The organism is Burkholderia sp. Bp9140, assembly GCF_003853425.1.
In the GTDB taxonomy this organism is placed as follows: Bacteria; Pseudomonadota; Gammaproteobacteria; order Burkholderiales; family Burkholderiaceae; genus Burkholderia.
In genome coordinates this window covers 1-49,343 of sequence record NZ_QTPQ01000053.1, presented here as the reverse complement: position 1 = coordinate 49,343, position 49,343 = coordinate 1, and the positions used below count along the sequence as shown (strand labels likewise).

Here is a 49,343-nt window from a genome sequence, read left to right as displayed (position 1 = left end):
TACGAGATCGCGGAGTTGCCGAATCCGTGCGGGTCGAAGAGTTTCATGCGGCACCCAGCTGTTTCTGCACGAGCTGGAAATACATGCCCTGGAGGGCGACCAGCTCGTCGTGCGAGCCCTGTTCGACGATCGCGCCTTCGTACAGGACGAGGATCTTGTCGGCACGCATGATGGTGCTGAGCCGGTGCGCGATGATCACCGCCGTGCGCCCTTGCAGGATTTCGTGCATGTTCGCGAGAATGTTGCTCTCCGACTGCGTGTCGAGCGACGATGTCGCCTCGTCGAACACGAGCAGGCGCGGGTCGTGATACAGCGCGCGCGCGATGCAGAGCCGCTGGATCTGGCCGCCCGACAGGCCGACGCCGCGCTCGCCCACCACCTGCTCGTAGCCGAGCGGCAGTTTGCTGATGAATGCATGCGCGTCGGCCATCCGGGCGACCTCCTCCATGCGGCGCCAGTCGGGACTCGCGTCGCCACATGCGATGTTCTCGGCAATCGATCCGGAGAAGACCAGATTGGACTGCATCACGTAACCGATCTGCGCACGGTAGCAGGCCTTGTCGATCGCGCTCATGTCGTATCCGTCGACCACGATCTTGCCGTCCGTGGGCGCATAGAATCCCACGAGCAGCTTCGCCAGCGTGGTTTTTCCCGAACCGCTGCGCCCGACGATGGCCACCATCTCGCCACGCTTGATCGTGCAGTTGATGTTCTCGAGCACGTAGGGCGTTTCGTTGCCGCCGTAGCGGAAATACACGCCGTCGAAGCCGATGTCGCCCTGCAGGTCGGGCAGCAGCACGCGTGAGGCCAGTTCGGACGGCCGCTGCTCGGGCTCGATGTCGAGGACGTCGCCGAGCCGCTCCATCGCCACCGCCGCGTCGTTCATCAGGCTCCACATGCCGACGAGTCCCATCAGCGGCGCCAGCACGCTGCCCATGAACGCATTGAAGGCGATCAGTTGCCCGATGCTGAGTTCATGCGCGAGCACGAGGTTCGCACCGACCCACAGGATCACGATGGTGGTCGCCGCATTCAGCAACTGGCTGCCCAGCGCCACCAGGATATTGAATGACTGCGCACGGTACTGGACGTCGAGCGCCTTCGCATACTTGCGCTCCCACTTCAGCCGGACCGACCGCTCGATGCCCATGCCCTTCACGGTCTCGACGCCGCCGAGCGTCTCCATCAGCAGCGACTTCGCGTCGGTGGACGCGGCAAACATCTCGCGCGCATAGCCTTTCAGCCTGGGCGTCGCGAGCGCCGTGAGCACCATGATCGGAATCACGAAGGCGATCAGCACCAGCGTCATCTTCACGTTGTACAGAAACATGATCGTGAAGTAGATGAAGATCATCAGAAGATTGAGCGCGGTGGTGACGGTGGACTCCGTCAGGAACGCCCGGATCGTCTGGTTCTCCTGGAAGCGCGCGAACACGTCCCCGCTCTTGCGGCGCGCGAAAAACGAGTAAGGCAGCGACATCGTATGCTGATAGAACTGCGACATCATCGCGAAGTCGAGACTGCGCACCATGAAGTTGGAAAGATGCGCGCGGATCGTGGTCATCAACTGGGTAAACACGTGCGAAATGACGAGCCCGGCAATCAGCAGGTGCAGCAGGTTGACGTTCTGGTGCACGACTACCCCATCCAGGATGCTCTGGATGATGAGCGGCGGTATGACGCCCAGCACCTGGATCACGAACGTCGCCAGGAACAGATGCGCGAGGATCTTCCGGTAAGGGCGCAGATAGCCGATGAAGCGCACCCATGGCGAACGTGACTCGGCCGGCGCCGCGGCCGGCCCGCTCGCGGTAAACAGCAGGCAGGTGCCGCTCCAGCCGCGCTCGAACGCCTCGACGCTCAGCTTCCTGAAGCCGAGCGCCGGATCGGCGATACGCACCCACGACTTCGACACGCCGTACACGACGACGTAGTGGTATCCCTCCCAGTGCACGATGAACGGCAGGTCGAACCCGAGCAGCGCCTCGTACGTGCACTGCACGCCGCGCGTCGCGAAGCCGACCGCCTCGCCGGTGCGCGCGAGACTGTCGAGCGTCGCGCCCTGCGTCGTCACGTTCGCGAGATCGCGCAGCTTGCCAAGCGTCATCGCGACGCCGTAGTGACGGCAGATCATCGCGAGGCACGCCGCCCCGCAATCCATTTCCTCCGCCTGCTCGACCAGCACGAAACGCTTGATCATGCGCTCGCCGAACGCGGCGTCGGCGCCGATATCGATCTGCAGCGGGTGGCGGCGCCGTTCGGCGAGTTTCTTCTGCCGCGTCAGTTCCTGCTCGCCGAAACGGATGCGCTCCTCGAGCACCTCGCGCAATTTCGGGTTGCGCTCGAGCATGAAGTGCACGGTCTTTTCCGGAATGACGAGCAGGCGCGTATCGGTGACGGCGGTGACGGTCGCCGCCTGCTCCTGCCGCAGCAGGCACGCGCGCTCGCCGAAGATCTCGCCTGCGCCGAGCGTCGCGAGCGGATAGTCGTTGCCGCCCTCGTGGCACGACACGCTCACCTCGCCCTGGCGCACGACATACAGCCGGAGGTCGCCGCCCGGCCCCTGCCGGACGATCTCCTTGCCGGCCGGCACGCGCTTCACGCCGACGCTCGACACGTACTCCTCGAGTTCGGCGCGCGTCAGCTTGCCGCGCAGGTCGAACAGCCGCGTCACGAAACCGCCGGCCGAGCTGATCGCGACATAGCTCGTCACGAACGACTGCGCGGCGGGATTGTCGCGCAGGATCGGCTCGATCGCGCTGCGCGGGATGCACAGCACCTCGGTCTTCGTCGACGCGCGCACCGACACCTCGTGCCAGTAGTCGCGCAGCATCGCCATTTCACCGAACACTTCGCGTTCCTTGCGCACGCCGACGCTGGTTTCCTTGCCGCGCTCGTCGGCGATCAGGCGCACGGAACCGAAGCGCAGCACATACAGGCCCTCGGCCGGTTCACCGCGATTGCAGACGGTGTCGCCGAACGCGTAGGTGCGCACCTGCGCATGGGCGGCCATGCGATCGAGTTCGTCGGGCGAGAAGAGCGACAGCGGCTCCACCGACGCGAGAAACGCCGCGAGTGACGGGGTGCTGGCCGGGGCGGGGGCTTGTGCGTCCATCGATGCGATTCTCCGTGATCAACGTGCCTCGATGATGTGTTCCTGCGCGCGCTCGGCGAGCCACTCCTCGCGCAGCAGGCGGCGCACCTCCGACGCGACGTCGGCGTCGAGCGCGGCCGGATGCTTCGCGGTCACCGAGAAGATTTCGAAGAACGAGCCGTCGGGCGCCGCGAACGGCCCGAGCAGGTCGCCCACGTGCGCGTTGAACACCTTGGCCTCGATATCCGTCTTCAGCGAGCCGCGCAGCACCTTGCCGATCACGCCGCCACGCTCGCTCGTGTCGGCGATCGAATGCTCGCGCGCCATGTCGCCGAAGCAGCTCGGGTCGTCCTCCAGGATCGCCATCATTTCGCGTGCCTTGCCTTCCGAATCCAGCACGACGTGGCTGACCTCGATGCTGTCGAACTTCGGCGAATTGAGCTTGAAGTACGCTTCGACGGCCGCATCGCTGCACACCGTGTCGAGCGTCTTTTCCTGGTACAGCGTGTCGGTGATGAAGCGCTCGAACTCGTCGAGACTCACGCCGAGCACGTCCAGGTAGCGGTTCATGTCCGCGGCGCGGTGCAGGCCGCGCACGCGGCGAAACTGGTCGGCACGCTCCTGGATTTCCTCCGGCGTCACCTGCATGCCCATCTTCCGCGCCGCGATCACCGTCAGCCGGTCGCGAACCTGCTGTTCGACGAGGCCCTCGAACTGCCCGGTGAGCTTCAGCACGCGGATGAAGTCGTCGGTGCCGATCACCTCGTCGTCGATACGCACTATTGCCGTCATCTCGTTCCCCTTGATCCTGTAAGCGGCGATCGTCCTGATTCGCCGCCGGTGCCTCGCGTCCCCGCTTGCCTGCATTCCGCGACGCCGTGTCAGTCCACCTCAGCCCGCGATCTGCCTGAACGGGTCCAGCGCGAACCCGATCAGGCGGCGCTCGCGCACCACGATTTCCGCCGTGGCCGTCATCCCGTAGCGCAGCGGGTATTTCGTGCCGGCAATCGTGTACGCGTTGCGCACGAGCGCCACGCGGCCTTCGTAGACGGGTTCCTTCGTCTGCGCCTGCGGCTTCGTCGCCGGCGAGATGTATTCGAGCGTGCCGTCGATCACGCCGTAGCGCTGATACGGAAACGCATTGAACTTGAGCTTCACGGCCAGGCCTTCATGAAGGAACGCGCGGTCCTGCTCCGCGATCGCGACCTTCACCACCGGCCGCGCATCGGACGGCGCGATGCTGCCGAGCGGGGTGTTGGCGAGAATCTTGTCGCCCGGCTGCGTCGTGGTCACATCGGTGATCACGCCGGAGACCGGCGCCAGCACGAGCAGAAAATTGTCCTTGTCGATGTTCTCGAAGCGGATCCGCGCGGCGGCATCGGCTGCGAGGCGCGCCGTCTGCACCTGCAGGCGCAGCTTCTCTTCGGTGTTCGCGATGTCGCGCACGGTCGCGTCGTACTGGATGCGCAGCCCGGTCAGCGTCTCGCCGCTGCCTTCGAGTTGCGCCTTCGCCTGCGCGAACTCGTGGCTCTGCTGCGCCTCGAGCTGCGTGAGCCGCGCCTGCGCGACGCGGTAGCTGTCCTGGGCCTGCAGGTACGCGCTGCGCTTCTGCTCCACCTGGCTCTGCGACACGCCGCCGCCGCCCGGCAGCGCGAACAGGCGCGCGTACTTGTCCTGTTCGTCCTTCGCGAGATCGAGCGCGTGGCGGGCGTTGTCGATATTGCTGCGCGCTTCGTCGATCTGCGCACGCTGCGATTGCGCGAGCTTGCTGGTGCCTTCGGCAATGCGGTTCTGGTGCAGGTGCTCCTCGACCTCGATCTGTTGCTTCAGTGCGTCCGCCTTGCGCTCCATCAGCTGCTTCTTGTCCGGAAACTGCTTCCATTCGCGCTCCGCGTCGTCGAGCTTGAGGCGCGCATCGAGCGCGTTGGTCGCCGCCTCGATCGCGCCGCGCGCGTTGATCCGGCCGATCACGTCGTTCTTTTCGACCGGCTGACCTTCGGCGATATAGATGTCCACCAGCTCGCCGTCGACGGGCGCGTAGATGCGGCGCACCTCGGACTCCGGCGCGAGCGCTCCCTGCGCGGTCACGATGACGTCGGCGCGGCCGACGAACGACCACAGGAGTGCACACACGACGAGCCCTGCCAGCGCGATGATGGTCGCCTGCGTGAGCCGCCACGGCCGCGCCGTCAGGATCGCGATCCCTTCGGCGCTGTGATCCTCCAGCGCCTCGCCCAGCGAACGTGGCGGCTCCGGCGACGGCGCCTGCCGCGCGCGCTTAAGGAGACTGTCGAGCTTCACCGCGCCCTCCCGACGAAGCGAGCCGTTCCAGCGTCGCGACATGTGCAGCGAATTGCGGCGTCGCGAAGCGGAACTGCTTGAGGCGATCCAGCACGGCCGGCCCATGCCCGGCCCGCGCGTCGCTCTCGAACTGCAGGTACTGCTGCAGATCGGCACGCACGGCGTCGAGGCCGCCGAGGCGCGGATAGCGCTGCTCGTTATCGGCAAGCAGCGCCGGGAGACCGTCGAGCCGGTCGTCGTCGAGCGCCGACGCGATCGCGCGCTGCAACCGCTCGAGCGCCGCCACATAGACGGAGTTGTCGCTTTGCAGCCGGCGCAGCTGACTGAGCGCGTCGGCATACAGCACGCTGAACGCCGGAACGTATGACGAAATCCGGTCGAGCTGCCGCTGATGCGCGCCCGGGTCGTCGTTCCAGCGGCCGGTCAATGCCTTGATCGGCGCTTCGTCGCGATAGATGCGGATCGGTGCTTCCGCCCCGCCGTGCCCGGCCACGAACGCCTGCAACTCGCCGATCCACGCAACTTCCTCGACGAGCGGCCGTGCGTCGGCGTTATGGCGGGCCAGCGTGCGCATGTCCTGCACGACGGCATGGGCGCGGTCGAAGGCGCGCACGTTCATGGCGGCGATCCAGTCCGGTACTTTCGACCGGATGAGCGCCTCGGTACCCGGCGCGAGGAACGCCGAATCTTCCGGATGGCTCGCGAGATGGCGGTCGGCAAGTTGCGCCGCCTGCGCGGTGTCGCCGCGCGCCAGCAGCGCGTGCATCTCGCGCAGCGGCGCGTCCTGGAAATACAGCGTCGCGAGCAGCAGGACGGCCGCCGCAAGCAGCCCACCGCTCCACCAGCCGAGCCGGTGCAGGTCGATGTGCCCGCTGCCGCCGAACGCCTCGCTCAGCTCCGACAGGAAGACTTCGATCCTGGCGCGCCGGTGGCGCGCGTCATGCGCGGTTTCGGCGGCGCCATGCGCGGCGTGCGGGTTGACCTCGTCGTCCTGCTGTACGGCCGGAACCGTGCAGAAGATGTCGAGGAACGAATGCGCGGTATCGACGAAGGTCGTCCGGTCGGGGTCCGCGGCGGCCGCATTCGCGGCGGCGCCGGGCGCCGACGCGGCCGTCACGGTGGAGTCCGGCCCGGGTTCGCGCTGCACGCCGACGCGATAGACGAAATGGTCGCCGCCGAACGCGAGCATCGCGCCGTCGCCGAGCGGCGCCGCATGCTCGTCGAGGCGCCGGCCGTCGACGAACGTGCCGTTCGTGCTGCCGAGGTCTTCCACGAAGACCTCGCCGTCCTGCACGTAGATGTGCGCATGCCGGCGCGACAGGTAGTTGACCTGATGCGGATACGCGTTCCGGTAGCAGGCGAACGTGTCGTCGGTCTTGCTCACGAGGAACGGGAAGGCGGTAATGATGACCGGTTGCAGGCCGAGATCGTCGCGCTCCGGCGCCAGCGTGACCACGGCCGGCCGCGCCGGCTGACGCGTCGCGCGCGGCACGAACGCGACGCGGTACGCCAGCGCGCCGGCGAATCGCAGTTCGTCGCCGTCGCGCAGCAGGTGCGGCTTGTCGCCGACATCGACACCGTTGACGGCCGTCCCGTTCTTGCTGCCCAGATCGGCGACATAGGCCGCGCTGCCTTCAAAGAAAATGCGCGCATGCCGGCGCGACAGGTCGGCGACCAGTTCGGGCCGCGCGGACGCGAACGGTGTGTTTGTCCGCCCGACGGCGAACAGCGCCTTGTCGATCCGGATCTCGCTCAGTTCCGGATGAGAAACCGGCTTGAGCACGATGTCGAACTGCCGGTCGAGCGCGGCCTGTTTCTCGGCAATCGAAGCGACGTCTGGAACCATGATTCGACCAACGATCGACCTGCGCCCGCCAATGGGCACGCGGCGCAGGAAACGCGACGCGCTTTCGAACCACCCGTGTGACGCCGCGCCGCCAAGGCACGTGGCGGCGCGATCGTGAAAAAAGTTTAGGCGACGGATGGCGGTAGTCAATCGGCTGCTACCGATTGCGCGGCTGCGCAGGGCTGGCGTGTTCATTGCATCGCTTGCCGAACCGGCTCGCTGCTTGCATTCGAGATTTCGACCGCGCGCCAGCCGCCGCCGATCGCCTTGTAGAGCGTGACCGTGTCGCTCAGAATCTGCTGATGATTCGCGAGCAGCGCGAGTTCCGCGGACGCCACCGAGCGTTCCGATTCGAGCACCTCGAGCTGCGAAACGAGCCCTTCCTTGAGCTGCGCCTCGACCTGTGCGGCGACGGTGCGCAGACGCTCGCTCTGCTGCTGAAGCTGCACGCGCTGCTGCTTGTGCGCGTCGAGATCGACGAGCGCGTTTTCCACTTCCTTGAACGCGGTGAACACGGTCTGCCGGTACTGCTGCTCGGCGACCTTCGTCTGCGCGTCGGTCGTCTTGATGTGCGCACGCACGCTCGGGTCGAACATCGGCAGGTTGATGCTCGGCAGGAAGCTGAACGTGAATGCCTTGAAGAGATCCGACAGCGCAAACGCCGCGGTGCCGCCGCGCCCCGTCAGGCTGATCGACGGCAGTTGCGCCAGCTTCGCCGCGCCCACTTCGTCATACGATTCGAGCACGCGATACTGCGCGGCGACGACGTCCGGCCGGCGCGCGAGCAGTTGCGCGGGCAGCCCCATCGGCACGTCCGGCAGCTTGACGCGCTGCCGGAGATGGCCGGCAGGCAATCTGAATTCGCCGGCCGGCACGCCCAGCAGCGTTGCCAGCGCGTTCTCGGCGGTGTCGCGCGATCGGTGCAGTTCGATCAGCTGGTTCGCCAGCCTGTTGATCTCCGCGCCCTGCCGCAGCACTTCCGTCTGCGGCGCGACGCCGTTCGCAAACATCGACTGGTAGATCGCGAGGATCCGCCGGTTCTTGTCGAGCGTGCGCTGCTCCTGTTCGATCTGGTCGTCGAACTGGAGGATCTCGAAGTACGTGCTCGACACGTCGGCGACGAGCGTCAGGTAGCCCGCGCGCCAGTCGGCCTCGGTCGCGTGATATTCGGCCTTCTGCGCCTGCACGCCTTTCTCGACCTTGCCCCAGATGTCGATCTCCCAGTTCACCTGGCTGCCGAGGTTGTAGGTCCTCGACGGCGATTGATGCGTGTTCTTCTCGAAGTCCACGCCCGCGCCGAGGTTGGCGCTCGGCAGCGCGCCCGCCTGGACTTCGCCGACCTGCGCGCCGGCCACGCCGATGCGCGCCGCCAGCACCTTGATGTCGACGTTGCCCGCGATGGCCTTGTCGATGAGCGCGTCGAGCGTCGGATCGTCGAAGCTCTTCCACCATTCGGCATTGACCGTGTCCGACGCGGTTACGGGCCCGTGCGCGTGCGCCCACGTGGTCTTTGCCGGCATCTCCGGGCGCTGGTAGACGGGCATGTTCAGGTCCATGCAGCCGGACAGCAACGCCGCGCATGCTCCGGCGGAACCGGCGATGCGGGCCAGCGACCGCATGAGACCGCGGCAGTTGCGCGAGGCAGCCGGCGACAGGTGGGTGTTCACGATCGACTCCTTGGGAGGAACGCGGCGACGATGCGGGATCGGGCGGAGGTGTTGGTGTTCGTGCTGCAGCGTTGCACGCTCGCGTCTCATGCTGCATGGGGCGTGCCAGCTGCTCGCGGGATCCGCGGAAATGTTGCCGGATGGCTTGCCGGCGCGGGGCCGGGCGACGACGACGGCAGGTGGCGCGACGTGTGCGGGGCGCACGGATCAAGGATGCGTGATGGGTCGTCGCCGACAGTTCCGGCCCGGGATGTCGGGAATGTGCCGACACTTGCACGCGCGCGACGGGCGGCAGCGTTGCCGCCCGAAGCTCGCCCGCTCGCGCGAGCGCGCGCGACGTCACTTCACGTAGATCGTGATTTTCTTCGAGTAGATGGGGGGATTTTGCGGCACGTGATTGGCGTCGCCCATCAAGAGCTGCAGCGTGTGCTTGCCCGGCGGAAGTTCCAGCGTGGTTTCAGTCTCGCCCGCGCCGAAATGCAGGTGATTCCGGTCGGACGGAATCGGCTGGTCCATCGGCGGCAGGTCCGTATCGACCAGCAGGTGATGGTGGCCCGTGTTCGGAAACTGCACATGCGACGGCGCGACCCCCATGTCGCGCAAGCCGAACCACACCCGGAACGGACGTCCGGCCGGCAGCACCTGGCCATCGTTGGGCCATCCGATGTAGACGACGGCCTTCGGGGGATGCGTGCTGGTCTCTGCAGTCGTCGCCCCCGTCCATAGCAGCGTCACGGCAACGGCGAAGAGGATGAGCTTGTTCATGGCGGCAATTCCCGGTTCATGCGGCAGGCGCGGCATGGTGCGCTACTTGACCGTGATCGTGATCTTCTTCGAGTACACCGGCGGATCGTGCGGCACGTGGTCGTGGTCCCCCATCAGCATCTGCAGCGTGTGCTTGCCGGGTGGCAGCTCGATGCGCGCCTCGGTTTGACCGGCGCCGTAATGGAGGTGATTCCGGTCCGACGGTATCGGCTGGTCCAGCGGCGGGAGATCGGTATCGACGAGCAGATGATGATGGCCCACGTTGGCCCGCTCGATGCCTTTCGGGCAGATGCCCATGTTGCGCAGGCCCATGCGCACCCAGAACTTGCCGCCCGTGATCGTTGCACCGTCCGACGGCCAGATGATGTATGCCTCGGCGCCGGGCGGCGAAGGCGTACGCCCGGCGGCAAACGTGATCCTCGGCGCCAGGACGGTGGCGGCCAAAGCCAACAACGTAGCCCTTCTTCGCATCGTGTTGCTCCTCGCGTTGGTGGCGGCGCGCGGCGTCGGACAGTGGAGCGTGTCTAACAGCTTAGGACGTAATCGACAGGAAGACACATAACGATGTCCCAGGGTGATGGGCCGGCCGCGATGCGCGGACGCGTATGTTGTTTTTTGCAAAACCCGCGGGTGGATCCGGTGATCGCCGCGGATCGCACGTGCTATCTTGAATGTGTCCTGGCCGTGCCCGCCGCAAGCCGGCATTGCGCTCGCCGCGACCGGACACCCGGCAACGGCTGCGCTCCGCCTTCGGCACCTCGTCCGACGGCGCACCCTGGGGGGCCGAATATGTGGCGAATACTCTTGCCCGCATGCCTGCTTGCGTCGATCTCGGTGGCATCGAGCACCTGCTCCGGCGAGGACATGCATCCTTTTGCGGTGCCGCCGGCAGCTTCCGCGCGCGCCGGCTCGATCGAGCCGCATCGCGTCGCGCTCGTGATCGGCAACGGTGCATATCGCGACCATCCGCTCGCCAACCCCGTCCATGACGCCGATGCGATGGGCGATGCGCTGCAGGCGCTCGGCTTCGACGTCATCACGTTGCGCAATGCGACCCGGCGGCAAATGCTCGACGGGCTTGCCGCGTTCGAGCGCCGCATCGCGGCCAGCGGCACCGGGCTGGTCTATTTCGCGGGCCACGGCGCCAGCGCGGGTGGAAAGACATGGCTCGCACCGGTCGATGCCGACGTCGGCTCGCCGGCCGGCCTGTCGCGAACGGGTATCGACCTGCAAACCGTGTTCGATGCGACGTCGCGGCCACACGGCGACCGCATTGATCTGATCATTCTGGATTCCTGCCTGATAGCGCCCCCCGGTGCCGGCAACGTGGCGGCCCGCAAGCCACCGCCGCATACGCTCGTTGCCTACGCGGCCGCGCCTGGCGAAGGCGCGGCCGACGGTGCAACGCATGGTGTCTACACGGCGGCGCTGCTGCGGACGCTCGCGTTGCCGGGACTCGGTATCGCCCAGGTCCTTGACCGTGCCGGCGCGATGGTCGAACGCGCCACCGGGCATCGGCAGATACCCTGGATCGCGTCTTCCCTTTCCGATGCGGCAGCAACGTCTGCGCTCACCGGGTCGCGTCGTGCCGGAACCGGCGTGGTGCATTCCGGCGGCGGCACGGAGCAACGATCCGACGTGCTGGCCGACGTCGGCGTCGTCGCGCTCGATAGCCGGGGCGTGATGCCGAAAGACAGTGCCGAACAGTACGAAATGACGTTCTGGGAGTCGATCAAGGACAGCAAGGAGGCGGGCGATTACGAGGCCTATCTGAAGACTTACCCGAACGGCCGCTTCGCGCAGTTGGCGCAGGCCCGTCTCGCACGACTGCGCGCGGCCGCGCCCAAGGCGCCTGCGGCGTCCGCGCCCGCACCGACGGCGAGCTCCACGCCGGCACCGGCCCCCGCTTCGGCGCCGGCGCCTGCGCACACGCCCGGCTCACCGCCGAAGGCACCGCCTCCCGCCGCGGTGGCATCGCCATCGGCACCTCCGCAGAAAGGGGGTGCGGCGGCCGCCAATGAAATCCGGGATTGCCCTGCCTGCCCCGCCATGCTCGCGGTCAGTCCGGGGACGTTCGCAATGGGCAGCAATGCGGGCGATCCGTCGGAAAAACCGTCACATCGCGTGACGCTCGATCATTCCTTCGCGCTTGCGAAGTATGTGGTGACTGTCGCGCAATGGAACGCCTGCCGCGACGCAGGCGCCTGCCCGCGCCTGCCCGGCGACAGCAATACGGTCGCGAACGCGCCCGCGCGCGACCTGAGTTGGGACGATGCGCAACTGTACGTGAAGTGGCTGTCGAAAATAAGCGGCAAGTCTTACCGGCTGCCGACCGAGGCCGAATGGGAGTTCGCGGCGCGTGGCGGCACCGCAACGCGCTACTGGTGGGGCAACGAGATGCGCCCTGGCAACGCGAACTGCAAGGACTGCGGTCCGCCGTGGCGTGCCGATGCACCGGATAACGTCGGCTCGTTCGCGGCCAATCCGCTCGGTTTCTACGACATGGCGGGCGGCGTGTGGGAATGGGTCAGCGACTGCTGGCACAACTCGTACAAGAATGCGCCTGCCGATGGCCGCTCGTGGGACGAGCCGAACTGCCAGGTACGCGTCATCCGCGGCGGCTCGTGGAGGGATGGTGCGGCCTACATGCCAGTCTCGACACGCTTCAAATACGACAGCAGCGTCCGTTTTTCGGCAAACGGGTTTCGCGTGGCCCGGGACCTGAAGTAGATCGAACATGGCGAGCCATTCGCCAATCCGATGACCGACCCGGGCCGGGAAGCCGGTCATGCGCGCCGTCGTGCGTTCGGCGCGCATCGCCGTGTCAAGGTGCGGCGATCAGCGCCTGGACCAGATTGGCGGCCATCGGGCGCCCGAGGCCGGTGACGTAGTCGTATCCGACCGCCGCCGTGCAAAGCGTGCCGCATGCGCCGTTCGAGCCGCTGACGATGTCGCGGAAGTTCGCCGCGTAGGCGCCCGATGCGAGCCCGTACAGCACGCTCTGGATCGCGCCCACCGCGTTCAGCGTCGTCTTGCCGCGCGCGATGCGCAAGCTGTTCGCGATCGCGATCAACGCGGACCATTGCGGTGCGCCCGCGCTCGTACCGCCGACGACGAACCAGCCGCGCTGCCCCGCGTAGCCGTACGAGTCGTAGACCGCGAAGCCGGATGCCGGGTCGCTGTGGTACGCGACATCGGGCACGCCGCGCAGCCCGAGGCTATCCGATGGCGTCCCGAAGTTCGACTGATACGTCGGCTCCGCCTCGACCGCGCTCTGTCCGCCGCCGCTGCCGGCCCATGCCGTTTCGCCCGCGTAGGCGCCGCTCGCATCGGTCGCGATCGACGTGCCGCCGACGCCCAGCACATACGGCGACGCGGCCGGGTAGTCGATGCCATTACCACCGTCGCCGGACGCAGCGACGAACGACACACCGTTCGCGCTGGCGAACTGCCCGTCGAATTGCGTCTCGGCCAGGAATTCGGGGGCCCCCCAGCTGATCGACACGACCTTCGCGCCGAGCCCGCCCGGGGCCGGACTCGTCGCGAGCGCGATCGCGCTCATCAGGTCATCGAGCGAACTCGATGCGGCTTCGACCAGCACGATCCGCGCATTCGGTGCGATCGCGTGCGCCCACTGCACGTCGAGCGAGCTCTCGATCGCCCACAGTGCGTCGGGCGGAGGCGGACGCTTGTCGGGCGTCGCGTACACCTTCGAGAAGCAGCGCGGGGACGCGCACGGCGGCAGGCCGAACGTGCTGCTGAACAATCGCAGGTCCGCTTCGGCGTTCGGGTTGTCGTACGCGTCGACGATCGCGATGACCTGATCGTCGCCGCCGTAGCCGCGGGCCGGCAATTGATCGAACCCGTAGAAACGGCGGATCTGCTGCGGCGACAGGCCGACCGGGTTCCGTTTCGCGGATCCGTGCAGATGGAGCGGCGGCCGTGCAAACGCGCGCGGCGCCCGGGCCGCGGACTGCGCGAACGACACGCCGAGCGTGAGCGCGACGCTCGCCGATACGACGAGCATGCGCAGCCCACGCGTGAACGAAGCGCGCTTCATGGTGTTCCCCCGATGGCGAACCAGCCGACGTGCGTCAGTGCGCCTTCGTGCTCGTGAACGACAGCGACTTGCCCGTGCCCGCGATGACCAGCCAGTTGTTCGGATCGGTGCTCACGACTGTCGCGCTCCCGCTTTTCACGCTCGGCAACTGGTACGTGCTCTTCGGCAACAGCCAGGTCATGTCCTGCAGATTCGCCGGATGCGTCGCGCTGAACGTCCAGCTGGTGCCGGTATCGGTCGCCGTCCAGTTCACCAGCAGACGGCGCCGGTCGAACTGCGTGAGCTGGTCCATCGTGAACCACTTGAACTGGCCGGTCGTCGCGAGCGACGCTGCATAGCTGAGCAGCGTCGTGACGACGTTCGGATACCACGACGCGCCCAGCGGGTGCATGTAGATCAGCCGGCTCGTGCGGTTCGCGACGACGAAATCCATCAGCGACTGATACCAGTTCTGGACGTCTGTCGTCGGCACCGCGAATTCCTGGAACTCCTCGAACGTCGCATACTTGCCGAACGGCATCACCGGAAACGCCCAGATGCCCGGATTCAGCAGCGAACCGTTGCGATACGCGCGCGTTTGCGCATTGCCGGTATGGCCGGTGAAGTAGTAGCCGGAATAGCCGTTCGACTCGAGCCAGTTCACCGCCCACGTCGGCGTGTTGCCTTCCGGTGCCGCCCATTCGACGTCCGGCTTGCCCGTCACCGACTGGATCGCATTGTGGTTCAGCACCAGATATTGCGTGAACGTGCTCGCGTTCGTTTCGCTGGCGTTCGCCCCCCAGTAGTCGTGCGCCCAGCCACCGTGACTGCCGACCTTGTGCCCGCGCTTGAGCAGGAACGCGACCAGCTGCTTCGCCGGCGTATTGTTCGTCAGGTTGATCCCGAGCCGGTCGCCGAGTGTCACGTCGTCCGGACCGGCCGTCATCACGATCGAGTACGGGCCGCTGTTCCAGACGCCGAAATTCTTCAGGTACTGCGCCGGCTGGATCTGGTCTGCCGCGCAGAAGTGCCAGTTCAGGACCATCCCGGCCTGGGCGCGCGGCTGCAGCGACAGGTGCGGCATCGACAGGATGTTCGTCGTGAAGTAACGCAGGAAGCCGTGGATCGGCATGCTGTCGGTTTGTCCGTCGAGATACGCGAGCGGCAGGTTGACGAACATCACGCCGCCATTTCCATACACCTGATAGCCGGCGACGAGACCGAAGTTCGGTGACGTCAGCAGCGTCGTGCCGGTATACGTGCCTTGCGTGACGTAGCTCGGATAGGTGAGGAAGCCGTATACGTAGCCGGAAATTCCTTCGAGCACGTCCGTCGTCGCGGATGGCGAGGCAGTCACGAGCGACGTCGCACCCTTCACCGCCGTCGATACCGACGACAGCGTCGTCGATGTCGGCGAATACGATCCGGATCCGACCTTGCCCCCCGTCGACACGCGCCCGAGATTCAGCGGCAGGCCGCTCATGCGCCCGTTATCCATCTTGTACGTGAAATACGCCTGATGGTTGTAACCGGCAAGCCCGCCCGGGTTCGACGTGCTCGGCTGCAGGAAGAGCAGTTGATTCGTCGTCGAGCCGCTCGACGTGCTCGCCGTGGTCGCGGCCAACGCCGCTGCGGTCGTCGTCGAGCCGGACCATGTCATCGACTTCCCGGGCGGAATCTGCAGCGCGCGCAACGTGCTCCCCATCCCGGTCACCGGGCCGAGGCCGATCATGCTTCCGCCGAACGTATCGTAAAGCACGTAGTTGACGCCGGCCATCGAGCTGAACCGCGATTGACCGGCCGGATAGAAGCCCGCCTCGTTCAGTACACCGAAATCATAGACGAGCATCACGCGCCCGCCGTTCAGCGCGTAAGTCTGGATTGCGGTCACGAGCGTATCGTCGGCGGTCGTATGCACCTGGTCCGGCAGGATGAGCCCCTGATACTGCTGCAGCGACGTGCCGCCCTGCTTGAATTGCGTGTCGCTGATGAGCGAGATCTGCAGTCCCTCCTCCGCCGCCGAATCGAGCCACGCGGACACACGCGGGTCCGGCAGCGTGAAGTTGTCCGGCAGCAGCAACAGCAACTGGTTCGACAGTGCGCTTGCCCGACCGGGTGCGAACGTCATCACGCAAACGGTGAAGACGATCAGAAGGGCTCGTAGGGTTCGAATCGACTTGGCCAACATTGTGCTCTCCCGTCGGAGGTGGGATGACTGCCGATGCCCAACACGTTGCTTCCGGCGCGTTTCACACATCGTGATCGAGCGGCCGGCATCCGGGCCGTGTGGCCCCCATCGGCTAGCGGCGGCGAGCGAACGTGCCGCGTTTCGGACGCGGCCCCGGCGACGCATGCACGTCGATTCGTCGGACGATCACGAACGCGCGCGCGGCTATCGTTTCCACCACAACCCGTGAAGCTAACAACGTGCCAGTCTCGCAACCACGCCGCCGGGACAGCCTCCAGCCATGGAATGCGCCGGGCAAGGGAAAATCGCGCCAAAAACGTTACAGCGTCGATACGGCGTACGTGATAGCGCAATGGGACGGAGCCCACGGGGGCATCGCGATGGACGATGTGATGCGATTTGGCGCGGCGTCGCATGGGACGCGCGCGATCGCCACCGGCATTTGCTGGACATCGGCAAACGCGCCCAAAAATCAACGAAAAATGATTCTGACGTGCAACACCGGCGCTGCACGCGCGTGGACTGAGTAACCGTCTCCCGAGTCGAACCGGTTGGGCCGATGCGCACGGGACGCGTTCACGGGCCCTCGAGCATGACGTGTGGCCCATTTCGACCTTCCGCTCCCGCACCTATCGTACGGGTGAAGTGACGCGCCGGCTGGCCTCGCCCGGCGTCCGAACCCGACGCGATGCCGATCAACGATACAAGGAGCACGAAATGAGACTGTCTTACCTGACTGACGTGACCAGGAAGGTTTCCGAGGGATCACTGCAACAGGAGGTGCTGGATGCCACCGACGCGGCATTCGGTCGCCTTCCTGACGATCTCGATCGCATGGCGCAATTGCTCGCCGCACCGGACGGCACGATGTCCGCGCGGATCGCATTCCTGTTCGGCCGCGCCGACGAGACGACGCTGAACGGCGTTCGGCGCGTCATCGACCGCATGCGGCAGGTCATCTCGCGCAAGATCAGCTGGAGCTGCACGTGGTCCAAGCGAGGGCAACCCGACTACTACGCGTATGTCTTCACGAACGTCGACCCGATGCAGGCGGGCCAGTTGTTCGTCTATCTGGACGAGCGCTACAAGCTGGCGGAAGAGGACGGGCTCGACAATCGCTACCTCACGCTCGCGCATGAATTCTCCCATCTGGCCGCGAAGACGCTCGATCACGCGTACGCCCACGATTGCTTCTGGACGCCCGGCAAGCCCATGGGCAACTGCATCCGGTGGTCCGAGCACGATTCGTTGACGCCGTACGACCCGGATCGCGCGGTCGAGAATGCGGACTGCTACGGCTATCTCATGGCGGCGACGTTCCGGCGCACGGGAGCGCCTTGTCCGACGCCGTAATGTGCCACGGACCGAAATCGAATCACGCCGGCCGGCGGGCCACCGCCCGCTCCGGCTCTCCCTGCGGCACGACCAGCACCGCCACGGCGTCAGCCCAGTCTCGAGGACCGCGGCACGGCAATCGCGCCCTGCGGGCCGCCGCCGGGACCGCCTCCCCCGCCGCCGTATCCACCCGGACCGCCGTGCCCGCCCGGGCCGCCCGGGCCGCCGGGGCCGCCGGGGCCGAAACAGTACGGCCACCAGCAGCACCCGCCGAGCATCAGCATCAGTGCACTCAGACCGACGATTGCAAGCGTTTTTCTCATGGCTGTCTCCGTTGTCGTTCAGTGATGCGGACCAAGCAGGACGCCTGCGATCACACCGGTCGCGATCGCCGCCAGCACGAAGTCGCCATTGACCTGCAGCCACTGGTAACCCGCGGGTGGCGGCTGAAGATCATGTGCCTGCCAGTCGTCGAGCACGTACTTCTGTCCACGGTAGTCATTCGGCACGCGGCCGCCGCGATGCCAGTCGCTGTGCGGAACCGGACCGGCCACGCGATGGGGCGGTCCATCGGGACGATCGGCATGCGCGCCTGGCGGCGGCCCGTCGGGACGGCCTGCACGGTCTGCGGGCGGCGGTGCGTCCGGTCGGCCCGGATTGTCATGCTGTTGATGGCCGGAGACTGCGTCGGGGCGATCGCTGTCCATGCCTTGTTGCGCGAACGTGGCAAGCGGCATGCTTGACATGGTCACCGCGACGAGAAGAATCGTTGCCTGCTTTTTCAAGATGTTTGTCCTCCCGGAAGCAAATACGACACGGCGTATGCTCCCAAAAGCACGCACGGGAATGGTTACGGCGGATTACCCCGGACTTCCGCGCATGACCTCGCCGCAACGAAGCCGGCAAGCGCTTCGGCCGGCCGGGCGCGATCGAACCCGGATCGCTCGCAGCGCGAGCGATCCGTCGGTCGGACATCGTGGAGATCAGCTCCCGTCGCCTTCGAGCTCGAACCGGTATCCGACGCCGTAGATCGAGCGTATGAAGTCGTGATCGGGACGCACGGCCTGCAGCTTGCGCCGCAGGTTCTTCACGTGACTGTCGACGGTCCGGTCGGTCACGACCCGGTGGTCGTCATACAGCCGGCGCAGCAACTGGTCGCGCGGATAGATCCGCCCCGGCGTCGATCGCAACAGCGACAGCAGTCGCAGCTCGACCGGCGTCAGGTTCAGGTCCCTGCCGTCGAGCCGGGCGATGTGATGGTCCGGATCGACGACGAACGCGGAGGGTTCGCCGGCCCGCGCCGGGCGGATCGTGCCGTCGACTCGCCGCAGGATCGCCTTGACCCGCGCGACGACCTCGCGCGGACTGAACGGTTTGCACACGTAATCGTCGGCGCCCAGTTCGAGGCCGAGCAGGCGGTCGATCTCGTCGACGCGCGCGGTCAGCATGACGATCGGCACCGCCGAAAACGTGCGCAGCTCCCGGCAGACGTCGAGCCCGCCGCGGCCCGGCAGCATCAGGTCGAGCAGCACGAGCAACGGCTCGTGCCGCTGCACGTGGGGCACCACCTCGCGCCCGTCCGCAAGGATGCGGGTCTCGTAGCCCTCCGCCTTCAGGTAGTCGGCGAGCAGCGCCGACAGTTTCGGCTCGTCTTCGACGATGAGGATATGGGCGGGGGTCGCGTCAGCGTTCATGGTGCAAACCGGCAAGAGGAAAGCGCATGCGAATCCACAGCCCGCCGTACGGCGAGCGCATGGCGGCGATCGTACCGCCATGCGCGTCGACGATGTGCTTGCACAGCGCAAGCCCGAGCCCCGAGCCGCCGCTCTGCCGGCTGCGCGATGCGTCGACGCGGAACAAGCGGTCGAACAGATGCGGGAGCAGCGGCTCGGGGACTGCAGGGAACGAGTCCTGCACGTCGACATTCAGCCAGCCGTCGCCGGGTTCGACCGCTATGCGTACCTTGCCCCCCGGATCGGTGTAGCGCAGCGCGTTTTCGAGCAGGTTCTGCATCAATTGCGTGAGACGGTACGGATCGCCGGAGATCTGCACCGGCTCCGCCGGAATCTCCAGCTCGAGATCGAGCCGCTTCGACGCGAGCCGCTCGCGGAACGCCTCGGTCGCCCCCTCGGCAAGGTGCGCGAGATCGACGGGCAGGCTCTCGAACGTCAACGCGCCGATGTCGGCGAGCGACAATTCGTGGAGATCGCTGATCAACTGGTTCAGCATCGAAATTTCCGCCTGTAGCGACGCGAACGTCGCCGCGCTCGGCGGACGGACACCGTCTTCGAGCGCCTCGAGCTCGCCGCGCAGGATCGCGAGCGGCGTGCGCAGTTCGTGCGAAATGTCGGCGATGAAATCGCGCCGTGCCCGCGCGGACGATTCGAGCGATGCGGCAAGCTGGTTGAAATCGCCGGCAAGCTGGCCGAACTCGTCGCCGCCCAGTTCGGGAATCCGCACCGTGTAGTCGCCGCTCGCGAGCAGGTGGCCCGCGTCGACCATGCGCCGCACGGGCGCCAGGAACGCGCGGGTGAGCACGACCGCGAGCAGCGCCGCCAGCAAGGCCGCCGCGCCGACGATGATCCAGGTCATCCGGAGCTGCTCCGCCCGGAATTGCAGATCCGCGGCATGGAACGGCCCCCCGCGGTCGTCGGCAAACAACCAGCCGACCGTCTTGCCATCGACCTTCAGCGGGCGCAGCGGCGCACCGGGCGGCGGTGGCGGCCCCATGCCCGCGATGCGCCGGCGGTCGGCGTCGTACAGGATCGCCGGCGGCCCCCTGCGAAAGTCGGGCGCCACGGGATCCGGCAACGCACGCCGCTCAGGCGGCGGGGAAAATTCCCCGGGCCCGGCGGCCGGCGCGTCCATCATCTTCGGCGGGCCCGGCGGACCGGGCGGCACATCGAACGGACCGCCGTCGATCGCATCGATGAACCCGGCCCACGCACGTGGGCCGTCGGTCACGAACGTCCAGTTCCGATGCGCCGCGTACGTCCGTTCGAGACGTTGCGCGAGCTGGTCGCTCCGTGTCGCGTTGCGGCTCGTCACGTAGTCGCGAAAGTTGTTCTCGAAGCTGATCCGCTGCGCCACGCCCATCGCGACTGCCGCAACGGCGCACGGCACGAGGATGGCGAGGAACAGTTTCGATGCGATGCCAAGTTTCATAAGCGATTTAGCGCGCCTGACGCGCGTCGTGCCGGGATTGTCCCCAAATTGGATCGGCGCGTGGCGCCCCCCGCGCGATTTCCACAATTTCTCCTCAATTTACCCATTCTCATTCCCCAATTGCTTTCTAAGCTGCCACGCATTCGGCATCGCGACGCATCCCGCCATCCGTCGCAATACGCCGCGCCCTCCTTTCGACCATCCATACCGTCGATTCGCCATGACTACCCATATCCTCGTCGTCGAACCCGACCAGATCGTGCGCGACATGCTTCGTGCCTGTTTTCACAAGTACCAGATCGAGATGTCCGTCCTGTACGATCCATCGTTGCTGCTGGACCGGATGGAGAAAGAGATACCGTCCGCCATCGTACTGCGTGCCGGCCAACCGGTCAGCGACGCCCACGGGACGATCGGCCGCTTGCGCCAGGCCGGCCACGACATGCCGGTGATCGTGCTCAGCCGTTCGCCGGACATCGCGGACAAGGTCCTCGCGCTCGAGTTCGGTGCGGACGATTACCTGGTCGACCCGATCAACCCGACCGAGCTGGCCGCGCGGATTCGCAGCGTGCTGCGACGCTTCAACGCGAGCCCGCAGGCAACCCCCGAAATACGGGAGTGCTACCGGTTCGGCGATATCGAAGTGGATTTTCTCGCCCGGCGCGTCTACCGGGCCGGCCGCGATCTCGGCCTGCGCGAGAGCGAATTCGCGCTGCTCAAGGTATTCGTCCTGCATCCGATGCGTGCGCTGTCCAGGACGAACATGCTGTCGCTGCTCGGCAAGACCGAGCTCGACCAGTCGGAACGCGGGCTCGACGTGCTGGTGTTCCGGCTGCGCGCGCTGATCGAGCAGGCGACGGACAGCCATCGCTACATTCAGACCATGCGCGGCAAGGGCTACATTTTCGTGCCGCACCCGGCGTCGTTGCGGTTCAGGAATTGACCTCCGCTGTAGCGGCCGCCTCCCGATACCTGATACCGGTTTACCGATCCCCGCGCCGGACACCCTGGCGGCGCCCGTCCGATCCGGCGGGCGTCGTCCCGGCCCGCGTCAGAACGACGTGCCGATCTGAAACTGGAACTTCTGATACTTGTCGTCGCTGTGGCGCACGATCGGAAAACCGAGACTCAACTTCAGCGGTCCGATCGGCGAGATCCACGACAGCCCCGCGCCATACGAATATCGCAGTCCGTTCGCGCCCGTGCTGCTGCCTTCGTTGCCCCAGACGTTGCCGCCGTCGACGAACGTGAACACGCGCAACGTGCGGTCGTAACCCGATCCCGGCAGCGGAATCGACAGCTCGATGTTGCCCACGACGAGCTTCGATCCGCCGATCGGGTCGCCGGTCTTCGTGTCGCGCGGGCCGAGCGAACTCGTCTCGTAGCCGCGCACGGAGCCGATCCCGCCCGCATAGTAGTTCTCGAAGATCGGGTACGGCTTGCCGCCCAGGCCGGCGCCGTAGCCGCCCTGCACGTTGAAGCCGAGCACGTAGCCGCGCGCGAACGAATAGTAATACTGGGCATTGACGTCGGCCTTGTAGTATTGCGTCTTCGTCGCCGGCGTCCCGTATTCGGACGACGCCTGCATGTAATAGCCGCGGCTCGGCGTCAGCGCACTGTCGCGCGCATCGTGTGACCAGCTGACCGATACCGGCACGGTGGTCGACACGTTGCCGAACGAATTGACGTAGTCGAGATAGCTCTGCGGCGTGCTCGAATCCGTCGTCAGCCGGTGCTGCTCGATCCCCGTGCCGAAATAGACCCTGTCCGTCTCGGAGAACGGAATCCCGAACTTCAGGTTCGCGCCGGCGGTAACGATCCGGAAGCTGGTGTCGCTCGACGACGAGTAATAGAGCGGAAACGTCGTCCGGTAATAGACGCTCGTGATCCGCTGGATGCCGTCGATCGTGAAATACGGGTCGGTCTGCGTGACCGTCAGCGTGCGGTAGCTCTTCGCGGTATTCACCGTCACCCCGAGGCTCGTGCCCGAACCGAATACGTTGTCCTGCGTCACGCCGGCGGTCAGCACGACCTTGTCCGACGACGACAGGCCGCCGCCGAGCGTAATCGATCCGGTCGGTTTTTCGGCGACCTTCACTTGCAGGTCGACCTGATCCGGCGTCCCTTCGACCGGTGCGGTCGACACGTCGACATCGGTGAAGTAACCGAGCCGGTTGACCCGGTCCTTCGACAGCGTGATCCGGTTCGAGTCGAACCATGCGTCCTCGAACTGGCGCATCTCGCGGCGGATCACTTCGTCGCGCGTGCGCGAGTTGCCGACGATGTTTACGTGGCGCACGTAGACACGCTTGCCCGGATCCACCGCGAGCGTCAGCCCGACCCGGTGCGTCGCCTGGTCGATATCGGGCTGCGCGTTCACTTTCGCAAACGCATAGCCGTACTCGCCGAGCTTGTCGACGATCGCCTTCGTCGCCTGCTGCAACCTTTCGGCCGAGAAGCGCTCGCCCGCCCTCACGGTCACCAGCCTGCGCAGTTCCGCGTCGCGGCCGAGGAGATCGCCGGACAGCCGGATCGCCGATACGGTGTACGGTTCGCCTTCGTGAACGGAGAGCGTCAGGAACATGTCCTTCCGGTCCGGCGAAATCGAGACTTGCGTCGAATCGATGGTGAACTCCAGATAGCCGCGGTTCAGGTAGTACGCGCGGACGTTTTCGAGGTCGCCCGTCAGTTTCTCCTTCGAATACAGGTCGTTCTTCGTGTACCAGCTCGACCACGTCGGCGTCGACAGCTGCATTTCCCCGAGCAGCGTGTTCGTGGAGAACGCCTTGTTGCCGATGAAGCTGACCTGGCGGATCTTGGCGCTCGGGCCTTCCGCGACCGAGAACAGCAACGCTACGCGGTACGCATCGAGCGGCGTGACCGTGGTCTTCACCTCGGCCGCGTAGTACCCGCGCGTCAGGTACTGGCGCTTCAGCTCCTGCTCGGCCCGCTGAAGCAGCGCACGGTCGCAGGGCATGCCCGGCGCCAGCCCGACGGACTTCATCGCCTTGTTCAGGTTGTCCTTGTCGAATTCCCGCGTGCCGTCGAAATCGACCTCGGCGATCGTCGGCCGCTCGACCACGTCGATCACGAGCACGCCGTCGCCGATCGACACCTTGACGTCGCTGAAGAAGCCCGTCGCATACAACGTGCGAATGAGGGCCGCCCCCTGTTCTTCCGTGAACGTGTCGCCGATCCTGACCGGCAGGTACGAGCCGATCGTGCGCGCTTCGATGCGCTTGAGCCCGTTGAGGCGGATATCGCGAATCGTCGCCGGCTGCGCGCCATGCGCATAGCCGGACGCGATTCCGCCGGAGAGCAGCACACCCAGTGCGGCAAATCTCTTCAGTGCTTGATTGAACATGCGGATGATCGATGAAAGTCGAGCGGCCAAGTGTAGGAGTCGACCTTCCCGCTTCGGTTACACCGCGATCACGCGGACGTTTCCTTCGATTTCCGCATGTTTCCCGCGGGAAGACCCGCGCGGTGCGATGCCGGCACCGCACCGGCGTGCGCCGCACGTTGCGCGGCATGCCGGATACGGCGGTGGCCGGTGTGGCGGTGCGCCGCGGTCGAGCCGACGGCCGATTGCCGCCGTAACGTGCGGAAACATCTATGCACGACCGCGTAAATCTACTGAATTGCCCGTTGCGATCTAATGCGCTTCGACCGGGATCGCCGATGCCGGTCTCACGGCGAAACAGGCATCGCGAGGACGGAACCTGTTTATCCGCTTTTCATTGCTTCGGAGAATTAAATGAAAAAATCACTTCTTGCCGCCGGCGTTTTCGGCCTGTGCGCCGCAAACACGTATGCACAAAGTTCGGTGACGCTGTACGGGATCATCGATGCGGGCGTGACCTACACCAGCAACGCGGGAGGAAAAAGCAGCGTGGCGGCCACGAGCGGCGTGCTGAGCGGCAGCCGGTTCGGCCTGAAGGGCAGCGAAGATCTCGGCGGTGGCCTGAAGGCGATCTTCACGCTCGAAAACGGCTTCGACGTGATGAACGGCAAGCTCGGCCAGAACAGCCGCCTGTTCGGCCGCCAGGCGTTCGTCGGCCTGTCGAGCGACCGGTTCGGCACGCTGACGCTCGGCCGTCAATACGACTCCATCGTCGATACGCTTGGTGCACTGGAAATGTCGGGGATTTCTCATCCGTACGACAACGACAACGTCCAGGATTCGTTCCGCGTCAACAACGCGGTCAAGTATCAGAGTGTGGACTACGGCGGTCTGACGTTCAGCGGCCTGTACGGCTTCTCGAATTCCACCGGCTTCTCGAACAATCGCGCATACAGCTTCGGTGCGTCCTATCACTACGGCGGCCTCAACGTCGGTGCGGGATACCTGAATCTCGGCCGCCCCGGCTCGACCACCAATACGAGCGGCGCGGTGTCCGACGACACGACGTTTACGGCCAGCGGACAACGAACCTGGGGGCTGGGCGCGAACTACTCGTTCGGCGCGGCGACCGTCGGCGCGCTCTTCACGCAGACGCGCCTGAGCGGCCTGATCGGCATCGGCGCCTCCGCCTCGGGCACGTCGGACGGCCTGTCGTTCAGCAGCGGCGGCGCACGCTTCAACAACTACGAGGTGCAGGCGCGCTACAACTTCACGCCCGCGTTCAGCGTGACGGGGGCCTATACCTATACCGACGGCCAGATCGACGGCGTGCGGCCGAAGTGGAACCAGGCCGGCCTGACGGCCGACTACGCGCTGTCGAAGCGCACCGATGTGTATCTGCGGGGCGTGTATCAGCACGTGCACGGCGCGGGCGACAGCGGCATCACCGCATCGATCGACGGGCTGAGCGCATCGAGTTCGAATCACCAGGCGATCGTCACGGTCGGCCTGCGGCACAGCTTCTGACCGGTTGACGCATACGCCGCGCTTCGGCGCGGCGGCCGGCCGTCCCGTTCCCCACGTCATGCCGAATCGGACAACGGAACGGTCACGCCTTCGCGACACGCGAAGGCAGCTTCCCCCCTTTCAGACATGCGAGACGAGGTCGATCATGACTCGGTATCTTTCAGCGAGCATCCTTGCGGTGGTGCTCAAAAGCAGTTCGTCGCCGGCGGCATTCGTGCTGCTGCAGCAAACCGGCAGCATCGCGCGGATTGCCACGCCTGCGCGGCGCCTGGCGATGCCGGCCGCATGCGTCGCGTGGCCGGGAGAGGCGCCCCATGGCTGAATTCGCGACGCTCAGGATGTGCTCGGTCCGCGCGATGGAAATGTCGGAGGACGGCGAATTCCTGCTGGTGCACGGCGCGCATTCGACGCTCTCGCTGCATCGCTCGACGTTCAATGCGTTGCTGGTCGCGCTGCCGAATGCAATCGAGCACTCGGCGCGGCTCGCGAACGGGAACGACGACGCGCGTTTCGCGCTGCCGACGACCGGCTGGGAAATCGGCCGGATCGACGACACGCCGCACGTGTTCGTCCGCTTTCATCTGCAAGGCGGGCCCGCCCTCGGCTTTTCCGTTCCGGGCGGACAAGTGCCGGCCATGCTCGAGGCGCTCTGCAAGGCCGCCGGCATCGCGTCCATTCTGGCGCCGCCGCCCGGCGCGACCTTCCAGTGACGCCGCCCGACACGGACGTCATCCGCCACGTCGTCGCATACGCTTTCTCGCCGGATCGTTTCTCTTGAATTCACGTTCTCTGCCGGGCCGCCCGCGAGTGAAACCGCTCGTATGGCTGCTGCTCCACCTGCCGTGGTGCATCGTGCACGCGCAAACGGACGCAGGGCCCGACTGGACCCTGCGCTCCGCTGCCACACTTGCCGATCATCCCGCTTCGACCGGGCAACGCCCCGCGACGATCGCGCTCGGCGACGCGGCAAGCACCACCGCCGACACCGACGTCGCCCTCAAGGGCCATGCCGAGTTGCGCCGCGATCATTCGGTCGTCAAGGGCAATGCGATTCACTACGCGTTCGACACCGACGTCGCCGACGCATACGGCGACGTCGTGCTCGCGGACAGCGGGCGCCTCTTCTTCGGACCGGAAGCCCATTTCCGCATCGACGCGAACCAGGGCTACATCGTCGCACCGACATATCGCTTCACGTTGAACGGCGGCCGCGGCAGCGCGGCGCGCATCGATGTCGTCGACGCCGAACGCACGTCCGTCGAGCATGGCACCTACACGACCTGTGCGTGCGGCGATCGGCCGGACTGGTACCTGAAGGCGTCGCGCTTCGACATCGACAGCGGCGACGATACCGGCGTCGCGCGCAACGGCGTGCTGTTCTTCCAGGGGGTGCCGGTCTTCGCGAGCCCATGGCTGTCGTTTCCCCTGTCGAGCGCGCGACGCACCGGGCTCCTGCCGCCGACGGTCTCGTACGATTCGACCGACGGCGTCGAGGTCACCCAGCCGATCTACGTGAATCTGGCGCCGAACTACGACCTGACGCTGACGCCGCGCACCATGCAGCGACGCGGCACGATGCTCGGCGCCGACTATCGTTATCTATCGCCCACCTACAGCGGCGAACTGGCGATCGCATACCTGCCCGATGACCGGCTGACCCGCACGAATCGCTATTCGCTGCACTTCAGGCACGACTGGAACATCGGCAACGGATTCGGATTCCATCTGTACGGCGACCGCGTGTCGGATGCGTCGGCGGCGTCGACACTGGCATCGTCCGGCACGGCCGCGTCGTCGACGCTGTACCGCCAGGAAGCCGGTCTGACCTATTCGCACGCGCCGTGGTCCGTTCTGTTCAGGGTCCAGCACTGGCAATCGTTCGACAGCACGACGATCTATTCCAGCGAGCCGCAATTGAACGTACGCTACGCGCGGTACAACGCCGGCGGTTTCGACTTCGGCATGGAGGCCGATGCGACACGCTTCCGGTCGACCGTCTCCGGCACGACACAGGGCAATCGCTTCGTGTTCGATCCGTATGTCGCATACTCGGTCGAGCGCCCCGGCTGGTTCTTCACGCCGAAACTGAAATGGCATTTCGCGAGCTACGACCTCACGTCGATCGGCAGCGACGCGCCGAGCGGCCAGCCGAAGCGGTTCGACGTGAACGTGCCGACCTTGACCGTCGATACCGGGCTGCGCTTCGAGCGCGGCGTGAGCCTGTTCGGGCACGCCTATCTGCAGACGCTCGAACCGCGCCTCTTTTACGTCTATACGCCGTATCGCAACCAGTACCATGCACCGCTGTTCGATACGGCCGTGACGGACTTCGGGATCGGGGAGCTGTTCTCCGACAATACGTTCGTCGGGCACGACCGCATTGCCGATGCGAACCGGATCACCGCGGCGCTCACGTCGCGCCTGATCGAGCCGGCCACGGGCGACGAGCGTGCCCGTTTCGTCCTCGCCCAGCAGTACGACTTCAAAGCGCCCAAGGTCACGCTGACGTCGAGCGATTCGACGTCGACGTTCTCGCGCACGGGGCTCGTGGCCGGCGCCTCATACAAGCTCGGCGCCGGCTTCAACGCCGAGCAGGCCGCGCAGTACGACGAGATCAACGATTATCTGCGGCGTGCATCGATCGGCTTCGGCTGGTCGCCCGGCGAGCAGCGGGTCCTGAACATGTCGTATCGCTACAACCGCGCGGTCGATTATTCGTACGCGAGCGAAGACGTCGAGCCGGTCAGCCAGGCGGTGCTGGCCGCGCAGTGGCCGCTGACGCAGCATCTGTCGGCGGTCGCCCGTCTCGACTACGATCTGCACGCGCGCCGCCTGCGAACCGGGCTGGTCGGCATCCAGTACGACGCGTCGTGCTGGAGCCTCGGCGTGGCCGGCGAAAAGTACCTGTACGCGACGAGTTCCACCAGTACCACGTCCGGCACGCGGATCATGGTGCAACTGCAATTGAAGGGGCTGGGGGCGACCGACAACGGATTGCAGAAGCAATTTTCAGCGGCGGTGCCGGGTTACACGGCGCCTCCCTTGCAACAGGAAGGCAGCGATCGGTTCACCGATCTGCCTTGAGGCACTTGAGCCCGGCAAGCCGGATTTGCCCGCCCGGCGCGCGTCGAGCCGGCTGAGTCCCGGCGCCGGCCCGATCCCCGTCGCCCTGTTGCGAGGCGGGCAGCACCGCATGATGAACGCGCCGAGCCGCATGGTTCCCCTCCCGGTCACGCGAACCGGCGATCAAACCGCCATGCACAGGTACTTGACGACGAGGTAATCGTCGATGCCGTAATGCGACCCTTCGCGGCCGAGCCCCGACTGCTTCACGCCGCCGAACGGCGCGACCTCGTTCGAAATGAGGCCCGTGTTGATGCCGACCATCCCGTATTCGAGCTGCTCGGCCACCCGCCAGACACGCCCGATGTCGCGGCTGTAGAAGTACGCGGCGAGCCCGAACTCGGTGTCGTTGGCGAGCTTCACCACCTCGTCGTCGCTCGAGAAGCGGAACAGCGGCGCGAGCGGCCCGAACGTTTCCTCGCTCGCCACGTCCATCTGCGCGGTGACATTCACGAGCACCGTGGGCTCGAAGAAACCGTGCCCGAGCGCATGCCGCTTGCCACCCGTGGCGAGCGTCGCGCCTTTGTCGAGGGCGTCCGCGATATGCGCTTCGACCTTGTCGACGGCCGCATCGTTGATCAGCGGCCCGAGCGTCACGCCGCCTTCGGTGCCGTGTCCCACCTTCAGACCCTGCACCGCGGCCACCAGCTTCGCGGCGAACGCGTCGTACACGCGGTCATGCACGTAGAAGCGATTGGTGCACACGCACGTCTGGCCGTTGTTGCGGTACTTCGAAGCGATCGCACCTTCGACGGCGGCATCGAGATCGGCATCGTCGAACACGATGAACGGCGCGTTCCCGCCGAGCTCGAGCGTCACCTTCTTCACGGTGGGCGCGCTTTGCGCCATCAGCAGCCGCCCCACGCCGGTCGATCCGGTAAACGACAGCTTGCGCACGATCGGGCTACCCGTCATCGCGCCGCCGATCGCCTTCGGGTCGCCGGTGACGATGTTGAGCACGCCGTTCGGCACCCCCGCGCGCTCGGCAAGCACCGCCAGCGCGAGCGCCGAGAACGGCGTCGCCTCGGCCGGCTTCACGACGATCGGGCAGCCGGCTGCGAGCGCCGGCCCGACCTTGCGCGTGATCATCGCGTTCGGGAAATTCCACGGCGTGATCGCCGCGCACACGCCCACGGGCTCCTTGACGACCACGAGCCGTTTGTCCGATGCGGGTGTCGCGAGCGTGTCGCCGGCCACGCGCTTGCCCTCTTCGGCGAACCATTCGATGAACGAGGCCCCGTAGACGATTTCGCCCTTCGCCTCGGCAAGCGGCTTGCCCTGCTCGGCCGTGAGAATCAGCGCGAGATCGTCGGCGTGCTCGAGCATGAGTTCGTACCAGCGGCGCAGGATGCGCGCGCGCTCCTTCGCCGTCCTGGCACGCCACGCCGGCCATGCCGCATTCGCGGCGTCGATCGCGCGCGACGTCTCCGCCGCGCCCATCAGCGGTGCGCTGCCAAGCGTTGCGCCCGTCGCCGGGTCGAACACCTCCAATTGCTCGCCCGAGTCGGCCTCGCACCATTGCCCATCGATATAAGCCTGATGACGCAAAAGCGCCGGATCCTTCAACAGCGTTTTCAATTCCACGTTCGTTCCTTCCGGGATAAAAATGCATCAGGCGGCCCCGGGAAAATCCGGGCCGCTGATACCGAAAATTTCAAAAGACGGTGGGCAGCGACGCTGCGCGGGCAGCACTTCCCGCTCTTCGCGATCCCGTTTCTCATTTCGCAGTGCAAAGTCGTGTCGACAGGCACGCCGCCGCGAAGTAGTACGCACTACCCCGCCTGACGCCACGACGCACTTTCGTGACCGTGGGCCAGCAGCTTGCGCGCGATCTCGGCTACCCGGTGCACGTGCGCGATGGCAGCCTCGCGCGCCGCCGCACCATTTCCCGTCGCGATGCCCGCGAGAATCTCGCGCATTTCCTCGACCGCCTGGTGGCCGCGATCGTCGGAAGCGATCGTCAGCGCACGCAACCGGTTGATCCGCGCGATCAGCGTCTGCACGACCTCCCACGCGACGTGCTTTTTCCCGGCGATGAACATGCGCTCATAGAATGCCGACGTGAGCGCCTTCACCGTCGCATGATCCTGTGCGTCGAACGCTTGCTGGATCCGGTCGATACACGCGGCCAGATCGGCCACGAGCGGCTCGTCGGCATGCTGCGCACAGGCCATCGCCGCCTCGCCCTCCAGCAACGCGCGTATTTCGTAGATCTCGGCCGCCGTGTCGAAGTCGAGGATCGCGACGATCGGCCCCTGGTTCGGGATCGACGCGACCAGCCCTTCCGTTTCCAGATGCCGCAGGACCTCGCGCACGACGCTTCGGCTCACGCCCAGGATCTCGCATAACGCGCGCTCGACCAGCCGCTCGCCCGGCTGGAAATGCGCGTCGAGGATCGCGGCACGCATTTTCTCGAGCGCGAGCTCGCGCAGCGTGGCGGTGGGCCGCTGGACTTTCAGGGACGGCAGGGCGGGACGCATGGCTGCCGCCGTCAGGCTTGCGCGAACAGGCGCACGTCGCGCGCGTCCCAGTCGACGAGCGCCTGCGCACCGATCACGATGCCGTTGTCGTGCCGGTGAGCGGCCGGCATGCGGATCGAGATTTCCTGCTGCCACGGCGTCGCCACCGCGTAGTGCATCGCATCGCCGAGATAGGTGACGTCGCGCACGGTCACCGGCAGGCCTGCCGTGCCGCTCGAATCATTCGAACCGCTGGCGCGTTGCAGCGAGCAGATGCGCATCTGTTCCGGGCGGATCATCAGCGCACCTTCGTCGCCGGCGGCGAGCGTCGGATGGAACATGTCGGACGCCATCTCGAGGCCGTTGGGGAACACGCCGCCGATGCGGCCGTCGCCGTGCTTCGTCACCTTGACCGGCAGGAAATTCGAATTGCCGATGAAGCTCGCGACGAAGCGTGACGCCGGGTTCGCATAGAGCTCCTCGCCGGTGCCGACCTGCTCGATGCGGCCCTGGTTGAACACGGCGATGCGATCGGACAGGCGCAGCGCCTCCTCCTGGTCGTGCGTGACATACAGGATCGTCACGCCCGTTTCCTGGTGAATGCGGCGCAGTTCCAGCTGGATTTCCTCGCGCAGCTTCTTGTCGAGCGCGGAGAGCGGCTCGTCCATCAGCAGCACGGGCGGATCGTACGCGAGCGCACGCGCGATGGCGACGCGCTGCTGTTGCCCGCCGGAGAGCTGCGCGGGCATCCGGTCGCGGCACTCGGACAGATGCACGAGTTTCAGCATCTGCTCCACTTTCGCGCGGATTTCGGCTTCCGGCCGGCGGCGCACCCGCAGCGGAAACGCGACGTTCTCGCCCACGGTGAGATGCGGAAACAGCGTATAGCGCTGAAACACCATCCCGATGTTGCGCTGGTTCGGCGCGACGGACAGCAGCGGCTTGCCGTCGAGCAGCACGCGGCCGTCGGTCGGCTCCTGAAAGCCCGCGACGATATAGAGCGTGGTGCTCTTGCCCGAACCCGACGGTCCGAGGAAGGTCATGAATTCGCCCTTGCGGACGTCGAGCGACACCTGGTCGATCGCGACGACATCGTCGTAGGTCTTGCGCAGGCGCTGGATTTGCAGGAATGCAGTCATAGCGTGTTACCTCAGTTGGCACGTGCGCGGCGCACGATGGCGCTCGCCAGCATCAATACGGTCGTCAGCGCGACGAGCAGCGACGACGCGGCCGCGACGACGGGTGTCAGGTCCTGCCGCAACGTCGCCCAGATCCGCACGGGCAGCGTTTGCAGCGTCGGGCTCGACATGAAGATCGACACCACGACTTCGTCCCACGATGCGAGGAACGCGAAGATCGCGGCGGCAAACAGGCCGAGCCGGATCGCGGGAAGCGTGACCCGCAGCTTCACCGTGAGCGGCGACGCCCCGCAGATCAGCGCGGCGTCTTCCAGCGCCGTGTCGAAGCTCACGAGCGAATTGCTGATCGAGATGATCGAGAACGGCAGCGCGATGATCAGGTGGCCGATCACGAAGCCGGTCATCGTGCCGTTCAGGCCGATGCGCAGGAAGAACGCATAGAGCGCGACGGCGAGCACGACGACGGGCAGCACCATCGGCGTGAGGAAGAAGCCCCGCACGGCCTCGCGGCCGCGAAACTTGCCGCGCACGAGCGCCAGCGACGCGAGAAACCCGATCGCGACGGAAAGCGCCGTGACGATCACCGCCAGCTTCGCGCTGGTCAGCAGCGAGTCGATCCAGCCCGCATCGGTGAACAGCTGCCGGTACCACTCCAGCGTCCAGCCCGGCGGCGGAAAGATGAGCCACTGCGAATCGCCGAACGACAGCGCGACGATGAAGAAGATCGGCAACAAAAGGAACAGCGCAACGGCCGCGCCCACGGCCACGAGGATCCAGCGCAGCGCGCCCAGGCGATCGAAATCGAGCAACATGTCAGTCCTCCCGCCGGGCCGCCCAAAGGGGCGTAGCGGGGAATTCGCGGAGCATCGCTCCGCGCCCGCGCAGCCGGCCGGCTTTGCAAAGACGGCCGTGGACGGCTGACGCCCCCTCGGGGGGAGCTTTGCATGGGACCGGAGCAAGCGCTGAAGCGCAAACTCCGGTCGACAGCGAACGTAGTGAGCGTGGGGGTTGTTTCATCTCAGCGACCTCCCGTGGTGGCGCGCGCGCTGTTGGTGAAGCGCAGCTGCAACGCATAGAGTGCGAGCGTCACGGCGAGCAGCACGAATGCCGCGGCGCCGGCGAGGCCCCAGTTCAGCAGTGACTGCACGAGCTGCGCGATCAGTTCCGCGAGCATCATGTAGGACGGGCCGCCCAGCAGCGCGGGCGTGACGAAGTAGCCGAGCGCCATCACGAACACCATCAGCGCGCCGGAGGCGACGCCCGGCATCGCGAGCGGCACGAGGATGCGCCAGAACGCCTGCCAGCGGCTCGCGCCGCACACCGCGGCGGCGCGCAGCGTCGACGGGTCGATGCCGCGCAGCGTGGCATGCAGCGGCATCACGAGGAACGGCAGCATGATGTAGGTCATGCCGATCGTCACGCCGGTCAGGTTGTTCACGAGCGCGAGCGGCTCATGGATCACGCCGATCGCCATCAGCGCGCGGTTGATCGGCCCGGTCCCCTGCAGCAGCACCATCCACGCGAACGTCCGTGCGAGCAGGTTGGTCCACATCGACAGCAGCAGGATCGCGAACAGCACCGAACTGAGCTTGCGCGGCGCGATGGCGAGCAGCCATGCCATCGGGAAGCCCACGATGAGCGTGACGAGCGTCACGACCGTGGCCACGAGGAACGTATTGCCGAACACGCGCACATACGTCGTCGAGCCGAGCAGTTGCGCGTAGTTGTGCAGGCCGGGCGTCGGCTCGAGCACGCTGCGCAACAGCAGCGACAGCACCGGCAGCAGGAAGAAAATCACGAGCAGCAGCATCGCGGGCGTCACCAGCCTGATGCTGCGCCAGTCGCGCCGCTTGCGCGCGGCCGGCGCGGGCGGATGCGTGACAGTACTCAATACGTTTGGCATGGTGTCTCCTTTGTCGGCCAGCGTCGGCACTTCAGTGCCCGTTACCGCCGGCCCCATGCAGGTTCGTTGCTCGACCGGGCCGGTTCGATCCGGTTCGGCTTCCTGAACGGCGTTCAGGTCCGTACGTCGTTCCGCGGGCTTACTTCGACTGCCACGCGTACCAGCGCTTCGCGATCGCGTCGCGGTTCTCGGCCCAGTACTTCATGTCGAGATTGATCTGCGAGGTCTTGTACTGGTCGGGCAGCGTCTTGGCGATGGCCGGCGCCATCAGCGCGGCCGACTTCACGTTGATCGGCGCATAGCCCGTATCGGCCGCGAATTTCGCCTGGGCCTGCGCGCTCGTCGCGGCGGCCAGGAACTTCATCGCCGCGTCGCGATGCTTCGCGCCCTTCGGGATCACGAGCATGTCGGCGGCGGTCAGGTTCTGGTTCCACGACATGCCGACCGGCACGCCGGTCTGTGCAAGCGCATGCAGGCGGCCGTTCCAGAACATGCCGACCGGCGCCTCGCCGGATGCAAGCAGCTGCTGCGACTGCGCGCCGCCGCTCCACCAGACGATGTCGCCCTTGATCGAGTCGAGCTTCCTGAACGCGCGGTCGAGATCGAGCGGATACAGCTTGTTGGGCGCGACGCCGTCGGCGAGCAGCGCGATTTCGAGCACGCCCGGCGCCGACCACTTGTAGAACGTGCGCTTGCCCGGGAAACGCTTGGTATCGAAGAGGTCCGCCCAGTTTTGCGGCTGCGCGCCCGTGTACTTCGCCTTGTTGTAGCCGAGCACGAACGAGTAATAGAAGCTGCCGACCGCGGAAGGCGTCGCGAAGCGCGGGTCGAGCTCGGCCTTCTTCACCACCGAATAGTCGATCGGCTCGATCAGGCCGGCCTTCTCCGCCGCATACGCGAAGTCGCCCTCCACGTCGACCACGTCCCAGCTCACGTTGCCGCTGTCGACCATCGCCTTGAGCTTGCCGTAGTCGGTCGGCCCGTCCATCAGCACGTTGATGCCGCTCGCCTGCGTGAACGGCTGCGCCCAGTCCTTTTGTTGCGACGACTGGGTCGTGCCGCCCCAGCTCGTGAACACGATCGGGTCCGCGGCCAGTGCGGGCGCGGCGCACAGCACGACCAACGGTGCGATACAGGCAAGGCGGGATGCTGCGACACGCGGGATGCTTCTGCTGCTCATGGTCTCTCTCCAGGGGGAAACGGTTGCGGCTCGCGGCCGCCGGGACGGCAGCCATTCGAATACGCGTACTCCGGCCGGCGGCATCAGTCGCGCCGGCTTCTCGATCTTGTGTTTCATCACTGCGGCGCGCCGCTGCCGGCCGATGCCGTCAGTGCGCGAGGGCCAGCGGCTGGACCGTGCCGGCTTCCGTGTCGCCGACATAGATGCCGTACGCGTCCTGCCGGCGTTCATGCACGTAGCGTTCGAGCATCGAGCGCACCGCGGTATCGGTGATCTCGTCCCACGGAACCTGCCAGAGCGGCACGATGCGAATGCTGCTGTCGAACCACGGCGAACCGGTGGGGATCACGCGGCCGCGGTAATAGATATGGACGCCCGGGCCGCGCCCGCCGGCCGATTCGAATACGGCAAACAGGCAGTCGAGATGCGCGTTGAGGCCAAGCTTCGCGAGCACGCCGCGCAGGCTCGCCGCGTCGCTCGCCGGTCCGAGCCGGATGCCGGTCGGCAAGCGCACGCCTTGCGGCGTATCGACGAGCACGAGCCCGTCGCGATGTTCGAGAATCGCGCCCACCTGCGCGCGGCGGAATCCGAGCATGTCGAATGCCTGTTGCGCGATTGATCCGGTCATCGACTCAGTCATGGCGTGCTCCCGTGGTCCCTGCGTTACTCGATGAGATTATGGTATGCCATCTTATGGGCTACAACAATGAACATCGTATTATGGAATACCATGAGTCGTGCCAGTCGAATCGACAGACAAAACAAAAGGCCGCCGGGAGGGTGCCGGCGGCCTTTGCTGTTCACGCGCGCGTCTCGATCCCGCGCCCGGGATTCCGTCAGGTGTCGCTGACTGCCTCGTCCTGCTGCCGCGCGAGCGCCGACAGCGCCAGCTCGGAAACGCGCTTGATGTGCGCGGCCGACGCTGCCGAAGCCGCATCGCCGTCGCGCCGCTCGATCGCGTCGAGCAGGCGGTTCATCTCGGTGTTCGAGTCGCCGCCGCGGCCCGGCATCGCGATGGTCAATGCGCGCAACCGGTTGATGCGCGCGTTGAGCGTCTTGACGACCGTCAGCGACACCTGCTTGCCGGCCGCTTCGAACAGCGTCTCATAGAAGCGCTCGGTGTACTCGAGCACACGCGGCAGTTCCTGTTTCTCGAACGCATCCTCGATCACCGCGCGGACCTCGCGCAGCTGCCGCACGACTTCGGGTGTCGCGCTCTCGGCGCATGCGCGCGCGGCATTGGCTTCGAGCAGGCCGCGCAGCTCGTAGATCTCGCCCACCTGCTCCGGATCGAGCCTCGCAACCACCGGCCCTTGTCGCGACACGGTCTCGACCAGCCCTTCGGTCTCCAGGTGCCGCAGCACCTCGCGCACCACCGTGCGGCTCACGCCGAGCTCATCGCACAGCGTGCGTTCGACGAGCCGCGCGCCGGGCCGGAAATAGCCCTGCACGATCGCACCGCGCAGTTTGTCGAGCGTCAGTTCGCGCAACGTCTTGGCATTGCGGTCGATTTTGAGGTCTTGCATGGGCGGCACTCTGGAAACGGGTATTTGGCCTGCGGCAGGCCGGGAGCCGGACACAGGCATGGAATGCCATATTATGACCTAACTGTCAGCGCTTTCCATCCCGCGCGCCGCCGCGCGCACCACCTGCTGGTTCTTTGCAAATGAAACCTGTCCCGGAGCAAAGAAACCTGTGCTGTCGTTTTAGGGCAAAGAAACCTGTTTTAGGTAGCCTGCAACCTCGTAGGCGCCGGCAAAGAAAACTGTTCTGACGCTGCCAAACCCTTGTATTTATTGGCTTCTTCGAGATGAAGTCTAAAACGTCACGAGTCCCCGATGACGCGCGCTGTCGCACCTCCATCGCGGCGTCGGTGGGTCCCCGCCTAAAGCCCCCTTCTCACGCTCTAATGAAATCAATCACTTAGCAGATTCGATGCAAAGAAAGCTGTCGCCGAGGTTCGCATTTGCAAACGAAATCTGTTCTATCGATACTGGCTGCCGCTCTGCAAGCCAACGACACAGCTGCTGTTGGTCTCGGGCACCGTGACTCGCAGCGCACGAAATAAGAGCGCCGGCTGATAAACAAGAAAGCGCCTCGTCTAAAGCGAACGTCCGACCTGGTATGCCCCGGATTCAAAGACGGCGATTGGTTGCACGTGGATGCGCACAGTCTGCGCGCATCCAGAAAATGCAGTCGGACGCCAATCTCAAGCGTGGCAGGTGCATTCAAACGACATCGGATACCACTGAAGCTTCACCTGGAGCTTGCCGATCTCGGCTACCACCTCACCCGGCTGCTCCTGAGCGCTCCTTGCCAAAGCCTCCTACTTTTCGATTCGCACCGTCCGGAACGCGATACTTATGCGCCGCCGGGAGCCTCGTACCGCGTAGAAAAGAAAGCAGTAATGTTTTGGGCCGCTGACTGTGCTCGCTCGAGCGTCGAAGACGTCGCTTCGGCGGCAACGGGTGTCTCTATGACGAGCTGAACCTGCGCTGGAAGTTCACCGAGAATCCCGTGCAGCGGGATGACACCGTCGCCGAGATGAAGCCGTGACGTACGCGCTTCACCGGCAAGTCCTTCCAGAGGCGGGGCGATCCGCTCGCAATCGCTCAGCTGTGCATATGCAATCCGTTCCGCCGGAATTTGCCCGATGTCCGACGCTGTACCGCCGCCCCGGTGAAAGTGGAGGACATCAAGAATCAGGCCGGCGTTGGAACTGCCCGCGGCCTCAACAAGATCCAATGCGTCCCGCCAAGTCCTGATATCGCGGTACAACATGAACTCTATGCCAACGGAAAGACCGAAACCCGCGGCCTGCTCACACAGACGACCAAAAAGGTCAATGCGCTGCGGGCGGGAAAGAAAAGTCGCATGGGGTGCGAGTTCGGTACCGATGGATGAAATGTGGGTCGCGCCGAGTTCCGCACCGAGCTCAAGTGCTGGCTTGAAGCGCTCCAGATCCGTCAGTGGCGATAACACAAATGCCTCGATGTCAAAGACACGCACGCCCGTTTCGCGAAGCGCCGTTTTGATCTCACGGATGACCTCCGGTTTGCCCAGGACCTCGTGGTGCAGCGGATGAGACGTGGCCGTCATTACAAGGAGGCCGACTTTCCCGAAACCGGATTTTGCTGCAGCCCAGACAAGCTCCGCCTGTGGCGTACGCCCAACCGTCAAGTTGGCCAACGACATATTGCGAATCTCAACGCTTGCTTTCATCCGTATTACCCGGTTACAAGAGCTTATTCCACATCGGGGACCGTCACGGTTGAGCGCGCAACCACTGCATCATGAATAGCCAGCGTCGCGGCCAGCGTGCGCGTCCCGTCAATGGCCGGACAAATCGGCACCTCCTTCCCGGCAATGACAGCCGAGAAGTGTCGCAACTGCTCGTAGTAGGGATCAGCTGCGTGTGGCGTGCAACGCTCAACCGTCAGAGCTTCGTGCCAACCCTTGTTGTCGCGGTATTCCCAGACATCGAGTAGCGGCAGTGTCAACGAGGCGTTGGTGCCAAGCAGGAAATGCGTATTGACCTGCTGGCGCGGATAATGGGCCGCTTCGCCCGCTGCCAGATCCCAATTCCACGGAGACACCGCGCAATCCGAAACAGCCAAGGTGCCGAGCGCGCCGTTCTGAAAGCGTAGCAGCACGGCTGCGGTGTCCTCCACTTCGAACCCGCGCACGTCATTGGAGGACTGCGCCTGCACCTCGACAATCTCGCCCATCAGAAAGCGCATGATGTCGATATCGTGAATCAGGTTGATCAGCACCGGGCCACCGCCCACGGTACGCCGCCACTCGACATCGAAATACGGATCGGGCTTGAAAAATGCCGCGAGACCATTTGCAGCGACGAGCTGGCCGAGGCGGCCGGACTGGATTACCTCCCGCGCGCGGCGCAGGATCGGATTGTGCCGCCGCTGGTGGCCCACTAGCAGCGGCACACCCGCGTCACGCGCCGCGCGCGTCAGGCGCGTGGCGTCTTGAACGTTGTCCGCAATCGGTTTTTCAATGAGCGCCGGCACACCACGCGCAATACAGGCCAGTCCGATCTCCATATGAGTCGCATTTGGCGTCGCAACGATCGCCCCTGCGGGACGAATCTCGTCCAGCATCACGGCGTAGTCCGCAAACCAGCGCAATCCGTTCGCCCGCGCAAACTCCTGTGCGGCCGACGACGGGTCCGCGAGCGCAACAACTTCAACGTCGGCATGCGAACGCGCTCGTTCAACATGCATCCTGCCAATTGCCCCCGCGCCAATTACTGCCAAGCGTGCCTTCGCCATTTTCCTCTTCTCTGTCGCTTAGCGGGTTTGTCTCGATCGGGTCTTACCGAAGGCGCTTTTGGGGCTGCAGCCGAAGGTTTGACCCGGAGTTAATGGATGTTCGCGCCACGCGGCGCAGGTCCTTACACGCCGCGGCAACCACCGGGTGCCGCCAGCGCCGACTCAATCACTGCAAGCGTCGCCTCGCGCAAGCGGCGCGCGCGTGCCAGTGCCGGTGTGCTCTGCGCCCAGCGCTGGTTGGGAACTTCGACACTGACTGGCAGATGCATCGGCAAGGCGCGCAGGATACCCCGAAGGTCAATGCCCCCCTCGCCGGGAATCATGCGCTCACAACGCGCCTGAAAAAGCAATGTGTCCAGGTCAGTCGGGCGCTGTGGGCTGGCGTCACAAAACTGCAGGTAACCAAAGTACTCCCGTGGCAACGCACTCAATGCATCGGCCGATGTTCCAGCGCGATCAAAGTGAATCGGATCGATGATGAGCCCGGTGTTCTTCCGACCACTCGCACGAATGACGCGCGCGCCCGCCTCGATGTCCCTGACATCGGTCCACGGCATCGGCTCGACAGACGGCGAAAGACCCAGCGGCTCAGCAAGATCGCAAAGACGGCCGAGATTGTCGACCAGGCGGTTTTCGTCCGGATCGTTACCAGCCACCAGTACGTACCGTGCGCCAAGTTCCGCAGCGGTCTCGAGCATCGGCAAATATGCGCGCACGTCAGTCTCAGGCTTGAGCCGCAGAATCTCCGCGTCGAGCACACGCACCCCCGTGTCTCGCAATACTGCGAGGACTTCGCGCTTTAGCGCGGCATCGCCGATGACGTCGTGATGCACCTCAGTTTCGGTCGCCGGCAGCAGTCGCAGACCGACATAGTCATATCCCGACTCGCTGGCACATCGAACCATCTGAGGTGGCGTCAGCTCAAGAACGGTCAGTGCGGCCAGCGACAGTGGCCGGAGTTCAGGTACAGTCATCTCTTCTCCCAAATCGTTGTTTCAGAAACGCCGAATCGCATGTGCGCGCCCGGCGATCTCCCCGTCAGTACGTCGCACGCCCGCCCGACACATCGAACGTAGCACCAGTCGAAAAGGAGCAATCTTCGGTCGACAACCAAGCGACGAGTGCAGCGACCTCATCCGGCCGACCAGGTCGCCCCATCGGAATCTTGTCGACAACGAGTTTCCGTTGAGCGTCTGTCATGGCCGAGAGCATTTCGGATTCGATCGCAGCCGGAGCAACACAATTGACCCGAATCTCGGTGTCCGCCAGTTCCTTGCCCAGCGATTTCGTAAGTGCCATCACACCCGCCTTCGATGCACTATAGGCAGACTGGTTCGGGTTGCCATCTTTGCCGCCGATCGACGCCAGGTTCACGATTCGGCCGTTGCGAGCCCGCCGCAAATAGGGGATCACGGCCTTGCAGCAAAGGAACGTCCCAGTGAGATTGACTTCAAGCACCTGTCGCCACGAATCGACCGGATATGCTTCGACCTTTTCGATGGCGCCGTTGATTCCCGCTGAATTGACAAGGATGTCAATCGCCCCGAGCTTCGACGCGGCCAATTCCACTGCCGCTTGCACGCTCTCGTCATTGGTCACGTCAACCTGGGTCGTCAACACTGCACCTACCCGTTCTGCCGCGGCCTGCACTGCGTCTGATTTGAGGTCCCAGAGAACGACTTTCGCACCGGAAGCGATGAGGCGTTCGGCAATAGCCAGTCCGATTCCACCCGAGCCGCCCGTCACAATAGCCACGCGGTTTGCAAGATCAAGTTTGTTCATCATCCGTTCCTAACCAAAACTTCCACAAAAATCGTGACACCAAGACATCAACCCTGTTTTTCGCGACGTCCTAATTGTTCCAACGGCACCGTGTGAGCTTCGCGCATCGTCAGTGCCGCAACCGACGAAATCAGACAGACAGTAGCCGCAAAGACGGCGGGAAGAACCCACGGCTGGGTGCCCCACCGGCCCATCAGCGCCGACTCGATCAGCGGAGCAAATCCCGCCACGCCGACACCCAATTGCGTGCCGACAGCCACCCCGGACATGCGGACATCCGTCGAAAAGCGTTCGCCAAACAGCGCCGGATATACGGCGTTGTTCATCCCGTATGCCAGACCCCCGAGGAAAACCCCGAAACAAAGCACCCATGTTTCATGACCCGTTGTGATCGACCAGAGGAAAAACACCAAGCCGATCGCACACAGGACGTTGCCTGCAACCAACACCGGCCGACGCCCTACCCGATCTGACAACGCGCCCCAGACCGGAATGGTGAAGACCGCCAGCAGATTTGCAAGCGCAGCCGTCCAGAGCATCGTCGAGGTACTGATTGGCTGACTCTGGATGCGGGAGAACGACAGCGCGAACACGGCAAACGTGGTGCCGACTGAGGCTAGCAGCACCGTGAAGAATATCTGGGTCAGTTCCTTGCGATAGCTCGCGAACAGAACCTTCAGCGGCATGTTCTTGACCTTTTCGTGTGCGGCCTTGTTCTCAAAGGCCGGCGTCTCTTCGAGCTTTGCTCGTACAACGAGGCCCACAACAACGACGATCGCACTAAGCCAAAAAGGAACGCGCCAACCCCAGGCCATGAACTGGTCGGTAGGCAGAAAGGCCGCCAGCGGCAAGACCACGGCAGGCGCGAGGACCTGGCCGCCCTGCGTGCCGCTCAGTGTCCAGCTGGTGTAATAGCCGCGCCGGTGCTGCGGTGCATGCTCGAAGCACATCGAACTCGCGCCCGCGAGTTCTCCCGAAGCAGAAATACCTTGCAGGAAACGCAGGGTCACCAGCAAGGCTGGCGCCAGTAGACCGGCATTCTGATAGGTTGGCAGACAGCCCACGAGAAATGTCGAAATTCCCATGAGCAACAGCGTGCCCACCATGACGACTTTTCGACCGAGCCGGTCCCCGAAGTGCCCCATCAGGAATGATCCGAGCGGCCGCGCCGCGTACGCAACACCAAATGTCGCCATCGACGCCAGCGTTGCGGCCGCGATATCTCCCGGCGGGAAAAAGAGCTGAGGAAAGACCAGTGCCGCTACTGTGCCGTAGATAAAGAAATCGTAGTATTCGAGCGCACTGCCGATCCATCCGGCGATTGCCGCCCTTCGAGCATGGCCAGTACCCGATGCGTGTGCCGCATCGCTGGACCGGCCCGCATCTCGGGCGGCCGATGTGATTTCATCCCGCAACGTCTCTACTGTCATGATGTCTCCAAAATTGAATTTAGCGCACTGTTTTGGTCGTATTCGCAGCAGGGCCGCGTCGTGTTGAGCCCGACCCCGACAAAATCTGGGAGCTCGACGCCGCCCCGTCTGGCTTCTTTAAGTCGATCTCTCGGTGCAGCTCAGCCGCCAGTCGGCACCACTTGGGTCACGGTCCTTTAAATCATTTGTATCGTTGTACTAATCGTACTTTTGATATTTAAGTCTGATCTATTAACTACGGCGTGGTCCCCAGAAGTGGAACTTGATCGCCCTGCCAACTCCCACTTCGACTATGCGATTCGCACGCCCGCGAGTTCGATACACATTTCCGCTCGCCTGCTCTCCAAAGCCGGGCTCGGTGCGTCCGCATCGTCGCCCCCCATCTCGTTGATCCCCGCGGCATGCCGCCCTGCGATATACCCAAAGGTCATCGCCGGCCCAAGATTGATCCCGCCAGACGGGTAAAAGCCCCCCATCACACTCGCCATATCGGTGCCCACCGCGTAGAGACCTGTAATCGGCAGATCACCGTCGCCCAGCACCTGCGCGGCGCCGTTGGTCTTCAGGCCCGCGAACGTTCCGAAGCTACCCGGCAGCACCTTGACCGCGTAGAACGGTCCATGTTCGATCGGCGCGACGCAGGGGTTCGGGCCATCATGTAGCGGATCTCCCCCTTTGCGGTTAAATGGCGTCGAGCCACGACCAAATACCGGATCCTCACCACGCCGGGCATGCTCGTTAAATGTGCGCACCGTCTGCACAAGTGCATCAGGGTCGATGTCACATTCGCGGGCCAGCGCCTGAATCGAATCTCCGCGCTTCAGGTAGCCACTACGGACAAACGGGGCAAGCGGTACCGGAAACGGCCGGGCGTAACCAAGCCCATACCGCCGCTGGAAATGGTGGTCGCAGATTAGCCACGATGCGACCTCCTGCCCTTCCGGAACCGCGTCAATCATTGCTTTCGTGTAGTCGTAGTAGCCATCGGCTTCGTTCACGAAGCGTTTGCCGCTGCGCAGTACACCAATAACTCCAGGCTTGGCACGATCGATAATGTGGGGGAAATGTCCCACACGCCCATCGCGGTGGACAACCTGCGACACCGGTGCCCACGCCGCGGGCGATGCAAGATCGGTCACCAGTCGCCCCCCGACGGATTCACCCAGCGTGATTCCGTCGCCACTGCAACCGGCCGGCGGGAGTGCGAGATGTTCCTTGCCAGTCGGGTTGCGGGGAAAGTGAGCCTGGCGGCGCTCAATGTCGTTCGGAAAACCACCCGTAGCCAGCACGACCCCGCGGGCAGCATGAATCTGGATCTCCCCATTACGGGTCGAAACAACCGCACCGCGAACGGCACCTTCGTCATAAATCAGGCGCTTGGCGGGAGCGGACTCCATCATCGTGACGCCCAGATTCTCGGCCGACTTCGCCAGACGCGCGATCAGCGCCACGCCATTCACCAACTGCATTGCACGACCGTGTAGCCCAAGATCCAGCAGATGCCGTGAAAAGCGCCGAACGACATGGAACAAGGATCGCCATGAGCGCGTCACACCAAGAAATGCGGACAGATCGGCACCGGCCATGATCGGCATGCCGAGAATCGACGTCTCGGGCATCGTCTTTCGCAATCGCTTGATCAGCGCTCCCGCTTTCCGCCCGTCGTACGGCGCCGCAATAACCTGATGCCCTCGCGTGGCGGCACCGGGGGTATTGCCATGCATGTCGGGAATCTCGTTGCCATCGACGAATTTGAGCTCGGTGTGCGTCTCGAAGAACGAAACCATGTTCGGGCACTGGTCAAGGAACGCATCGATACGGGCCGCGTCATAGCGCGCACCCAGTTCGTTGCGCAGGTACACGCGCGGTTGCTGTGGGTCTTCATTGATGCCCGCCCGTTGGGCGAGCGGGTTACCGGGCACCCACATCCAGCCGCCCGACCAGGCGCTCGCTCCACCCAGAACGTCGTCCTTTTCGATGACGACCACGCTCAGGCCATGCCAGGCGGCCGTGACCGCCGCCGCAAGGCCTGCCGCCCCCGAGCCGATCACCAGCAAGTCACAGCGCATCTCACGCTCCGCCATCTCCACCTCCTATTCCCCCAATCGATGAGAGAAGTTTAGTGGAATTGAATTCCAATGTCACAGGAAATTTGTTCCATCCCATCTCTGTGCTGTTGAGAACGGATAGGACGCTACCTCTGGTCATCGTCGACACGGGACGCATTCGGCATCCTGGAGACGCGCCAGTCTAGGTGCGCGACCGGCTGAACACACACCGGCCGCCATGTCGCAAGGTCCGGAGAGAAAGATTATTCCACACAGAGTGGAATAAACTTCCAGTACAATGAACGCTCAATGTCGTAAACGGAAGGAGGTATGGATGGCAGGCGGAGTCACATCGCCCGAGCCCGGGTACTCGGGATTGCTCGACCGAGGACTGGCAATTCTCGAACTGCTCTCGGGTAGCGACGCTGGGGCATCGCTCACCTTTATCTCAGAAAATTTGCGAATCCCGCGTAGTGCGACCCATCGACTACTGACAGCGCTTTCAGATCACGGCTACGTGCGCCAGGAGCAGGATCGTGGCGTATATGTCCTGACAACCAAATTGCAGGTATTGGCGTTCCGTCATCTCGCCTCGAGCGGTTACATTGATGCCGCCCAGCAGGTGCTGGACCGGCTGGCGACGGCAACAGGAGAACTGGTTCGCCTCGCCGTCGCAGACAATGATCAGTTGACGTGGGTCGCCAAGTCGCAAGGTGCGCGATCCGGACTGCGATATGACCCTGATATGGGCATGATTGCAAAGCTGTCATGTTCGGCGACAGGCTACGCCTGGTTGTCATGCATGGACGACCATCAGGCGCTTGAGATCATTGAAAGACAAGGACTGGGAAGCCGCGACGAATATGGCCCACAGGCGCCAGAGACCCTCGCCGAGGTACTCGCGCACATTCACACTGCGCGTGAGCAGGGTTACGCGATTGCCGTCCAGACATTTACCGACTGGATGGCGGCGATCGCCACTGCATTGAGGCATCCGCTCACCCGGAAACCCATTGGTGTCATCAGTGTCGCGGGCCCATTTTCCCGGCTACCCGAAAAGCGGCTGCACGAGTTCGCTCCGCTGCTGATCGAAGCTGCCCGTGAAATCGCTCAACTGATTCCAGGTTCGCCGGCCCTGACGAGTCCGGGTATCGCCGCCCTGGCGGCACGCGAAAGCGCTACTTCGTAGCAAGACTACTGACAGTATTCGCTTATGGGTGCAGTCACGAGCCCTCGCCCGCCAGACTCCCAGTGATTGCACGCATCACACCGTCAACCTTCCGCCCTTCATCTACATGTCTGACCGGTGACCCGACCGATTTTCACGGGTCGGCCTCAAACGCATCCTGTGTTTCGGCGTCACCGGGCTATCCCTTCACAAAAGGAGCACACGATGTCCGACATCGAACCTATCATCGAACGCGTACTTTTAACCAACGACGATGGTATTGACGCGCCGGGGCTCGCAGTTCTTGAAGCGGTCGCGGCCGAACTTGCACACGAAGTATGGGTGGTGGCGCCCGAACGCGACCAGAGCGGAACATCACATTCGATCAGCCTGCATTCACCTCTGCGCATCGCTCAACGTGGCGAACGCCGCTTCGGCGTCCATGGCACGCCAGGCGACTGCGTTGTCATGGCGGTGCGCCATCTGATGAAGGACACAACCCCGACGCTTGTGCTGTCCGGCATCAATCGCGGGGCCAATCTTGGAATCGAGACGATGTTCTCCGGTACGGTCGGGGCAGCCATGACCGGCCTCCTGCTCGGCCTGCCCTCAATCGCACTGAGCCAGGCGGTACCGAACCGCAAAAGCGTACGCTGGGATACCGCACGCGCACTTGCACCCGCTGTTCTTCGAAAACTGCTGTCGATTACTCACGACGCTCCCACCTGTCTGAATGTGAATTTTCCGGACTGCGATGCATCGGAGGCTGGGCCACTCGCTATTACGCGGCAAGGGACAGGTTACTTCGAGAGCATCGACGTCTTTGCGCACATCGATCCACGAGAGATTGACTATCACTGGATGCGGTTCCGACATGGTCGCCGCCCGGATGCGCCTGACACCGAGGCCGCAATCATCAGTGCCCGCGGCATTTCCGTGACACCGATACACTTTGATCGTACCTCTCAACACACCGTTTTGACGCTGCAATCTGGCCTGCAAGCCGGCGCCATGGTATAGCGACTTTCGCAGTGAATGCTCGTCATGCACTAAGACTGCCTCGACGTTACTATTCAGATATCCAAAATGTTTTCAGCAGAGCGCGGGTTGTGCATCTACGATGCATGAGCTGACCAGTGTGTGGGTGGCATGGATAAAGAGTTGCTGACCAAGATCGTATAGAGATAGCGCGGCAGCTTCGTCGCGCGATCGCCGCGCTTCGCGAATGCGAGCAGTTCCGGCGTCTTGTCGATGAAGCGTCTCGTCACGTCGCCCGCGATGAAGAAATGAAGGGCGATTCCGTGAAGTGGCGCGTGGCAGCCAAGCGGTGAAACATCAAGCCGATGCAGGGCGGTGCGCTGAAGGATCCGGTGATCCCGCTCGAGTCCACCACGGCACAAATCGGCGCGCGGCTCGAGCATCCGTTTCATGGTAAGCGGTCTGATAACAACGTCCCTCAGAGGCTTATTAGCCTCTCGAGTGCAGAGGTAATCACATCCTGTGCTCGCGCAGCCGCAGTCATCAAGCGTGCGTAATCGATCTTAGGCCGCGCTTCATCGATGAGCGAGCAGTCTATATAGTTCGGGTAGCGAAGTTCGATCATAAGAGTTTCGACGTTCGAACGCCGACCATAGTGCCGAACGATGTACCCGCCCCGAAACGGAGTATTGTCGCCTACGGAAAATCCGGCATCTCGATACGCCGCGAAGAATGTCTGGAACGTTTGAACGGACGTGGTGCAATGGCCACCGTTCCCAAGGCAAACATCGAAAGTCGTAGGTCCCATGAAGGAGTGCAGATCGAGCACCAAAACGCGACCGAAATTTTCCACCATTGCATCAACTTCTGCCTCTAGCCTCTGATGAAAGGGCCGATGAAAAGAGGTAATCCTGCCGACGGCTTCCGCTGCGGTTGGCTCATGCAAATAGATCGCTTCGCCAGCGTAGGTGCTGAGGGTAATCGGTGAATCCGACCACGCCCCGGGGGCTACCAAATTGGGATCACGATTGACGTCGACGACATATCGGCTATGTGTAGCCAAGATGGTGGTGATCCCCATTCCTGGCAAGAAAGAGTACAAGTCGTTCAAGAACCAGTCGGTGTTACGCTGCCCGCTTATCGCGGCAACTTCCTGATCGCTCAACCCCATTTCCACCAAGCGACTGACAGCCTCATGCCGCAAGTCGTGGAAATGGAGATCGTCAAGACCGAGATCGCGAACAATATCGGCCCAGAGTTTCTGAAACACGTATGGTTTGCGCTTCTTGTCTCGCCCATGCTCGTACCATGGCGCCGCTCGCCAGGCTGATAGCGGCGCTCGATGTCAAAGGGATCATCGAATAACAGCTTTCCCCGCCATCAAGACGCTCGATGACTACGACTACAGTTTCGCCGTCGGGGCGCCGCGCAAGACGATCGACGAGCTTGCCACCCTGCGCTTCATCGAGCGGGGTGAGAACGCCGTGTTGCTAGGCCCGTCAGGCGTGGGCAAGACCCACCTCGCGATCGCCATTGGGTATGCCGCGACACAGGCCGGCATCAAGACGAAGTTCATCACGGCGGCGGATCTGATGTTGCAGCTCGAGGCCACGCGCCGACAGGAGCGATACGACGCCGTACTTCGGCACAACATTCTCGGCCCGAGGTTGCTCATCGTCGACGAGATCGGCTATCTGCCGCTCTCGGGGGATCAGGCTAGCCACTTCTTCCAGATCGTCGCCAAGCGCTACGAGCGCGGGTCGATGATCCTGACCAGCAACCTTCCGTTTGCGCAGTGGGACGAAACCTTCGGCGGCAACACCACACTGACTGCAGCGATGCTCGACCGCATCCTGCACCACGCCCACATTATCCAGATCAAAGGAGACAGCTACAGGCTGAAACTGCAACGCCAAGCCGGTCACGTTTCGTCATCGAAGAGGTAACGACTGGCTCAGTTTTACTTTGCGCGATCAGGCGCGAAGTGGCTCAGATTTCAAATGCGTTTGACACAGGATGCGGCGCCTTCTTCAATCGCTGCCCAGGATATAGCGAGGGGACGTCATGCCAGACAATCTAAATAAAGCGTCCGAATTTCGTTTTAGGTTTGACCCGATCCACGCTTAGCCAGAACTCCCCCGGCTGCGAGGTGGGTGGCCCCAATCGCCGGGGCATATGAAGCGTTTAGCCACCCTCACCGCCTTGACACTACTGCCGGCACGCACGTCGACATCCGAGGTGATGCCGGCTGGCGACGGACACTACACTGTGGTAGCAACGCGCAGCTGCATCAGCTCGACAGGCAGACGCATGGGGTTCGCGGCTGGACGCCGCAAGAGGCTCAACTGACATTCGCATGCGTTGGGGCAAGAGGTCATGGCAAAGCGACCCCGGGCAACTTCCCCGATACGAACTTGGTGCTTGCCGAGCGGCAGGCCACACGCCAAGGACATCAGTACAGATTTCCTTTGCAAATCCGTTTTGCAGCGGGGGGGGGGGGGGGGGGGCGGGGGGCGGGGGGGGGGGGGGGGGGGGGGGGGGGGGGGGGGGGGGGGCGGGGGGGGGGGGGGGGGG

Annotated in this window: 37 protein-coding genes and 3 pseudogenes; 11 read left to right on the top strand and 29 right to left on the bottom strand. The window is 64.4% G+C overall.

The genetic code is table 11. The features are described 5' to 3' along the window. Positions 1-43 precede the first annotated feature (43 nt). From DIE21_RS32835 to DIE21_RS32805, 7 genes are all read right to left on the bottom strand, one after another. On the bottom strand, positions 44-3,115 hold the full coding sequence (locus DIE21_RS32835) for a peptidase domain-containing ABC transporter (protein ID WP_124501576.1): 3,072 nt from the start codon (positions 3,113-3,115) through the stop codon (positions 44-46). A gap of 18 nt (positions 3,116-3,133) precedes the next feature. Further along, a complete protein-coding gene (locus DIE21_RS32830; RefSeq protein ID WP_124501575.1) occupies positions 3,134-3,886 on the bottom strand; it encodes a peptidylprolyl isomerase in 753 nt (250 codons plus the stop codon). Between the two features lie 99 nt (positions 3,887-3,985). Beyond that, positions 3,986-5,395: an HlyD family efflux transporter periplasmic adaptor subunit gene (locus DIE21_RS32825; RefSeq protein WP_124501574.1), complete on the bottom strand. Its 1,410-nt coding sequence runs from the start codon at positions 5,393-5,395 to the stop codon at positions 3,986-3,988. Beyond that, the gene (locus tag DIE21_RS38205) at positions 5,373-7,241 is read right to left on the bottom strand and encodes an FHA domain-containing protein (protein WP_124501573.1); all 1,869 of its coding nucleotides are present in this window, start codon (positions 7,239-7,241) and stop codon (positions 5,373-5,375) included. Before DIE21_RS38205 ends, DIE21_RS32825 begins: the two co-directional genes overlap by 23 nt. 191 nt (positions 7,242-7,432) lie before the next feature. Continuing rightward, a complete protein-coding gene (locus DIE21_RS32815; protein ID WP_124501579.1) occupies positions 7,433-8,860 on the bottom strand; it encodes an efflux transporter outer membrane subunit in 1,428 nt (475 codons plus the stop codon). A 387-nt stretch (positions 8,861-9,247) separates the two neighbouring features. After that, positions 9,248-9,673, bottom strand: coding sequence for a DUF4399 domain-containing protein (locus DIE21_RS32810; protein ID WP_124501572.1), 426 nt, complete (start codon positions 9,671-9,673; stop codon positions 9,248-9,250). Positions 9,674-9,715: 42 nt separating this feature from the next. Then, entirely contained in the window at positions 9,716-10,144 is a 429-nt protein-coding gene (locus DIE21_RS32805; RefSeq protein ID WP_124501571.1) for a DUF4399 domain-containing protein, read from the bottom strand. 93 nt (positions 10,145-10,237) lie between these two features. Here DIE21_RS32805 and DIE21_RS38355 point away from each other — a divergent pair. Next, positions 10,238-11,164, top strand: a pseudogene (locus DIE21_RS38355) (caspase domain-containing protein); the annotation flags it as partial. Continuing rightward, the gene (locus DIE21_RS38350; protein ID WP_409364667.1) at positions 11,165-12,403 is read left to right on the top strand and encodes a formylglycine-generating enzyme family protein; all 1,239 of its coding nucleotides are present in this window, start codon (positions 11,165-11,167) and stop codon (positions 12,401-12,403) included. A 94-nt stretch (positions 12,404-12,497) separates the two neighbouring features. On the opposite strand, the gene DIE21_RS32795 is transcribed toward DIE21_RS38350, so the two are convergent. Further along, positions 12,498-13,733: a S53 family peptidase gene (locus tag DIE21_RS32795; protein ID WP_124501570.1), complete on the bottom strand. Its 1,236-nt coding sequence runs from the start codon at positions 13,731-13,733 to the stop codon at positions 12,498-12,500. 34 nt (positions 13,734-13,767) lie between these two features. Next, positions 13,768-15,900: a polysaccharide deacetylase family protein gene (locus DIE21_RS32790; RefSeq protein WP_124501569.1), complete on the bottom strand. Its 2,133-nt coding sequence runs from the start codon at positions 15,898-15,900 to the stop codon at positions 13,768-13,770. Between the two features lie 717 nt (positions 15,901-16,617). On the opposite strand from DIE21_RS32790, the gene DIE21_RS32785 reads away from it, so the two are divergent. Beyond that, positions 16,618-17,253, top strand: a complete 636-nt coding sequence (locus tag DIE21_RS32785) for a M35 family metallo-endopeptidase (RefSeq protein ID WP_124501568.1) — start codon at positions 16,618-16,620, stop codon at positions 17,251-17,253. Between the two features lie 323 nt (positions 17,254-17,576). Here the strand turns inward: DIE21_RS32785 and DIE21_RS32775 are convergent, their stop codons facing one another. The 3 genes from DIE21_RS32775 to DIE21_RS32765 form a co-directional block, all read right to left on the bottom strand. Beyond that, complete coding sequence (locus tag DIE21_RS32775; RefSeq protein ID WP_260432576.1) at positions 17,577-18,020, bottom strand: RcnB family protein; 444 nt, start codon at positions 18,018-18,020, stop codon at positions 17,577-17,579. Positions 18,021-18,218: 198 nt separating this feature from the next. Continuing rightward, on the bottom strand, positions 18,219-18,929 hold the full coding sequence (locus tag DIE21_RS32770; RefSeq protein WP_124501566.1) for a response regulator: 711 nt from the start codon (positions 18,927-18,929) through the stop codon (positions 18,219-18,221). Further along, positions 18,919-20,400 (bottom strand): ATP-binding protein, encoded by a 1,482-nt coding sequence (locus DIE21_RS32765; protein ID WP_124501565.1) that lies wholly within the window; start codon positions 20,398-20,400, stop codon positions 18,919-18,921. The genes DIE21_RS32770 and DIE21_RS32765 overlap by 11 nt, the downstream gene beginning before the upstream one ends. 220 nt (positions 20,401-20,620) lie before the next feature. On the opposite strand from DIE21_RS32765, the gene DIE21_RS32760 reads away from it, so the two are divergent. Then, complete coding sequence (locus DIE21_RS32760) at positions 20,621-21,343, top strand: winged helix-turn-helix domain-containing protein (RefSeq protein ID WP_124501564.1); 723 nt, start codon at positions 20,621-20,623, stop codon at positions 21,341-21,343. 108 nt (positions 21,344-21,451) lie between these two features. Here the strand turns inward: DIE21_RS32760 and bamA are convergent, their stop codons facing one another. Next, the gene (bamA, locus tag DIE21_RS32755; RefSeq protein WP_124501563.1) at positions 21,452-23,764 is read right to left on the bottom strand and encodes an outer membrane protein assembly factor BamA; all 2,313 of its coding nucleotides are present in this window, start codon (positions 23,762-23,764) and stop codon (positions 21,452-21,454) included. 393 nt (positions 23,765-24,157) lie between these two features. On the opposite strand from bamA, the gene DIE21_RS32750 reads away from it, so the two are divergent. The 4 genes from DIE21_RS32750 (at position 24,158) to DIE21_RS32745 (ending at position 28,354) form a co-directional block, all read left to right on the top strand. After that, positions 24,158-25,270: a porin gene (locus tag DIE21_RS32750; protein WP_124501562.1), complete on the top strand. Its 1,113-nt coding sequence runs from the start codon at positions 24,158-24,160 to the stop codon at positions 25,268-25,270. Positions 25,271-25,415: 145 nt separating this feature from the next. Continuing rightward, positions 25,416-25,592: a hypothetical protein gene (locus DIE21_RS37425; RefSeq protein ID WP_185640734.1), complete on the top strand. Its 177-nt coding sequence runs from the start codon at positions 25,416-25,418 to the stop codon at positions 25,590-25,592. After that, positions 25,585-25,980, top strand: a complete 396-nt coding sequence (locus tag DIE21_RS38055) for a hypothetical protein (RefSeq protein ID WP_260426809.1) — start codon at positions 25,585-25,587, stop codon at positions 25,978-25,980. The genes DIE21_RS37425 and DIE21_RS38055 overlap by 8 nt, the downstream gene beginning before the upstream one ends. Before the next feature lie 64 nt (positions 25,981-26,044). After that, positions 26,045-28,354: an LPS-assembly protein LptD gene (locus DIE21_RS32745; RefSeq protein ID WP_260432575.1), complete on the top strand. Its 2,310-nt coding sequence runs from the start codon at positions 26,045-26,047 to the stop codon at positions 28,352-28,354. 162 nt (positions 28,355-28,516) lie between these two features. On the opposite strand, the gene DIE21_RS32740 is transcribed toward DIE21_RS32745, so the two are convergent. The 14 genes and pseudogenes from DIE21_RS32740 to DIE21_RS32670 all read right to left on the bottom strand — a co-directional run bounded on the left by DIE21_RS32740 (position 28,517) and on the right by DIE21_RS32670 (position 44,659). Continuing rightward, on the bottom strand, positions 28,517-29,977 hold the full coding sequence (locus tag DIE21_RS32740) for an NAD-dependent succinate-semialdehyde dehydrogenase (protein ID WP_124501560.1): 1,461 nt from the start codon (positions 29,975-29,977) through the stop codon (positions 28,517-28,519). A 188-nt stretch (positions 29,978-30,165) separates the two neighbouring features. Next, a complete protein-coding gene (locus tag DIE21_RS32735) occupies positions 30,166-30,873 on the bottom strand; it encodes a GntR family transcriptional regulator (protein ID WP_124501559.1) in 708 nt (235 codons plus the stop codon). Between the two features lie 11 nt (positions 30,874-30,884). Next, the gene (locus DIE21_RS32730; protein ID WP_124501558.1) at positions 30,885-31,991 is read right to left on the bottom strand and encodes an ABC transporter ATP-binding protein; all 1,107 of its coding nucleotides are present in this window, start codon (positions 31,989-31,991) and stop codon (positions 30,885-30,887) included. Positions 31,992-32,002: 11 nt separating this feature from the next. Continuing rightward, complete coding sequence (locus DIE21_RS32725; RefSeq protein WP_124501557.1) at positions 32,003-32,803, bottom strand: ABC transporter permease; 801 nt, start codon at positions 32,801-32,803, stop codon at positions 32,003-32,005. Positions 32,804-33,009: 206 nt separating this feature from the next. Then, complete coding sequence (locus tag DIE21_RS32720; RefSeq protein ID WP_124501556.1) at positions 33,010-33,894, bottom strand: ABC transporter permease; 885 nt, start codon at positions 33,892-33,894, stop codon at positions 33,010-33,012. A 139-nt stretch (positions 33,895-34,033) separates the two neighbouring features. Beyond that, a complete protein-coding gene (locus tag DIE21_RS32715; protein WP_124501555.1) occupies positions 34,034-35,074 on the bottom strand; it encodes an ABC transporter substrate-binding protein in 1,041 nt (346 codons plus the stop codon). Between the two features lie 148 nt (positions 35,075-35,222). Continuing rightward, positions 35,223-35,654 (bottom strand): annotated as a pseudogene (locus DIE21_RS32710) (flavin reductase); the annotation flags it as partial. A 256-nt stretch (positions 35,655-35,910) separates the two neighbouring features. After that, positions 35,911-36,600, bottom strand: a complete 690-nt coding sequence (locus tag DIE21_RS32700) for a GntR family transcriptional regulator (RefSeq protein WP_185640735.1) — start codon at positions 36,598-36,600, stop codon at positions 35,911-35,913. Between the two features lie 835 nt (positions 36,601-37,435). Continuing rightward, on the bottom strand, positions 37,436-38,296 hold the full coding sequence (locus DIE21_RS32695; RefSeq protein WP_124501553.1) for a sugar phosphate isomerase/epimerase: 861 nt from the start codon (positions 38,294-38,296) through the stop codon (positions 37,436-37,438). A gap of 23 nt (positions 38,297-38,319) precedes the next feature. Continuing rightward, on the bottom strand, positions 38,320-39,363 hold the full coding sequence (locus DIE21_RS32690; RefSeq protein WP_124501552.1) for a Gfo/Idh/MocA family protein: 1,044 nt from the start codon (positions 39,361-39,363) through the stop codon (positions 38,320-38,322). A 122-nt stretch (positions 39,364-39,485) separates the two neighbouring features. Continuing rightward, complete coding sequence (locus DIE21_RS32685) at positions 39,486-40,337, bottom strand: sugar phosphate isomerase/epimerase (RefSeq protein ID WP_124501551.1); 852 nt, start codon at positions 40,335-40,337, stop codon at positions 39,486-39,488. Positions 40,338-40,401: 64 nt separating this feature from the next. Beyond that, the gene (locus tag DIE21_RS32680) at positions 40,402-41,145 is read right to left on the bottom strand and encodes an SDR family NAD(P)-dependent oxidoreductase (protein WP_124501550.1); all 744 of its coding nucleotides are present in this window, start codon (positions 41,143-41,145) and stop codon (positions 40,402-40,404) included. A 47-nt stretch (positions 41,146-41,192) separates the two neighbouring features. After that, positions 41,193-42,575 carry an MFS transporter gene (locus tag DIE21_RS32675; RefSeq protein WP_124501549.1) on the bottom strand — a complete coding sequence of 461 codons (1,383 nt, stop codon included), beginning with the start codon at positions 42,573-42,575 and terminating at the stop codon, positions 41,193-41,195. Positions 42,576-42,865: 290 nt separating this feature from the next. Further along, on the bottom strand, positions 42,866-44,659 hold the full coding sequence (locus tag DIE21_RS32670) for an FAD-dependent oxidoreductase (RefSeq protein ID WP_124501548.1): 1,794 nt from the start codon (positions 44,657-44,659) through the stop codon (positions 42,866-42,868). 298 nt (positions 44,660-44,957) lie between these two features. Here DIE21_RS32670 and DIE21_RS32665 point away from each other — a divergent pair, with 298 nt between their 5' ends. Together DIE21_RS32665 and surE are read left to right on the top strand one after the other, a co-directional pair. Continuing rightward, complete coding sequence (locus tag DIE21_RS32665; protein WP_124501547.1) at positions 44,958-45,812, top strand: IclR family transcriptional regulator; 855 nt, start codon at positions 44,958-44,960, stop codon at positions 45,810-45,812. 204 nt (positions 45,813-46,016) lie between these two features. After that, positions 46,017-46,811, top strand: a complete 795-nt coding sequence (surE, locus tag DIE21_RS32660) for a 5'/3'-nucleotidase SurE (protein WP_124501546.1) — start codon at positions 46,017-46,019, stop codon at positions 46,809-46,811. A gap of 95 nt (positions 46,812-46,906) precedes the next feature. Here surE and DIE21_RS38345 read toward each other — a convergent pair whose 3' ends face one another. Both DIE21_RS38345 and DIE21_RS38050 read right to left on the bottom strand, forming a co-directional pair. Next, positions 46,907-47,221: a hypothetical protein gene (locus DIE21_RS38345; protein WP_409364668.1), complete on the bottom strand. Its 315-nt coding sequence runs from the start codon at positions 47,219-47,221 to the stop codon at positions 46,907-46,909. 26 nt (positions 47,222-47,247) lie between these two features. Further along, positions 47,248-48,039, bottom strand: coding sequence for an N-formylglutamate amidohydrolase (locus DIE21_RS38050; RefSeq protein WP_260432574.1), 792 nt, complete (start codon positions 48,037-48,039; stop codon positions 47,248-47,250). A 58-nt stretch (positions 48,040-48,097) separates the two neighbouring features. Between DIE21_RS38050 and istB the strand changes: the two are divergent. Beyond that, positions 48,098-48,715 (top strand): annotated as a pseudogene (istB, locus tag DIE21_RS32645) (IS21-like element helper ATPase IstB); the annotation flags it as partial. Between the last annotated feature and the right edge of the window lie 628 nt (positions 48,716-49,343).

What these genes read in the sequence shown, in the direction of transcription:
- DIE21_RS32760 (WP_124501564.1), top strand. Translation starts at nt 20,621, where the DNA reads ATGACTACCCATATCCTCGTCGTCGAACCCGACCAGATCGTGCGCGAC.
- DIE21_RS32770 (WP_124501566.1), bottom strand. Translation starts at nt 18,929, where the DNA reads ATGAACGCTGACGCGACCCCCGCCCATATCCTCATCGTCGAAGACGAG.
- DIE21_RS32830 (WP_124501575.1), bottom strand. Translation starts at nt 3,886, where the DNA reads ATGACGGCAATAGTGCGTATCGACGACGAGGTGATCGGCACCGACGAC.
- DIE21_RS32750 (WP_124501562.1), top strand. Translation starts at nt 24,158, where the DNA reads ATGAAAAAATCACTTCTTGCCGCCGGCGTTTTCGGCCTGTGCGCCGCA.
- DIE21_RS32815 (WP_124501579.1), bottom strand. Translation starts at nt 8,860, where the DNA reads ATGCGGTCGCTGGCCCGCATCGCCGGTTCCGCCGGAGCATGCGCGGCG.
- DIE21_RS38205 (WP_124501573.1), bottom strand. Translation starts at nt 7,241, where the DNA reads ATGGTTCCAGACGTCGCTTCGATTGCCGAGAAACAGGCCGCGCTCGAC.
- DIE21_RS32675 (WP_124501549.1), bottom strand. Translation starts at nt 42,575, where the DNA reads ATGACAGTAGAGACGTTGCGGGATGAAATCACATCGGCCGCCCGAGAT.
- DIE21_RS32700 (WP_185640735.1), bottom strand. Translation starts at nt 36,600, where the DNA reads ATGCAAGACCTCAAAATCGACCGCAATGCCAAGACGTTGCGCGAACTG.
- bamA (WP_124501563.1), bottom strand. Translation starts at nt 23,764, where the DNA reads ATGTTCAATCAAGCACTGAAGAGATTTGCCGCACTGGGTGTGCTGCTC.
- DIE21_RS32690 (WP_124501552.1), bottom strand. Translation starts at nt 39,363, where the DNA reads ATGGCGAAGGCACGCTTGGCAGTAATTGGCGCGGGGGCAATTGGCAGG.
- DIE21_RS32730 (WP_124501558.1), bottom strand. Translation starts at nt 31,991, where the DNA reads ATGACTGCATTCCTGCAAATCCAGCGCCTGCGCAAGACCTACGACGAT.
- DIE21_RS32665 (WP_124501547.1), top strand. Translation starts at nt 44,958, where the DNA reads ATGGCAGGCGGAGTCACATCGCCCGAGCCCGGGTACTCGGGATTGCTC.
- DIE21_RS32735 (WP_124501559.1), bottom strand. Translation starts at nt 30,873, where the DNA reads ATGCGTCCCGCCCTGCCGTCCCTGAAAGTCCAGCGGCCCACCGCCACG.
- DIE21_RS38055 (WP_260426809.1), top strand. Translation starts at nt 25,585, where the DNA reads ATGGCTGAATTCGCGACGCTCAGGATGTGCTCGGTCCGCGCGATGGAA.
- DIE21_RS32765 (WP_124501565.1), bottom strand. Translation starts at nt 20,400, where the DNA reads ATGAAACTTGGCATCGCATCGAAACTGTTCCTCGCCATCCTCGTGCCG.
- DIE21_RS38345 (WP_409364668.1), bottom strand. Translation starts at nt 47,221, where the DNA reads ATGAAACGGATGCTCGAGCCGCGCGCCGATTTGTGCCGTGGTGGACTC.
- DIE21_RS32810 (WP_124501572.1), bottom strand. Translation starts at nt 9,673, where the DNA reads ATGAACAAGCTCATCCTCTTCGCCGTTGCCGTGACGCTGCTATGGACG.
- DIE21_RS32835 (WP_124501576.1), bottom strand. Translation starts at nt 3,115, where the DNA reads ATGGACGCACAAGCCCCCGCCCCGGCCAGCACCCCGTCACTCGCGGCG.
- DIE21_RS32670 (WP_124501548.1), bottom strand. Translation starts at nt 44,659, where the DNA reads ATGGCGGAGCGTGAGATGCGCTGTGACTTGCTGGTGATCGGCTCGGGG.
- DIE21_RS32795 (WP_124501570.1), bottom strand. Translation starts at nt 13,733, where the DNA reads ATGAAGCGCGCTTCGTTCACGCGTGGGCTGCGCATGCTCGTCGTATCG.
- DIE21_RS32685 (WP_124501551.1), bottom strand. Translation starts at nt 40,337, where the DNA reads ATGACTGTACCTGAACTCCGGCCACTGTCGCTGGCCGCACTGACCGTT.
- DIE21_RS32695 (WP_124501553.1), bottom strand. Translation starts at nt 38,296, where the DNA reads ATGAAAGCAAGCGTTGAGATTCGCAATATGTCGTTGGCCAACTTGACG.
- DIE21_RS32680 (WP_124501550.1), bottom strand. Translation starts at nt 41,145, where the DNA reads ATGAACAAACTTGATCTTGCAAACCGCGTGGCTATTGTGACGGGCGGC.
- DIE21_RS38350 (WP_409364667.1), top strand. Translation starts at nt 11,165, where the DNA reads ATGGTCGAACGCGCCACCGGGCATCGGCAGATACCCTGGATCGCGTCT.
- DIE21_RS32790 (WP_124501569.1), bottom strand. Translation starts at nt 15,900, where the DNA reads ATGTTGGCCAAGTCGATTCGAACCCTACGAGCCCTTCTGATCGTCTTC.
- DIE21_RS32725 (WP_124501557.1), bottom strand. Translation starts at nt 32,803, where the DNA reads ATGTTGCTCGATTTCGATCGCCTGGGCGCGCTGCGCTGGATCCTCGTG.
- surE (WP_124501546.1), top strand. Translation starts at nt 46,017, where the DNA reads ATGTCCGACATCGAACCTATCATCGAACGCGTACTTTTAACCAACGAC.
- DIE21_RS37425 (WP_185640734.1), top strand. Translation starts at nt 25,416, where the DNA reads ATGACTCGGTATCTTTCAGCGAGCATCCTTGCGGTGGTGCTCAAAAGC.
- DIE21_RS32720 (WP_124501556.1), bottom strand. Translation starts at nt 33,894, where the DNA reads ATGCCAAACGTATTGAGTACTGTCACGCATCCGCCCGCGCCGGCCGCG.
- DIE21_RS32805 (WP_124501571.1), bottom strand. Translation starts at nt 10,144, where the DNA reads ATGCGAAGAAGGGCTACGTTGTTGGCTTTGGCCGCCACCGTCCTGGCG.
- DIE21_RS32785 (WP_124501568.1), top strand. Translation starts at nt 16,618, where the DNA reads ATGAGACTGTCTTACCTGACTGACGTGACCAGGAAGGTTTCCGAGGGA.
- DIE21_RS32715 (WP_124501555.1), bottom strand. Translation starts at nt 35,074, where the DNA reads ATGAGCAGCAGAAGCATCCCGCGTGTCGCAGCATCCCGCCTTGCCTGT.